Here is a 56,166-nt window from a genome sequence, read left to right on the forward strand (position 1 = left end):
AAATATGTGACCGGGTCATTAAATCCGGTCATTTGCTTTCGCAACACGTTCGGCGAAGTTTTTTGCGCTGATCTCGCCGATCACCCGCACATCGGCACGTTCGACACCATCTTTGCCAAAAAACATCAGCGCCGGAGGACCGAACAGCTTGTAGCGGTCGAGCAGGGCCCGTTGTTCGGCATTGCTGGCGGTGATGTCGAAACGGATCAATCGATAGCCTTTGAGTCGTTCGACGACATTGGCATCGTTGAGAACTTCGTGTTCGATGACTTTGCAGCTGATGCACCAATCGGCGTACCAGTCGAGTAGCAGCGGCGTGCCGGAGGATTTGGCTTCGGCGAGCACGCGGTCCAATTCGGCTGGAGTGATGATGGTTTGCCAGTTGCCGGCGATTTGCGGTTGACCGTTGCCCGCGACAATGCGCGGTTGGCCAATGGGGTTGAGCGGATCAGTCTGGCCACTGAACGCGCCATACCAGCAGACCAGGGCATAAAACAGCAGAAGCATCCCGAGCAATTGCCCCAGGCGTTTTCTCGGCGGTTTATAGACGAATTCCAGCGCGCCCATAAACAACCCGACGCCACCTGCGAGCAAGCCGATCAACAGCAATGTGATCTGGCCCGGCAATACCCGGCTGAGCAAAGCGATCGCCAGCCCCAGCAGCAGCACCCCGATCGCGTTTTTCACGTAGATCAGCCATGGTCCGCTTTTCGGCAGCCAGGCCGCGCCGCCAGTCGCCACCAGCAACAGCGGCGCACCCATGCCCAAGCCGAGCATGAACAGTTTCAATCCGCCGCCCAGAGCATCGCCGCTGGCGCTGATGTACAGCAGCGCACCGGCCAGTGGTGCCGATACACACGGCGAGACCAGCAGGCTCGACACCACGCCCAGCACCGCCGCGCCCCACAGTGAGCCGCCTTCGGTGCGCCCGGCAATCCGGTCCAGGCGGCTGCTGATGGCGTAGGGCAGTTTCAGTTCGAAGACGCCAAACATGGCCAGGGCAAACACTGCGAAAAACATCGCGAACGGCACCAGCACCCAGGCCGACTGCAACCGTGCCTGAAGATTGAGCTGTGCGCCGAACATTCCCATCAACGCACCAAGCAGGGCGAAACAAACGGCCATCGGCAGTACGTAAGCCAGCGACAGGTTGAAGCCGCGTAAACCACCGATCTGCCCGCGCAGGACCACCCCGGAGAGGATCGGCAGCATCGGCAGCACGCAGGGGGTGAAGGTCAGGCCAACACCTGCGAGGAAAAACAGCGCCAGTTCGCGCCAGCTCCAGGCTGAGGTCGCGGCGCCACTGCCATCAATACTCAGGCGTTCGGTCTCGGGCGGGTAACACAGGCCTTTGTCGGCGCAGCCCTGATAGGTCACGGCCAGCGTAAAGGCGCGGGAATCGGTGCGCGGCAGTTCTACATCGAGAATGCCGTGGTAAACCTCAACATCACCGAAGAATTCATCGTGCTTTTGTTCGCCCTTGGGCAGTTGCGCTGCGCCGAGGCCAATGTCGGCCGGGTCGGCGCGAAACTGGAAGCGATGGCGATAGAGGTAGTAACCCTCGGTGGCGACGAAGCGCAACTTGATCGATTGCGGCGTGCTTTCTACCAGGCTCAACTGAAAGGCTTCGCGCACCGGCAGGAAGTCTGCGCTGTTGTTGATCGAACCCAGGGTGGAACTGGGCCGACTGTCCAGCAACCCGGCGGCAGAGGCCGGCAGGGCGAGCACTAAAAACAGCAGGCAGAGCAAACGGCGCATGACAATCTCGCGTATCGAAAGTGTGGGCATGATAGCGGACCGTGGGCGGGTGTGCAGGCGGGAGTCCTGCGGCGATTGTTCTGGCGCCATCGCGAGCAGGCTCGCTCCCACAAGGACAGCGTATACCCTGTGGGAGCGGGCTTGCCCGCGATAGCGGATTATCAGACGCGGAAGGCCTGAACGGCGGTATGCAACCGTCCACCCAGCACCAACAAATTCTCCCCTTGTTCACGCCCCACGCCGATGCGCAGCAAGTTATCCCCACCCAATTGGTGAATCCGCTCACTGTGATCGCGGATTTCGCTGACAGCGCCGCTCTGTTGGGCGGTGACATCGGCGATGCGCACGGCGGTGTCGGAAATGGTCTGGATCGCCCCGACGATTTTATCCAGCGCACCATCAGCCGCCTGGGCCTGATTGGCCGTGGCTTCGGCATGTTCGACTTGAGCTCGCATGCCTTCGACCGATTGCCGCGCAGCGGTTTGCAGGCCGGCGATCAGCGTCTGGATCTCGGCCGTGGCCCCGGCGGTGCGTTGCGCCAGTGAGCGAACCTCTTCGGCGACTACCGCAAACCCTCGGCCCATTTCTCCGGCGCGGGCCGCTTCGATGGCGGCGTTCAGGGCCAGCAGATTGGTCTGGTCGGCAATCGAGCGAATCACCGTCAGCACACCGCCGATGGTCGCTGACTCCTCGGCCAGATGTTCGATCATCTGCGCATTGCCTTGCACTTCGCCTACCAGCGCATGCAGCCCGGTGAGGCTCAGGCCGATCACTTTCTGACCGTGTTCCACCGCCAGTCCTGCATGACGGCTGGCATCGGCAGCCTGGCTGGCGTCACCGGCGACTTGCTGAATCGTCGCCTCGAGTTCACCGAGAGAATCGCGGATCAACGCGGTGTCGCCGGCCTGATGCTCGGCGCCGCTGTGCAGGTCATTGCTCAATTCGGCTAACGTTCGGCTGCTGCCGGCGACTTGCTCGGCGTTGAGGCGAATGGTGCCTACCAGGTCGACCAGATAGGCGCGCAAGCGATTGAGCGAGGCTTGAATGTCATGCAGTTCGCGGTTGGTCGCACCCAGTTGAATGTCGCGACTGAAGTCACCTTCGGCCCAGGTCGACAGCGCCGGGGCGAGGTTGGTCAGGGTTCGGGCCAGGCGTCGCTGCAAGGTATCGATGAGCAATGCGATCAGCAGAATCAGCCCGATCATCACCCCTTGCATCAACCGCACTTCGCTCTGGATTTGCCCGTGCTGGGCGCGCACCACCGGTTCCAGCCCGGCGATGGACTGCTGCACGGCAGCGATTTTCAAGTGTGTCGCGGTGCTGAGGTCGGCGCGTTTCTGGATCTGTTCGCGAGTGCGCGCCAGTTCCGAAGGGTAGCGGGTGAGCAGGCTGTTGAGTTCACGTTTGAGGCTGACACCGGCATCTTCGGCGACGGTTTTTTCGGAGTTCTCCAGCCCCATCATTGCGGCGAAATCATCGGTGTTCGATTCACTGCTGGCGGTCACCCCCAGCAGTGGCAAGGTGTCCAGTTGTTCAGCTTGAGCGCGGATGTTGGCGACCTCGCGCTCGACATCGGCGGCCAGTTCGCTGCGCCCGCTGCTGACCAGTTTGTCCCGGGCCAGGGACAGTTTGCCCAAGTGTTGGGAGGCAACGAGCAAGGGCGTCAGGTACGCCGCATTACCGCTGGCGTATTGGCTGAGCTGATCAAGACTGGCACCGAGTTCGCGTTCGGCTTGCAGCAGCAATGCTTGTGGATCACCGGCGAGTTTACCGGCGGCCAGCAGATCGGTTTTGCTGAATTCAGCCAGGTTCGACAGGCTAGGGCGCAAGGTGTCGGCCAATGCCGGTGGTAACTCACCGAGTTCCTTTTGCAGACTGTCGATAGCCTGACTGGCGCTGCTCAGGCGCAGGGCATCGCCGCTGGCCAGGTAATCCTCGACGTTGCGCGCCACTTCATTTTGAAACTGCTGAGACAGTCCCAGATAACGCTCCATCAATAGATAGGGGCGTTCCAGGGCTTTTTGCGACCACCAAAGCGTGGCGCCTAGGGCTATGCACACGGCGACCAGAAGGAGGGTATTGAGATTGGTCAACAGCTTCAGGCGCATCATGGTCTACCAACGGCAGAGTGGTAAGTGCCTGAACTTATTGCGTTTCTGTTACAGAGTTATGACCGAATCGGTCGATTCCGATGAAAAAGTGGCACTTTGCTTTGACTCCCGCGCGGCTTGTACGCGGTTACGTCCGGCATTCTTGGCACGGTACAGCGCTTCGTCAGCCTGGCTGGCCATCATCAGGCTGTCGGAGTCTTCGTGCAGTTCGACGACGCCGGCGCTGAAGGTGCACCAGAGGTCCTGAGGCTGAGCCGGGTAGTGAATTTCGGCAAAGCGCTGACGGATTTCATTGAGCACCTTGTAGGCCGATTCGATATCGGTGTCCGGCATGACGATGGCGAACTCTTCACCGCCATAACGGCCGATGAAATCGGTCTTGCGCAACCGTTGCTTGAGGAACAGCGCCAGACTCTTGATCACTCGGTCGCCCATGGGATGGCCGTGACTATCGTTGACCCGTTTGAAGTGGTCGATGTCGAGCATCGCAAAACTCAGCGGCTTGTTTTCGCGTCGGGCGCGGAATGAACAGTCTTCGAGCAATTGCAGAATGTGGGTGTGGTTGTACAAACCGGTCAGGCTGTCGCGCACCATCCGCGCCTTCAGATTGCGCGCCCGTGCCGCACGGTTGCGCACGGTGGTGATCAGGTGCCGTGGCTTGATCGGCTTGGTCAGGAAGTCGTCGCCGCCCTCGCTCATGGCGTCGAGCTGCTTGTCCAGGTCGTCTTCGGCCGACAGATAAATGATCGGTACGCTGACATAACGGTCGTTGTGCCGGATCACCTTGGCCAGTTCAGTACCGGTGCAGGCCGGCATGTACATGTCGAGGATGATCAGGTCTGGCTGGAAATCCGCCAGTTCGGCCATGGCCTGGATAGGTTCGATCAGAGTCCGCGTGACGATCCCGGCGCTGTTGAGCAGGCGTTCGGTGTGCAAGGCCTGGGCGCGGGAGTCATCGATGATCAGCACTTTATAGGGTTCGTATTGGGCGACGCAGGTCAGGACTTCGATCTTTTCCAGCAGGCTTGAAGCTTCGAGGGTGCCGGTGAGAAATTCCTGGCCACCGGCGCGCACGGCAGCCAGGCGGGTCGGGGTATCGGTTTCGTGCAGGCTGAAAAACAACAGCGGCAAGGACTGGTCGAGGCCTTCCTGGGCTTCGGCCGCCAGTTTCAGGCCGATACCGGCACCACTGAAGTCGACGTCCATGACGATCGCCGCCGGCAAACGCTCGGCCATCGAGGAGCGGAACGCGGCGACACTGTCGAGGGATTGAGCGCTGAGCCCGAAGAATTCAAGTTGCTTGGCCAGCCGCTCGGCCCGGTCGTGATCCTGCAACATCACGTAAATCGGTTTGCGCAGCGGCGGCAGAAAGGTGTGTTCGAGCTGGTCGCCATGGCGCAGGCCGGTGCGGGACAGGCGCTGCATCAGGCGATTGAGGTCAGTGATCAGTCCGCTGCTCAGACGTCCGCGGTTGGCGTCCACCGCTTCCAGCGACTGGCCGATGTGGCGCGCCAGCTGGGTATGTTCCGGTTGTTCGAAACGTTCGGCAAAGCGCAGCAGGCGCAGATTGGCCTCACTCAGTTCCGACAAGTCGGTGGTGGACCATTCGTTGCGTTGCAGGCGTTGCCATATCTCAAGAATCTGACGTGCCTGATGAATTACCCGCTGGGCAAAGTGGTGCTTGAGGCGCTCACGGCTGGGGTCTTCTGGCTCGGTCATATCCTGACTACTAGTTAGGGTGCATGCTGAGATCGACTGGTGGCTCTATGCTAGCACCTCTTTTCGATTGCATGAGTGTCGCATGTCAATAATCTGCAAAGCGACTTCATTCAGTTTCTGACCGACTGGTCGCATAGGCTCAACGCTGTGCTTCATTTATAGTGGCAGCTCCATTGCGGTCATTGTGTGGCTCGCTGTGACGCGCAGGATTTAATGCGCGGCAAATGACGCACGATGGCGTAGGGTTGTGGTCGAACCGATGAACTCAAGTGATTGAAAGGATACCGCCATGCTGGACTGGAAGAACCGCACAGGCAGCGCGCCTGAGCGTGCCGCTGAACCGAAATCGGCCACCCGCAGTTATTTTGGCGGCCTGTTGTTCAGCCGGGCGCTGGCCACTCTGATTGTTCTTTACCTGTTGGTGGCGATTGCGCTGGGCTGGTACTGGAGCCAGGAGCCAGCGCTGTTCCCGGTTCAGCAGAATGCCCAAATGGCGGCCGAGAAAGAAGGCAAGCAGATGGTTGTCGGGTACACCACGGTGGAAACCCTCAAGACCGTTGCCGGTACTTTGCTGACCAAACCGGGTGGTTATATTTCCAACGACCGTTTCCCGCCGGGCCTGTGGATGGACAACATGCCGAGCTGGGAATATGGCGTGCTGGTCCAGGTCCGCGACCTGAGCCGTGCGCTGCGTAAAGACTTCGCCCGTTCCCAGTCGCAGTCCGCCGAAGACGCCGACCTGGCCAAGGCCGAGCCGCGCTTCAACTTCGACAACAAAAGCTGGGTGCTGCCATCCAGTGAGTCCGAATACCAGGAAGGCATCAACTCCCTGAGCCGTTATCAGGCACGTCTGTCGGGGCCTGACCAGAAAAGCGCGCTGTTTTATGCCCGCGCCGACAACCTGAACAACTGGCTGGGTGATGTGGGAACCCGTTTGGGTTCGCTGTCGCAACGGCTGTCGGCCAGTGTTGGCCGGGTCAAGCTCAACACCGCACTGAAGACTGAAGTTCCGGCGCTCGGTCAGGTGCCGCAGGTTGACGAAGAAGTCGTCGAAACCCCGTGGCTGCAGATCGATAACGTGTTTTACGAAGCCCGCGGTCAAGCCTGGGCGTTGTCCCACCTGCTGCGTGCCATCGAAGTCGATTTCGCCGATGTGCTGGCGAAGAAAAACGCCACGGTCAGCGTGCGCCAGATCATTCGTGAGCTGGAAGCCTCGCAAGAACCTGTCTGGAGCCCGATGATCCTCAACGGCAGCGGCTTCGGTGTGCTGGCCAACCACTCGCTGGTCATGGCCAATTACATCTCCCGGGCCAACGCCGCGGTGATCGATTTGCGTCAACTGCTCAATCAGGGCTGAGTCATGGTTGATAGCTCCATCGATGACATGCGTGAGGCCGCCCATCGCGCGGCCTCCGATGCCGAACAGATCGCCTGGGTCGACGAGCAGGACAACCTGCTCGGCGCTCTGGTCCGCTCCGAGCTGCGCGAACGCGAGCTGATCGGGCGCGGCACCTACATCATGCTGTTCAATTCTGCCGGTGAACTGTGCGTACACCGACGTACCCTGAGCAAAGCGATATACCCCGGTTACTGGGACGTGGCGGCCGGCGGCATGGTGCTGGCCACTGAGACTTACGCCGAATCGGCGGCCCGTGAGCTGGAAGAAGAGCTGGGCGTGAGCGGTGTGGAGCTGACTGCCCATGATCACTTTTTCTTCGAAGACACCGGCAACCGACTCTGGTGTTCGGCGTTTTCGGCAGTGTGGGACGGCCCATTGATCCTGCAGCCGGAAGAAGTGCTTGAAGCGCGCTTCATCCCGATCGATCAAGTCCTGCTGGAAATCACGCAGAAGCCTTATTGCCCGGACTCTCTGGCAGCCTTGCAGCGCTATCTTCGCGCCCAAGGGAATAACGTCGCAAAAGAGCTATAAATTGGCGCCGATTGGCTCTTAGCAATCGGCGTTTTTGCCGTTACACTGCGCGACCTTTTCAAACTGAACCGGTAATGTTTGTTGTAGGCGCTGCCGCAGGCTGCGATCTTTTGACTTTAGCTTTTGAGTCAAAATCAAAAGATCGCAGCCTCGTTGCACTCGTCAGCTCCTGCGCTCATACACAGAGTTGTACCGTTTCAGTAGCGCTGCCCCTGCCTGAGTGGGGCTTCGCGGTCGATGGCATCTGCCACGACCAGTCTTTGTCCTCCCAAGAGGATTGCCGGTGGCCAAAAAAGCCGCATCCTTCGCCGCCCTTGGTGGCCTGGTATTTTCCACCGACGCAGGTCGTCATTGCCCGGATTGCAGTCAACCGGTGGATGCCTGCATCTGCAAACAAACCGTTATTCCGGCCGGCGACGGCATTGCTCGCGTGCGTCGCGAAAGCAAGGGCCGTGGCGGCAAGACGGTGACCACCATCACCGGCGTGCCGTTGGCCGAAGACGCGCTCAAGGACCTGGCCACCACGTTGAAAAAACGTTGCGGGACTGGTGGGGCGTTGAAGGACGGAATCATCGAAATCCAGGGCGATCATGTCGAGCTACTCTTGGCCGAGCTGATCAAACACGGTTTCAAGGCGAAGAAGTCCGGCGGCTAGCAGCCTCTGTGAAAACCACCTGCGGCTTGATCCAGTCCCGATTCCTTCTGGTCTGGCGTCGTCTCCATGGTTTTCACAGAGCCTGTTCATGACCGGTTTCTAAACTCACTGCGGTCAGCGAGGTCTACCCCCTCGTTGACGAACCGTCATTTTCATTCTTTAGACTGCGCCGGCCTGAACTTAAGGCGACGCTCTATGACTTCTTTATAGGGGACTTCGATGTCCGTACGACGCACACGCAAAGACGATGGCAGCCAATGGACAGTTGCGGACAGCCGCAGTGTTTACGGGATTCGCCATTGGGGGGCCGGGTATTTCGCGATCAATGACGCCGGTCGCGTCGAAGTTCGTCCGAACGGCCCGACCAGTTCGCCTATCGACCTCTTCGAGCAAGTCGATCAACTGCGCAAAAGCGGTTTGTCCTTGCCGTTGCTGGTGCGTTTCCCCGACATCCTGCAAGACCGCGTACGCCAGCTGACCGGTGCGTTCGACGCCAACATCGAGCGTCTGGAATACCAGAGCAAGTACACCGCGTTGTACCCGATCAAGGTAAACCAGCAAGAAGCGGTGATCGAAAACATCATCGCTACCCAGGACGTATCGATCGGTCTGGAAGCCGGCTCCAAGCCTGAGTTGCTCGCCGTTCTGGCGTTGGCACCGAAGGGCGGCACCATTGTCTGCAACGGTTACAAGGATCGCGAGTTCATCCGTCTGGCGCTGATGGGCCAGAAGCTCGGCCACAACGTGTTCATCGTGATCGAGAAAGAATCCGAAGTCGGTCTGGTGATCGAAGAAGCGGCGGCGCTCAAGGTCAAGCCGCAGGTCGGCCTGCGCGTGCGTCTGTCGTCCCTGGCGTCGAGCAAGTGGGCAGACACCGGTGGTGAAAAATCCAAGTTCGGCCTGTCGGCGGCACAACTGCTGTCGGTGGTCGAGCGTTTCCGCGCTGCCGGTCTGGATCAGGGCATTCGCCTGCTGCACTTCCACATGGGTTCGCAGATCGCCAACCTGGCGGACTACCAGCACGGCTTCAAGGAAGCGATCCGTTACTACGGCGAGCTGCGCAACCTTGGCTTGCCGGTGGATCACATCGACGTCGGCGGCGGTTTGGGCGTGGACTACGACGGTACTCACTCGCGTAACGCCAGTTCGATCAACTACGACATGGACGATTACGCCGGTGTCGTGGTCGGGATGCTCAAGGAGTTCTGCGACGCGCAGAGCCTGCCGCACCCGAACATCTTCTCTGAAAGCGGCCGCTCCCTGACCGCTCACCACGCCATGCTGGTGGTGCAGGTAACCGACGTCGAGAAACACAACGACGACGTGCCGAAGATCGATAGCAAGGAAGAACTGCCGGAAACCGTGCAATGGCTGGTTGACCTGCTCGGCCCGACCGACATCGAAATGGTCACCGAAACCTACTGGCGCGCCACGCACTACATGAGCGACGTGGCCACTCAATACGCCGATGGCAAGCTGACCCTGGCGCAAAAAGCCCTGGCCGAGCAATGCTACTTCGCCGTTTGCCGCCGCCTGCACAACTCGTTGAAGGCCCGTCAGCGCTCCCACCGTCAGGTGCTCGACGAACTCAACGACAAGCTGGCCGACAAGTACATCTGCAACTTCTCTGTATTCCAGAGCCTGCCGGACACCTGGGCGATCGGCCAGGTCCTGCCGATCCTGCCGCTGCACCGTCTCGACGAAGAGCCGCTGCGCCGTGCGGTGCTGCAAGACCTGACCTGCGACTCCGACGGCAAGATCAAGCAGTACGTCGACGAGCAGAGCATCGAGACCAGCTTGCCGGTACACGGGCTGAACGAAGGTGAAGATTATCTGCTGGGGATTTTCCTGGTGGGTGCCTACCAGGAAATTCTCGGCGACATGCACAACCTGTTTGGTGACACCGACTCGGTGAACATTTATCAGAATGCCGACGGTAGTGTGTACCACGCCGGTATCGAGACCCACGACACCATCGAAGACATGCTGCGTTACGTGCACCTGTCGCCGGAAGAACTGATGACCCACTACCGCGACAAGTGCGCCAGTGCCCGCATCAGCGCCGCCGAGCGCACCCAGTTCCTCGACGCCTTGCGCCTGGGCCTGACCCGTTCGTCTTACCTGTCTTCTTGAGGTAAGGCACCGTTCTCATCGGGTTGTCTGAAAATTCTCCATACATTGGGGAAATTTCAGATGGCCTGGTGCGACACTTCTCTATTTTTAAGCGAAAAGACCCACAGGCCAGGCTATCCAAGCGATGTGGTCTTCTTTTCACGTAGGTCATTTCCTAAGTTGTACTTCGGCACTCTACTCGGCCATGTCTCTCGGCGAGAATCCCCGGCCGCCCCTCCTGTAGAGAATCGCCGATGTTCGATCCAGTCAACGAGCCGTCATTTCGTCTGGATATAGCGGGTCTTCCCGACCCCTTTGAGGTCTTGGCCTTTACCGGTAATGAAGCCATCAGCGAGCCTTTTGTGTTCGAGGTGGATCTGCTGAACCATGACCCAACGCTGGACCTCGCAAGCCTGCTGTACCGCTCGGCCTTTTTGCACTTTGGCCCTCAGGGGCAGGGTATTCACGGGCAGTTGCTTGGCCTCGTTCAGCTCGGCCATGGTGGTGAGCCCAGGCTCTGCCGTGTGCGTCTGGGGCCCAGGCTGGCGTGTCTGGCCCAGCGCTTCAATCAGCGAATTTTCAGCCAGCGCTCAGTGCCGGAGATCCTCGCTCTGGTGCTCAAGGAGCACGGTATTGTTGCCGGCAAGGATCGGCGCTTCGACCTGAGCGGCGATTACCCGTCCCATGATTTCTGTACGCAGTACCGGGAATCAGACCTGCAATTCCTCCAGCGTCTGTGCGCCCAGGAACGGCTTCATTATTACTTCGAACACAGCGCCTTCGGACACTGTCTGGTTTTCGGCGATGGCCTGGGGCAGTTCAGCCGTGGCGAAGAGAGCGTCTTCGAGGGTGAGAATGAACGACCTGGTGTGCACCAGTTCAAGCTTCACGGCTGTGGGCAGATCGCCGAAGGCCAGACAAATCTGGCGACCCTGCGCAGCGGCCAACTGATGCCGCTGTCCGGCCATCCGTGTGTGGACTGGAATCGTCTCTGGCTACTGACCCATGTCGAGCATCAGGGTGGGCAGGAACCGGAGCTTCCTTATAGCAACCTAGTGCGCGCCGTTGTGCAGGAAATGCCTTTGGTGGCACCTCATTCGATCGTCAAACCCAGGATGCATAGTCTGCAGCGGGCGTGGGTGGTCGAGGTCGATGAGTCTCAACCGGATCTGGCCAGACCGGTTGCCGTGCAGTTTGACTGGCTTTACCAAGGGGAGGGCGCAGCGCCCAGTCACTGCTGGTTGCCATTGGCTCCCGAGCTGGAAGGCGCGGGCGCCCTGCCATTGAGCGAAGGGGCGCAGTTGCTGGTGAGCTTTATCGAAGGCGATCCGGATCAACCCTTGATCAGCGGATTTCTTCCCGGCGCAGCCTCCAGTGCAGAGCCAGTCATACCCGGCCAGCAACCCCCCTTGACGACCGATGTCAGCCCGGTGCTCGACGGCATGCAGGGCTTGCTGCAATCCAGCGAACCCTTGGTGCTCCTGTGCCTGCTGCCCGGCGGCGGCAGTTTCAGTCATTGCGCGCAGTCTTTTTGTACCTGCCGGGTGGCGCTGCAGCCTGGCCAGAGCGGTGCGGCATGATCGCCGCTCAAGCGGTCGACCCGACCCCGCAATGGCTGTTGCTCGACGTGCCGGGCGCGCCTCAGGCCGGCGCGAATTTTCGGCAACAGTTTGCTCATGCCCGATGGTTCCGCCTGTTCGAAGGCACCGAATTTCACCCCTTGCGTGAGCACGGGCCGGTGTTGGTCGACCTTCGCGAATGCCCGGCACTGGCCGAGCTGTGCCAAAGTGCACCACATACCTGGAGCGGGTTGCTGCTGGTCAGTGAAACATCGCCATCGCAGCTGCTGGAGCATTTGCGACGCATGCTCGCGGTCACCTTGGGTCTGCATCACAGGGCCTTGTTGAGTTACTACAACCCACACACGGCGAGTTATTTTTTCGATGCCTGCGATGCGCAGGAGCTGAGTCGCTGGTTAGGTCCGATCGATCAGTTGCGCTGGTTCGGTGGCACCTGGGCCGACCGGGCCATTGGCTGTCAAGGCTGGCAGCAGTTGTTCAACCCGCGGCTTGCCGTCCGGCCGCTGGCCATCGAAGAAAACCTCAGTCTGCGTCAGCGAGGCACTTTGCAAACCTGCCTGCTGGAACAACACGCATGGCGCTGGAGCCGATCCACCGGCACCGACTACAACAGCTTGTGGACTTACCTGCAGGAAGGGCTGGCGCTGGGTTTCAGCGAACGTCCGGTGCTCGATGGCTGGTTATGGCTGCGCTTGCAGCACCCCCACGCAGTGCCTGGGCAGTCGTTGCCGGGATTCACCCAGCAGGAGTGTCTCGAGAGCCTGCGCAACCTGTGGCAGAACGATCAACCCTGAACGCGCTGACAACCCTGACCCTCGTCATCCATTGAGCCAGCTGTCGTGCTTGTGCAAGTACCAGGCGAACGCGCCAAGGGTCAGGCTACGCAGCAACATGAACAACAGGAAGGTTATCCACAATCCATGGTTACCCAAGCCTTGCAGCGCCCAGGCGAAGGGCAGCAGCAGGATCACCGTCAACAGCATGCCGTTGCGCATTTCCCGGGCGCGGGTGGCGCCGATGAACAGGCCGTCGAGCAGGTAACTCCAGACGGCAATCAGCGGCAGCACCGCGAGGTAAGGCAGGTAAAGGAAGGCGGTGTCGCGCACGCTCTGAATGTTGGTTTGCATCTCGATGAACAGGTGCCCGGCGAACAGAAACAGCAAGGCAAACCCCACACTCGCCAGCAACGACCAACCGCACGCCACCACCAATGAGCGGCGCAGGGCTTCGCGGTCGCGAGCACCGATGGCGTGTCCGCACAGTGCTTCGACTGCGTGGGCCAAACCGTCCAAGGCGTGGGCGGTCAGCAGCAGACCGTTGAGCAGTAACGCATTGGCGGCGACCGTAGCATCGCCCAGCCGCGCGCCCTGCACGGTGATCAGGAAAAACACCGACTGCAACGCCAGGCTGCGAATAAAGATGTCGCGATTGACCGCCAGCAATGGGCGCCAACTCTGCCACAACGCCAGCGCGGCCCAGGCGATATGGCCGGGGTAGGCGCGCAGGGCCTTACGGGTCATGAACAGGCCGATCAGCGCGCCGGTCCACTCGGCGATCACCGAGGCCCGGGCCGCGCCGACCACGCCCCACTCCAGGCCGAGCACGAACCACAGGTTCAGCGCGATATTGACCAGGTTGGTGCTCAGCAGAATCGCCAGCGGAGCCCGGGCGTTCTGGGTGCCGAGGAACCAGCCCACCAGCGCGTAACTGGCCAGCGCCGCCGGCAAGCCGAATAACCGTGTGTGGAAGAACTCGCGGGTGAGGTGATCCAGCTCCGCCGACGGTTGCATGAAGTGCAATGCGACTCCGCTCAACGGCACGCCCAATGCGCCCAACAAAATGGCCAGGCCCATGGCCAACAACAGACCCTGGAGCAAAATCTGCCGCAACGCTGCGCCATCCCCGCGCCCGGCAGCCTGGGCAGCGAACCCGGTGGAGCCCATGCGCAGAAAGCCCATGGCCCAGGCAAGAAAGGTATACAGACTGGCGCCCACCGCGACGGCGCCGAGTTGATGAGCGTGGGGCAAATGGCCGATGACGGTACTGTCGACCAGCGCTACCAGCGGTACGGAAATGTTCGAGAGAATCATCGGGGCGGCGAGCGCCCAGACTCGACGATGGGTCGGACGGTTGCGCCAGTCGGCAATCAAGTTGGACATGCAGGCTCCTTGGGGGCGCCTGCATTGTAGCGACACATTCGCAATCTACATCGATCCATTGTGGGAGCGAGCCTGTGTGGCGAGGGGGCTTGCCCCCGTTGGGTTGCGTAGCGACCCCAAGTCCGGACATCGCCGTTCTTCAGGTTGGCCGAGTGCGCCGATTTTGCGACTGCTTTGCAGTCGAACGGGGGCAAGCCCCCTCGCCACACAGGCCCGCGCCCACAGGATAGGGGGCAGCCTTAGTGAACAATCCAGCTCAGCAACCACAACCCCAGCAGCAACCAGATAATCCCCATGATGATCGACGCGTTCATGAAGGCTCGGATCGCTGCCCACAGCAGCATCAACCCGATAATCAGCGTGATGATGCTGACGATCGAAGTGTCCATGCCCAGCGCCTGGGCCAACCCTTCGACAAAATTGCTGCCGGCGTTGCTCAACAGGTTGAACAGGCCAGTAAGGGCATCGATGATGAACCGGATGGCCGAACCGATTATCTGGCCGAGCCATTCGAAAAAGCTTTCTACCTGCATGTGTGCGTCCTGATGGAATGATGGCGTGGTTGCCGGATCCGCCCGTTGGGCTATGGATCGTGCTGCCGAGTTCCCCACAAGCATAGAGTGTTGCGCTATCCCTGTGGGAGCGAGCCTGCTCGCGATGGTCTGTCAGTCAACATCTACGTTGAATGTCAGTGTGCATTCGCGAGCAGGCCCGCTCCCACAAAAAATCGCTCCTGTTGCTCAACCGTTGCCACTTGCCTTCACCCGCCATCCCCCTGAAGCTATACGCCTTCAGGAGAGCCCGATGAACCTTGTTGAACTGACCGAACGCCTGCACGCCATTCGCGACCGTAATGACTGGCGGCAATTTCATAGCCCGAAAAACCTGGCCATGGCCGCGAGCGTGGAAATGTCCGAGCTGGTGGAGATTTTCCAGTGGCTGACCGAAGACCAGTCGCGCCAGTTGCCGGCGGACAAACTCGCCCATGCCGGGCAGGAAATCGGCGACATCGTGCTGTATCTAGTGCTGCTGTGCAGCGAGTTGGGGTTGGACATGAATGAAGTGGTGCGCAGCAAACTCGCGGACAGCGAACGGCGGTTCAGCTGATGAGCGACCGTCATTTCGATCAGCTGGCGACTCGCTTCGCCGAAAAAATCTACGGTGGCGCCAAAGGTGCGATCCGGCTCGCAGTGTTGCAAGCCGATCTGGCCGAAACCCTGCCGGACCGCCCGTTGCGTGTACTGGACATCGGTGCCGGCCTGGGCCACATGTCGTTGTGGCTGGCTGAGCGCGGTCATCAGGTGACCCTCGCCGAACCCGCCGAACCGATGCTTGAAGGCGCCCGTCAGCGCTTCGCCGAAGCGGGGCAGACGGCGACGTTCATCCAGGCGCCGTGGCAGGATCTGCTCGGTCAGCTCACCGAACCCTACGACCTGGTGCTGTGCCACGCCGTGCTGGAATGGCTGGCTCAACCCTATGCGATTCTGCCGGTGCTGCATCAGCTGACGAAGCCGGACGGCTGGTTGTCCCTGGCGTTCTACAACCGCGATGCGTTGATCTACCGCAACCTGCTCAAGGGCCATTTCCGCAAGATGCGCAAGAACGACATGGCCGGCGAAAAGCAGAGCCTGACCCCGCAGCAGCCGCTGGATCCACGGGAACTGGCGGCGCAACTTGAGAGCATGTGGCAGGTCGAAACCCAGAGTGGAGTGCGGGTTTTTTACGACTACATGCCGGTGGAATTCCAGGCCCGCGTCGAACTGCCGGACTTGCTGGAAATGGAACTGGCCCACCGCCGTCACCCAAGCTTCGCCGGGCTTGGGCGCTACTTGCACTGGATCTGTCGGCCGATCTGACCGGAGCGCGAAATGAAAAGTCGTTCAGGGTTACTGGTGATCTGTCTCGGGTTGGCGGCCTGTCAGGGCAGCAACCCTTATGTCGCGACGTCCAATCCCTTGCCGCCGGCACCGCCTCAAGCCGCCACCACCTTCGACAGCAGCGCCTATCCGGCACCGCCACGTGACTACGGCCGCTATCGCAGCTGGGCCTGGCTCAACGGTCGCCTGCCACCGGGCACGGCCTGGGCCGACTCGGCGCAGGTGGCCGAAGCTGTCAGCAATGCCCTCGATCAACGCGGCTTGCGCCCATTGCGCGACAACCGCCCGGCGGACCTGTTGGTCAGCGCCGACTTGCGTCTGGAAACCCGCTTGCGTCAGGTGCAGGACGACTATGGTTACGGCGGGGGTTATTACGGCGGCGGTTACAACCGCTACGGTAGCGGTTACGGCATGTACAACACGGTGCCGGTCATTCGTACTTATCAGGTACAAGTGGTGGTGGTGCGAGTCGATCTGTTCGACGCGAGCACCGGCCAGCCGGTATGGAGTGCCAGTGCCGAAACCAGCCATCAGGGCAATCAGAGCGAGCGTGCCGATGCCATTCGCGAAGCTGTCGAAAAGGCCATGTCGGCGTATCCTCCTAATTAGCTTCCCGTCCAAGAAGCCTTCCGCAGGTGCATGTCTTCTATCGGAGAAAAATCATGTTCCGCCGTCTCGCTTTACTGGCCATGGCCGCGCTGCTCACTGCCTGCGCCGCCAACCAGGTCAATCATGACTTCGATGCCAGCCGCGACTTTGCCGCCTACCGTAGCTGGAGCTGGAAAGAGCCCGCCGTGCAATACCGTCCCGATGATCCACGGATCAAGAGTGACCTGACCGAACAACGCATCCGCCAGTCCGTTGCCGATCAGCTGGATCAGCGTGGCTTGCGTCCGGCCGCTGCCGGCGCCAGCTCGGATCTGAAGGTGCAGACCTACCTGATCGTCGAAGATCGCCAGCAACAGGTGAGCACTAACTATGGCGGCGGTTATGGTGGCCCATGGTACGGCTACTGGGGCGGGCCGATGTACACCGAAACCCGCAACGTCAGCTATAAGGTAGCGACCATCCAGATCGACCTGCTCGATGGCAAGGACGGCAAACTGGTGTGGCGCGGCAGCGACGAGCAAACGCTCAGCCGCACACCGAACCCGCAGGATCGCAGCAATAAAATCCACGAGACGGTGGGGCGGATATTGGCGAATTATCCACCGCACTAAACCAACACCACCGATCCACTGTGGGAGCGGGCCCGTGGCGAGCGAGCTTGCTCGCGTTGGGCTGCGTAGCGGCCCCAAAAATCTGACAACCACTGCCGATTTTTGTGAGTACTACGCACTCAAGCGGGAGCAAGCTCCCTCGCCACAGGTTTCTCTGATTCAAGACTCTCTTTTGTGAACAGCATTGCCCTCCCACATTGAGTTTTTATCGTCTGGGATGGCGAGTTGCCAGCAATCTGGTGGGCCCTTGTCTACACTGCTTCACATCGTTGGAGGTAACCCTCGCCAGTGCGCCGGCAAAGGAGTGCGCCATGTCTCCCTGCTTGCAGTTTCGTAGCCCGGCCCGGCAACGGGGAGCGATCGGTTTGATGGCGGTGCTGGCCTTGGGCATGGCCTTGGTGTTCTTGCTGATCGTGGTCGACAGCGGCCGTCTGTACCTGGAAAAACGCAGCTTGCAACGAGTCGCGGATATGGCCGCGCTGGAGGCGGCCACGCGCAACGGTGATTGCGCCACGGGTGCCACCGCTACCGCCTATGCCACCGCCAGTGCAAACCGCAACAATTTCACCCTGCCTGACCCCACGCGCAGCCTGACGGTGGCCTGTGGCGCCTTGACTCTGGACGCCAACAATCTTCGGGTTTTTACGGCTAATCCGAGCAGCAGCGAAGCCATTAGGGTGACCGTCAGCCATTCGATCCTGCAGAGTTTCGCCGGTGGTATTGGTGCCGTGTTCGGCGGCCCTCCAGCCGGTGCGACCCTCAACCTGACAGCGACCGCCGTCGCAGCGTTGCCGCCACCGCTGGCATCGCTGACCATCCGCACGACGGCGCTGAGTATCGATACCAGCAAATCGACCACCCTCAATGGACTGTTCGGTGGTTTGTTGGGTGGCAATCTGAACCTCTCCGTGGCGGGCTGGAACGGTTTGGTGAGCACCAATATCAGCCTGCTCGGTTACCTCGATCGGTTGAAGGTCGACCTCGGCCTCAACGCCGCCGGGTATAGCCAAGTGTTGAGCACTTCGGTGGCCGTCAGTCAGCTGATCCAGACTGCCGTCAATGTGCTGGACCCCGGCGGCACTCTCGGCGCGACGGCGACCATCGTCGGGCTGCAAGCACTCAAGGTTGCCGCTGGCTCAACGACCGTGGTGCTGGGCAATATGCTGCACGTCGAGAACGGCAGCAATATGTCGGCGTTGGCGACGAACGTGAGCGTGTTCAACTTGATTGAAGGCTTCGTGCAACTGGCCAACAAGAAAAACGGTCTGGTGGCAACGCTGCCGATCAATCTGGCAGGGCTGGCGCAAATCACGGCCCGGGTGCAGGTCCTGGAGCCGCCGCAACTCTCCGCGATCGGCAATCCGAAAAACGCTGCGCTGAATCCACTGGGACCCAATCGGATCTACGTGAGAACCGCGCAGGTGCGCACATTGCTGTCGATCGACTTGCCGGCACTCGACGCCATTGTGGCGCTGGTCAATGCGGTGACCGATCTGGCAGGACCGCTGACCAACACCCTCAACGCGTTGCTCAATCTCAACCTGGTGGCGGTGCTCAATTCACTGACCTGTGCCTTGGGCGTGCCCTGCCAGACACCCGACATCAAGCTGTTGCCGGGGCCGATACGGCTCGATGTGGCGCTGGAGGTCGCCAGTGCCAGCAGTTACGTCACGGCCTACAGCTGCGTCAGTAACACCAACAAAACCCTGACCACCAACACCAGTACATCGCTGGTTAACCTGAAAATCGGCCGGATCGATGCGGCCAGCATGTTCGGCAGCAACACCACGCCGCCGACGGTCACGGTGCAGCCGTTGAAGGTGATCGATATCGGGATCAAAACCTGTCGCAGGATTCTCTTTCTGCCCATTACCTGCGATCCGCGTGTGCCCGGCGTCGGTGGCGGCATCGATATCGTTGCCGACACCAGCGTGGCGACGAACGCCAACATTTCCCATATCTATTCCGCACCGCCCGCCACCAGCCTGCCGGAAATCAACCAGCCACCGTTCTACTACTCGTTCACCACCAGCAGCATTGTCAGCAACCTGCTCAACACCCCGCTTAACATTCACGTGGACATGTATGGTCCGTCGGGCAGTCTCGTCAGTGGTCTGGGGACGATCCTGAGCAGCGTCACCACCTTGCTGATCAGCGCGATCAACAGCGTGCTCAGCCCGTTGCTCGACAGCTTGATCAACACCTTGCTGTTAAGCCTAGGGATCGATTTGAACAAGGTCGACGTCGGCGCCAACCTCAGCTGTCACTCGGGGCGCGCGACGCTGGTGATCTGATCGATCGTGACAATCGGCAACTCGATACAAAACCGCGCGCCCTCGGTCGAGTTTCTTACACTCAACTTACCGCCCATGTTTTCGACGATGCCGTAACTCACCGACAACCCGAGCCCGGTGCCGACGCCCACCGGTTTGGTGGTGAAGAACGGTTCGAAAATCCGCTCCAGCAGCCGCGGATCGATACCGCCGCCGTTGTCCTCGACCCACAGTCGCACCGAGTGTTCATCACGTTCGGCGTACACCGAAATCCACGGTTTGAACTCACGGTCGGCTTCGCGTTTACTCAACAATGCATCCCGCGCATTGACCATCAGATTGATCAGCACCTGTTCCAGCTGATCGACGTAGCCGCGCACCTGCACTTCGAATCCGGTCTCGCTGACCCGCAGCTCGACGCCTTTGCCGCGCATGCCTTCAGACAGCAGTGACAGCGTGCCCTCGATGGCCTGAGCCGGATTGAACGGGTGCTGCTCGATCTCCGAACGCCGACCGAATACCCGCATGTGATCCACCACCCGCGCCGCGCGCTGGACTTGCGCGTCGATGCGGTTGAGTTTGTCTGTCAGGTAATCGATTTGCGCATCGCCATTGCTCAGACGCTTGAGCACATTGACGATGGCCATGCGCATCACGTTCAGCGGCTGATTGATTTCATGGGCCAGCCCGGTGGCCATTTCGCCGAGGGTGGCCATTTTCGCGCTCTGGGTGAGCTGTTGCTGGGAGCGCCGGACTTCGGTGTTGTCACGGCCCACGGCTTGAATCTCAAGCAAGCGACCCTGCTCGTCGAACACCCCGCGATCTGACCAGACCCACCAGGCGTGTTCCCGTCCTGGCAGTTGCAGATTGATTTCCGCGGTGCTGACCGGAAACTCCGGGCTCAGGTGACTGAGCCGCTGGAGGAACGCTTCGCGCTGTTCCGGCGACATCCAACTGCCCAGGTTCACTCCCGGCAGCTTCTCGGGCTGGCATTCCAGATAGGTCGCCAGCGGGCGGTTGCCGAAGGTCAGCGTCAGGTCTGGAAGGTAGCGGCAGATCATCGCCGGGGAATCTTCCACCAGGATCCGATAGCGTTCTTCACTCTGTTTTACTTGCTCGGCGGCCAGGGTCGCTTCGGTGACATCCAGCCACAGCCCCACGGCTTCCACCGGCAGCCCGAGATCGTCGCGCAACAGTTTGGCTTCGTCGAGCAGCCAGTGGTAATCGCCGCGACTGTCGCGCAACCGATAACGGGCACGCACTGAACCTTCGCGCAGCAGTTGCCGGGTGCGCTCGAAATAGCTGTCGCGGTCCTCGGGGTGAACCCGTTCCACCAACGCGCCGGCGGCACAATCGGCGAGTGACCAACCGAGTAGCGGCAACAAACTGTCGCTGAAAAATGTCGGTTGCAGCGCACCTTCGACATAGCGCTGCACGTAGATCACCGCCGGTGAACTGGCAATCAGATTGTCCAGCCGGGCATGGGCCGCAGCGGCGTTCTGTTGCTGATTTTTGATGTCGCTGATGTCGAGCATGAAGCCCACCAGCCGCCGGTTTCTGCCGATGCCCAAGGCCTGACCTTGCAGTCGATACCAGATCGGCGTTTGCGCCGCGTCGGGGCGATGCAGGCGCGCGCACAGCAGCAACGGCGCGCCTTCGTCCTGCAAGGTTTGCAGGCGAATCGTCAGCTCTTCACGGTCGGCGGGGTGGATCTGTTCGAGCCAGTCGTGCAGTGGCAAACGAGTGCTCGCAAGGTTCAGCATGCTTGCCAGCGACGGCGCCAATTGCACCTCGGCATCGTCGCTGAAAACCTCCCACCAGCCGGTGCCGAGCAAGGCTTGCAGAGACTCCAGTCGCTCCAGTTGCAGATGGTGCTGATGCTCGCGCAAACGCTCCAGCAGCGGGCCGGCCAGCGCGGCGGTGAGTTGCAACCAATCGCGCTCGCTCAGGTTGGGGGCACGCTCTTGCACCGGGTAGAAACCACAGAGCAACCAGGCCACCACGCCCAGGGCATTGTGGTAAGGCACCGCGAACCCTTCGGCATTGCCGAAGATGCCTTGCAGGCGCGGGTGTTCGCTGGGAATCAGTTGCTGGGGAGCGGAGCCATTCAAACTGTCGAGACCGGTGCCCAGGCGTTGATCGATTTCCCACAACCCGGGGGCATCGAAGGCCGCGTAATGCTGATGGATCAGCCAACCCTCGGCCTGTTCGTCGAGCAAGGCCATGGCGATGCACGGGATCTGAAAACGCTGAGCCAGGCTTTGCAGTTGCTCCGCCAGCACTTCGGGCAAGCGCGTCAGGCTGCACAGGCGCAATTGTTCGCTGATCTGCGCCGCAAGTAATTGGCATTGTTCGCGGCTGCGCGCTTGTCGACGTTCGAGCAGCAGATCGCCGATGTCGATCAACTGCAACAGCCAGTTTTCGCCCAACGGCTGGACCCAGCCACGCAGATGCAGCGGTTGTTCGCCGAGGCTGAAAAAATCCAGGTCCAGACTCTGTCCCTGCCACTCGGCGGGCGCGCCTTCGACCGACAGACCGCTATGGGGCATGAGGTAATCGAGCAGGTGCGGTACCTGTGCGCCGGGGATTTGTTGCGCCAGCAGATGCCGCAGTGGGCCGCTCAGTTGAATCACTCGGCCCTCGTCATTCAGATGCAGCTGCAAACCGACACGTTGCACGCTCGGTGTGTCTGCACTGATCGAGGGCTGTGGCGTTTGGCGGTTGAGCAGGCGCCCGAAAAGCTTGTCCCCGGAACTCAAAATTGCAGGCTCGATCGGGCGGTAAGGGTCGCCGGCAGATTGGGCACCGAGCCGATCCCCGGCAGCACCAGGAACGGCAGGACTTGATTCAGTTTACTGGTGGGGTAGTTGATGGTGACCGTCAGCACGCCACCGATATAGGTGGCGCTGGCGTCGGTGGCCACATTGAAGTTCAGCGCGGCGGGAATCCAGGCCAGTTGCCGGGTCAGTTCGGTGGTCGCTATGTTTCTGACGGCGGTGTCGTAATTGGCGGTGCTCGGGTCCAGCGCCACACTGCGGCGCACCGCTTCGGCTGTTGATTGATTGAACGATTGCATCAGCAACAGCGGCAGGCTGTAACTCACCAGCCCATAAAACACGGCGAAAAAGATGATGAACACCAAAGCGAACTCAATCGCCACGGCACCTTTTTGTTTGCGGGGGAGGCCTGTTTTCATGAGTGCGTCTACCCTGACCATCACGACGTAGTCTCAGCATAGAATCATTCAGCCAAAACGGACGTTTTTTACCGGATGCAGAACCTTGTCCTACTTATCTGGCTGACGCTTTGCGCAGCACAGGATGTCCGAGAGCGGCACATCGCCAATGGCCTGACCCTTGGCGCGGGTGTACTGGCGCTGACGTATCTGTTGTGGACGGGCACCACATGGTTGGGGGCCGAGGCGGTGCAGGGCGGCTGGGCTTTGTTGTTGGCACTGGCCTTCACCTTGCCCGGTTATGCATTGAGACGTCTGGGGGCGGGCGACGTGAAACTGATGGCGACGCTGGGCCTTGCGACGGACGGTATGCACCTGCTCGGCGGCTTCATCGGCGCCGGATTGACCAGTGCATTCTGGCTGCTGCTGGCGCCAAGACTCTGGCTGTATATGGGGCAGGGGCTTAGAGATCGTCTTCGTTACCTGGGACCAGGAACGTCAAAAAAGCAGCCCTTTGCGCCGTTCGTGCTGGTGGGTATGTTGCTCACTCTGGTCTGGATGCATTAGTCGCCGGGCGCCCCCGTTCTATGTACATAGTTGGAAAGTGCGTCTACTTTCAGAACAGTTGTTGTACAGCCTATGGGTAGTGGGTACAGGAACGGTCAGGCCAGACTTGGCATGGAGTGACACGTGAACAAGCTTATCTCGGCAATAAAAGTCCTTGTGGTCGATGACGAACCATTGATTGTCGAAGAACTTTGCGAGTTCATCGAGCGCAATGGTTATCGCTGTATTCCTTGTCAGTCCGGCAAGCAGGCGATCGAGCGTTTCAGTGAGTACGAGGATATCGGCCTGGTGCTCTGTGATTTGCAGATGCCTGACATGGATGGCATTCAGCTCGTCCAGGCGTTACAAAGGTTGTCCGGCAAGCACCGGGCGTTCGAGGCGATCATGCTCACCGGTCGCGCCGACAAGCAGGATGTGATCAAGGCCTTGCGCGCCGGGTTCGCCGACTACTATCAAAAGCCGATTGATCTGGATGAGTTGCTCGAAGGTTTGCAGCGCCAGGAAGTGGTCTTGCAGGAGCGGCAGAAAAACCTGCAGTTGGGGCATTTGAGTCAGAAGCTGCAGTATCTTTGTGAGTCGATCGACGAGCTGTATCAGGATCTGGACAAGGTTCGTCGGGGACCGTCTTCGGCGTCTTTGTCTGATTCGGCTGACGGTGCATTGAGTGAGGTTGAGCGGGTGGAGATGCCGGCGGTTTTCAATCAGCTGTCGCCGCGGCAGTTGGAGGTGGCGCGGTTGGTGGGCAAGGGGCAGACAAATTATCAGATTGCCTGTGAGTTGGGGATTACCGAGAACACGGTGAAGCTTTATGTGTCGCAGGTGTTGCGGTTGACGCATATGCATAATCGCACGCAAGTGGCGTTGGCGTTGTCGCCTGGGAATGCTGGTGTGCGGCGGCTTACTGCGCACTGAGTTTTTCGGCTGTACGCTGTTTCATGGTGTACATATCCATTTCTGCGGTAACGGCGGCTTATGGTTTCGCCCTTACGGCGAGGCACTTTTGGCAAACGCCCCAAAAGTACCCAAAAGGTCTCGCCCCAAGCGTACGGCCCCTCGCTAAGGCTCGGCGTTCCTTCGCTCCGGTATCCATCTGGGGGCATCGCCCTACGGTCTGCTTCGCTACGACCTACATGCGATGGGTTCGACTGCGTCGAACGGCGCTGCGCGCCAATCCCCAGATGAACACCTCCGCTCAGCCTCCCGAAGGGGCGGGCAGATCAAGATCAAAAGCGGCAGGCGAGCTAACGCTCGGCCTGTTGAGTGGTGAGGGGCGGGTGCACGCCGCTCCACTGTGGGAGCGGGCTTGCCCGCGATGGCGGCCTGACCGCCGACCAATCTCTCGCGGGTGTACAACCCCACGTAGGAGCTGCCGAAGGCTGCGATCTTTTGATCTTGGGACCCTGACAGCCAATCAATCCCTCTCAGACATACGCCAACCCACTGTGGGAGCGAGCCTGCTCGCGATGGCGGCCTTACAGACAATGATGTTTATCGATCAGTAAAAACATCAGAACCTTCCCACATGTTTTTCAGGTTGCCCGTCGGACGCTGCGTCTCTAGCCTTTGTTCGTCGCTGACAATTCAGCGTCCGGGCGTCGCGGCTCGATTCTTGAGGCATAATCGCTCCACCGAACAACAGCACTTTTGGGTGTCTGTCGTTTCGTGTCATGGCGACTGTGCGCGGGATACCTTCGGGTATGCCGAGATATGCCTCTGGGATCGGTCCGCGAACCCGCGTACAGCTGCCACCCCAAATTGCGTCGCGGCAATTTGGAAGTGGCTCCATTTCATCCCGGAGGTGTAATCATGTTTAAAGCAACCCCGAATCCCCCAGAAACCGACAACGTTTCCCCTTACGAATCTGCTGATTCCAAAAAATTCCACGAAGCCGCGGACCGCGCGATCGACCACTACCTCAATCCATCCGCCCTCAAATCACCCGTGGCCCGCAAGCCGAGCACGATGTATATGGTCGCGCCTGATATCAAAGATGAAGACCTGTTGGCTCACACCTGTGAATCGTTGGCCCAGGCCAGTGTGATGGCGAGTGATATTGCGGGGTATCTGGAAGGGCCGCACCGGCACACAGTGATGGCGATTCAACAGATCATCATGCTGGCCGAGCTGGCGGTGAATCGAATGCTGGATAACGTCGACGTACCAAAACCCGCGCCACACAGCTGATCCCTGTAGGAGCGAGGCTTGCCCGCGAAGACGGTCCGACATTCAACATGGATGTCGACGGACACACCGCTATCGCGAGCAGGCTCGCTCCCACAATTGAATCGTGTGCATCTGCGAGGGATTGGTCGGCTGTCAGGCCACCTTCGCGGGCAAGCCTCGCTCCTTGTCAATGATGAAAGGCCCGGGCCAAAGCAGTGAAGCTGGGGCCGGCCAGTACGATCAGCAGCGCCGGGAAGAGAAACAACATCATCACGACGGACATTTTCGCGGACATCTTGGAGATGTATTCCTGCAAGCGTGTCAGGCGCCGGTCATCGAGCAGCATTTTGAGCCCCAGCAGTGATTTCATGGCGCCGCCGCCCTGGTGGATCAATTGCTGAAGAATCACGCAGGTGTCGGTGAACTCGTCCACCGCCAGTAACTGGGTGGCCTTGTTCAGTTCTTCGCCAAGCTCCAGACCGGAGTCGACCCGGGTCAGTATCAGGCGCAATTCATGGGTCAGGGCTGGCAGTAATTGTTTGCCTTCGATGCTCAGCACTCGCAGCGACTGCTCCACCGCCATGCCGGATTCGAACAGGATGCGCAGCAGTGGAATGAAGGTCGAAATCTCGATCGCCAGTTGCCTTTGCCGACGGTACGCGGCGGCGGCCAGTAAGCGTTTGGGCAGCAGATAGCCGAGGGCGGTGGCGAAGACCGGGGTGATCCAGTGGTTGTTCACCTGCGGGAAGAACACGCTCTGGATCAACAGACTCAGGGCCAACGCAAGCACCGGTATGCCAATCTGACAGGCAGCGAACAGCGAGCGTTGCCGGGCGCTGCGCCAGCCGAGGCGGTTGAGTAGTGTCTGGGTTTCATTGTCCAGTTTGACCGAGCGCTGGCCGATGCGGCTGTCGCCCAGTACTTGCAACCAGTGACGGACGCGATGGTCGCTCAGCGGTTTGCCGTCCAGTCGTTGAGCCACCTGGCGAGCGCGCCGATGTTGGTCCAGCAGTCCACTGAGCAGCAACAGCGTGGCCGCCAGAAACAATAGTGCGCTGATCAGCAGGGCTATTTTCATACGCTACGCAACATGCGCCACAGCGCCAGGCAACCCACGACCTGCAGGCCGAACGCGGTCGCGAGCATCATTTGCCCCGAGTTGCTGTTCCACATGGCGAGCAGGTATTTCGGATTGGACAGCAAGAAGTAAGCGGCGAGCCCCACGGGCATCAGGGCTAGCACCACTGCGGTGATGCGGGTTTCGCCCGTCATGGCGCGCAGTTGGCGCGCAGCCTGATCTCGTTCACGGACCATTTTGATCAGGTTCTCAAACAGCTCACTGGCATTACCGCCGTAGCGGTGGTTGACCTTCAGGCCCAGCGCGAACAAGCGAAACTCGTCTTTCTCGTACAGTTCGGCGAAGTCCGTGACAGCATCGGGCAGGCTGACGCCCAGGTGCACGTTGCGCTGAACCCGGCCCATGGCGTTTTTCAGCGGATCTTCGGCGGCGTCGATGGCGACCAGCACCGCATCGGCCAGGGTGCGTCCGGATTTCAGACTGCGCACCGTATGATCGAGCAATGACGGCAGTTGTTCGACCATGCGCTTGAGCCGGCGCTGGTAGCACCAACTGATGTACAGCCGCAGAGCCAGGGGTGGCATCAGCAACAACACCAACAAACCGATCCACCTTGCGAGAGCAAACCCCAGCAAGATGCCCAAGGCCCAGAGCAACAGCCACAACCCCAGGCGCTCGGTGGGACGACCGAGGCCGGCGCGTAGAAAGGCCCGTTCCAGGCCAGCCCAGGAAGATTTCGCCACCGCCAGTTGCGGTTGCCCCTGCATCAAGCGACCGAGGGTTCGATCGATGCCGGTCTGGCGCAATCCGTTGTAGAACAAACGGATCGACAAGCCCAGCAATGTCAGGCAAATCAGGATGAGCAGCGCCGGTTTGAGCATGCCGTGATCCTTTAGTGCGATAAGGGAGAGAGCGCCGATTCACGACGCAATTTATCGCCGGCGGGGTTGACCGCCTCGCGCAGAAAACCGAAACCGGTGCGTCGGTCGAAGCGGAACAGCGTATTGGTCACATAGATGTCATCACGAATACCCACGACCTCCACCACTTCGCTGACGCAGCGGCGGCCATCGGGTAGGCGCGTCAGTTGGATCACCACGTCCAGCGCCGCGCAGATCATTTGCCGCAGGGTGCGTTCGGCGATGGTGCGTCCGGTCAGGCCCACCAGGGTCTCCAGGCGCAACAGCGCATCCTGGGCATTGTTGGCGTGCACGGTGCTCATGGAGCCGTCGTGCCCGGTGTTCATCGCGGTGAGCACGTCGACCACTTCGACGCCGCGAATCTCGCCGAGGATGATCCGGTCCGGGCGCATCCGCAGCGCGTTGCGAATCAGGTCGCTGGCCTTCACTTCGCCGTGGCCTTCGGCATTCGGCGGTCGGGTTTCCAGGCGCACCACGTGAGGATGGCCGAGTTGCAGTTCGGCGACGTCTTCGATGGTGACCAAGCGTTCGTGAGGGGCGATCAACTGGCTGAGAATGTTCAGCAATGTGGTCTTGCCGGTGCCGGTACCGCCGCTGACAAGGATGTTGCAACGCTTGCCCACAGCCTCCTGAATAAATTCAAAGATCGCCTGATCGATGGTTTGCATCGCCATCAGATCGGAGCTTTTAAGCATGTCCTTGCGGAATTTTCGAATCGACAGGCACGGGCCATCAAGGGCAATTGGTGGAATGATTGCGTTGACCCGGCTGCCGTCGGGCAGGCGCGCATCGACCATCGGCGAAGACTCGTCGAGCCGTCGGCCCAGGGGCGCAAGAATCCGTTGCATCACTCGCTCGACGTGATGGTCGTCGATGAATCGCAGGTCACTCAGGTGCAACACACCCTCGCGCTCGACGAACACCCGGTGCGGGCCGTTGACCAGGATTTCGGTCACCGTCGAGTCACGCAGCAGCACCTCCAGCGGACCGAAACCGGTGAGCTCGTCGACGATTTCTTCCGCCAGCCGCTCCATCTCGTACCGGGAAATCGCCAGGTGCAGACGGGCGATGTACTCGGCGACTTTGTCGATGACGAACTGCGACAGCATTGGCCGCGAACCTTCCAGCAGGTTTTTCCCGGACTCTTCGATGGCATCGATGATGTAGCGGTGCAGCACCAGTTTCAGGCCTTCGTGGTCGGTATTGCCGGCCGGCCCGTGGGAGGGCGCGCCGAAAAGTTTTTCCCCGCTCATTGCGCGCCCCTCAATCGGTCAAACCAGCCAGCCTTGGGTTTGTCCAGGTCTTCGGAGCGTTTGGCCAGTCGTTCGCCGAGGGCGCGCAGGCTTTGGGTCAGGTTTTCGCGCGGGGCCAGCTCGAACAGGCTCACCCCCTGATTCTTGGCGTTGAGCCGTACTTCCGGGCTGTAGGCAAGGACCGCCATAACCTCCATGCCGAAGCTTTTGCTCAAAGTGTCGGAGTCTGGCGCGACGTTGCGCAGATAGCGGTCCACCAGCAATCTGGCGTGGTCGAGTTTGAGGCCTTTTTCGCGCCAGCGGCTGAGCACTTCAAGGTTGCGTCGGCAGTCGAGCACATTCTGATCGGTGTACCACAGCAACTTGTCGCAATGGCTGACGAAGGTGCGCAACGCTTCGCTGTCTGACTGGCCAGTGAGATTCACCACGATGTGCTGGAAATGTTGACGCAAGGCGCTGAGCAGCATGTACAGCTCGGCGGCACTGGTCTGCTCCAGCGGTTCGTCGTTGCTGGCGTAGGCGAGAATCCGCAGCCCGCCATCACAGGTGGTGAAGGCGCTGTCGATCAGCGTCGCATCGAGGCGCCTCAGATGTCGCAACGCATCGCCAAAATGAAACGAGCTCTCCAGCCCCAGCAATGCAAGGCTGTCGCCACGCGGCAGGCCCAGATCCAGCAACAGTGTCTGCTGACCGCTCTTTTGCACCAAGTGCGCCAGGTGGTTGGCGAGCAACGCTCCGTCGGCATTGCTCTGCGCGCCGTAAAGCACGGTCAGGCCACCCTGTTGACTCTGTTGCAGGTTCGGCGTCACGGTCGGCAGGCGTTTGCTCAGGCGTCGCACCAGGCCGGCAACTTCACTGGAACGTGAGCCATATGAGACGAAATCCCGCGCGCCAGCACGCATGGCATTGAGCACGAGTTGGTTGTCCATGCCGTCGCCCAAGGCAACGATCGCCAGCATCGGTTTTGCTTCTAGGGCACCCTCGATCAACGCGCTCTGGGCCACCACATGTTCACGGTCCAGACCCACGAACACCAGGCTGGCGAAGGTCACGTCCACCAGCGTCAAGAGCTCATCGAGGTTGCCGCCACCGGCGCTGATCACTCGGCCCAAAGGGGCAAGGGCACCTTGCAGCCACTCGAAGTCGGTGCTGTTGCGCGTGATCGCGAGGAACGTCTGACTCAGGTTCTGGGGTTGGCTCATTGCGATAACCCACCGCATTTATCGAAGCAGCCGTTGTCGAGCAAGTACTGCGTGAAACGTCTGCGCATGGAGAAGCGTCCTCGCTCGATTCAGGGCGTTTGTTGGGTGACTTCATTGCCGCGGATGACTTCCACGCTCGTCTTGCGCGGTGCTGCGCTGCCGGTGGCGGGTTTGGGTGTGCCGGCCAGGGCCAGTTGACTGAACTGCACCAGTTCGCGATTGGCACTGGCCAGGCTCGCCTTCGAATCGCGGTTGCCGGCCCAATATTGGTTCAGGCGTTTTTCCTCGGCACTGCGCACGGCCAGGCGCAAAACCCCGACCTGAGCCGCGAGCATCAGGCGACTCAAGAGGGGTTCGGGGACGGCAAGCAAAACGGTGCGGGCGCTGGCGCGCTGCTGTTCCTGCTTGAGTCTTTCTTCGGTGCTGCGCGCCGGGTTGGCAGGCTGCCCATCGTTCATCAGCCCCAACTGGTCGCCGACACCGAGCACCCGCAACGCCGGGACCACGACCTGGGCCGATTGCTGGAGGTTGTTGGTGTCCATGCGCAGAAACAGCAGGACATCGACATAGTCGCCTGGGCTCAGTTGACCGCCGACATTGACCACGTCATCCGCCGCCACAGCGAGGGCGCGCTCATCGGGGCGGATCATTCGCGCCAGCGCCCCGCCGGTTTCGAAACTTTCATCATTGAGCCAACTGCCGGCAGTCAGCATGCGCCAAGGCGTACGGCCAATGGCTTGATCGAGACGGGACAGGCTGCCGGCCGGAGCGGTACGGAGCTTTTCCAGGGTCACGTCGGCGGTGGTGATTTGTTCGAACGGTGCTATGTCACGCAGCAGCACAACCACCGGTTGGCGAGTCGGGTCGTCCACCGACGCCAGTATCGGGGCCGATGTGCCGGGTTGCGCGACGGATTCGGGTGCCGGTTGGCGACTCAGCGCCAGCCCCCAGTAACCGGCAATGATGGCGCCTACCAGAAACAGCCCGGCCAGGCCCATGGTGACGCGACTGTTCATGAAGGCTCTCCCTTTCCTGCTGCGTAACGCCCCCCAAGAGTTCTAACGAGATGACTTCGCAATCAGGCAGCTATGAACATCGAACTATTTCGCTATTTGACGGTAGCGCAGGTAGAGCAAAACGCCATTACAGGGCGGGAAATATCTGACAAAAGTAACGGTTTGAAGCCAAAAGCGCTGTTTGGTGGCGATTACTACTTAAGTATTAATAGGTTCTTACAGTTGTTGGTCTTGGGTTTGCCGACAATGCTGATGCTGGCATAGGGGAATCATGTTGCGGCCGTGCAACACCCGATGCCACGGGAGACACGTCATGTCCATTACTAAAGTTATTCAGAAGATCAAAACTGAAATCATTTTGTTCAAACATCTGGCTAAAGATACGGAGGGTGCGTCGGGTATCGAATACGCGATTATTGCGGGCATGGCAGCGGTTGCGTTGGCGGTATTCATGACGCCTATCTCGGGTGCGATAACCGACATTTTTACCGTGATCAAGGATGCGCTGGTGCCTCCTGCTTGATGCCGACAGCTTGCTAACCTGCCAGGGCGGTTCTAACGTCAACGCTTAGTCCATTGCAGGTGGTTTACCCATGAATGCTCCCGCGCTGCCACGCCAACAGCTGCTTCTGGTCGATGATGAGGAGGATGCGTTACTGGAACTGGCCGAGTTGTTGGAGGGCGAGGGCTTTACTTGTTTTACGGCAACGTCGGTCAAACTCGCCCTTCATCATTTGACTTGTCATCCTGATATTGCGCTGGTGATTACTGATTTGCGGATGCCGGAGGAGAGTGGCATGTCGTTGATCAAGCGGTTGCGTGAGCATACGGCTCGTCAGCATTTGCCGGTGATTGTGACGTCGGGGCATGCGGATATGGATGATGTGAGTGATATGTTGCGGTTGCAGGTGCTGGATTTGTTTCGCAAGCCGATTTATCACGTGCGGTTGTTGGAGACGTTGAATAATTTGTTTCCTGGGGTGGTTAGTTCCTGATCTTGGTTTGTGGTGTACATATCCATTTCTGCGGTAACGGCGGCTTATGGTTTCGCCCTTACGGCGAGTCCCTTTTGGCAAACGCCCCAAAAGGAACCAAAAGGTCTCGCCCCAAGCGTCCGGCCCCTCGCTAAGGCTCGGCGTTCCTTCGCTCCGGTATCCATCTGGGGGCATCGCCCTACGGTTGGCTTCGCTTCAACCTACATGCGATGGGTTCGACTGCGTCGAACGGCGCTGCGCGCCAATCCCCAGATGAACACCTCCACTCAGCCTCCCGAAGGGGCGGGCAAATCAAGATCAAGAGCGGCAGGCGAGCTAACGCTCGGCCTGTTGAGTGGTTAAGGCGGGTGTACGCCGCTCTACTGTGGGAGCGGGCTTGCCCGCGAAGGCAATCTCGCAGGCGCTGGGCAATTGCAGCGCCGAACTCACGCAACAGGCCGCCACTGCCCCACCATATGCTCAATCTCCCCCGCCCCCATCAACTGAAAATCCCCACTGGACCCCGCCGCGCTGGACATCAGCGTCACTTCACTGGGAAGGCGCACCGGTTTTCTGAACTGCACCGCAATCTCGACGTTTGCTGTCGGCAAATGATCGGTCAGGGCTGCCAGCGTACGTGCCTTGTTCCACAGGCCATGGGCGATGGCGCTAGGGAAACCGAAGAGCTTCGCGCTGATCGCACTCAGGTGGATCGGGTTGTAGTCCCCGGACACCTTGGCGTATCGGCGGCCAATGTCCGAGGGTGCTTTCCAGTGGGCCACTTCGGTCAGCGACAGCGTTGATGCAAACGCTTCCTCGACAGGCTCGCCTTCCAGTTTGACGCCGCGACAGAGCATCTGGCTTTCAGCCTCCCACAGCGGCCCCAACTGATCGTCGAGTGTCGTCACCAAATCGAACGTCGCCCCTTTGGCATGAGGTTGCAGGTTCTGCACTTTCACGCTGACCCGCACCCGGTGTACGCCGCCCATGGGGCGCAAGATGCGGATGCGATTGCTCAAGTGAATCAGCCCCAGCAGCGGGAACGGAAACGCTTTGGCCGTGAGCAATTGCATCTGCAAGGCAAACGCCAGGATGTGTGGATACGTCGGTGGTAGCAGGCCGTTGTCGGCGAAACCACAGACCTTGCGATAAGCCTCCAGGCGTTTCGGATCGACATTGACCCAGCAGTGATAACCCAAGTCAGGCAGCGTGGTACCGGTGATTTTGCGGCGCGTTGCCGCTTTCACATACAGCGTTTTCAGGCCCGGTTCGCTATTGAGTGTGTGCCAGTCGGTGGTCATGGTCAGGCTCCCAAAACGCTTTGCCCACAAATGCGCAACGCTTGCCCGGTAAATGCTCCGGTGCCCGGTTGTGCCAGCCAGGCCACGGCTTCGGCGACGTCTTGTGGCAGGCCGCCCTGGCCCAGCGAACTCAAGCGTCGCCCGGCTTCGCGTACGCCGAAGGGCAGGTGCGCGGTCATTTGGGTTTCGATGAATCCTGGTGCCACGGCATTGATGCTGATGCCGCGCTGAACCAGCAGCGGCGCCCAGGCTTGGGCCAGGCCGATCAACCCGGCCTTGCTCGCGGCATAGTTGGTTTGCCCGCGATTGCCGGCGATGCCGCTGATGGACGCCAGCAGGATCACTCGGCCGTTGTCGCGCAAGGTGCCGCTGTCGAGCAAAGCCTTGGTCAGCACTTGCGGCGCGTTGAGGTTGACCGCCAGCACCGCGTCCCAGAATTCCGGGGGCATGTTGGCCAGGGTTTTGTCCCGCGTGATCCCTGCGTTGTGAACCACGATGTCGATGCCGTCGGGCAAGTGTTCAATCAATTGTGCAGCGGCATCTTCGGCGCAGATGTCCAGCGTGATACCGCGCCCGCCGAGGCGTGCGGCCAGGGCCTCGAGATCATTCTTGGCAGGTGGCACGTCGAGCAGGATCACCTCGGCGCCGTCGCGAGCCAGGGTTTCGGCGATCGAGGCGCCGATGCCGCGGGCAGCGCCCGTCACCAGAGCCTTGCGTCCTGACAAGGGACGACTCCAGTCCATCACCTGCGCCTCACACGCCTTCAAGCGAATGACTTGCCCGGAAATGAACGCGCTTTTGGGCGAGAGGAAAAACCGCAATGGGCCTTCCAGTTGATCTTCGGCACCTTCGCCGACATAGATCAGCTGCAAAGTACCGCCGCTGCGCAGTTCCTTGGCCAGCGAACGGCTGAAACCTTCCAACGCACGCTGTGCGCTGGCGGCGAACGGGTCGCTCAAGGTCTCCGGCGCCCGGCCAAGAATCACCAGGTGCGCATGGTGATCGAGATTTTTCATCAGCGGCTGGAAAAACTCGCGTAGCTTTTTCAGCTGATCGACCTGTACCAGATCACTGGCGTCGAACACCACGGCTTTGAGTTTCTGACCGTGGCCGGGAATCCACTCGGTGGCCACGGTCGGATCGGTGCCGTAGCTGTAAATCGTGTCGGTCAGGCGGTTGGCGAGCGTGCTGACTTTTTCCGCCAACGGGCCACCGCCAATCAACAGCGCCCCCTCGATAGGCCGCAGCCGACCTGCTTGCCAGCGTTCCAGTCGTACCGGCGACGGCAGACCCAGGGCACCGACCACACGATGGCCGATGGACGAATTGGCGAAGTCGATATAACGGTCAGACATGAATCACGCTCCAGCAGCTGGGGTTAAAAGTGTGGACCAGGAATGGCAATTAGTCGTTCGATCCACGAGATACGGCCTACGCTTGAGGATTGTAGTCACCACAGAATAGGGAGCTTTTCATGACTCAGCTGCGCCGCGTCGCGATTATCGGTGGTAACCGTATCCCCTTTGCCCGGTCTAACGGGCCGTACGCCACTGCCAGTAACCAGGCGATGTTCACCGCAGCGCTGGAAGGCCTGATCGAGCGCTATAACCTGCACGGTGTGCGCATGGGTGAAGTGGCGGCTGGTGCGCTGCTCAAGTATTTGCGCGATTACGGCCTGACCCGCGAATGCGTGCTGGGCTCGCGGTTGTCGCCGATGACGCCGGCCTACGACATCCAGCAAGCCTGCGGCACGGGGCTGGAGGCGACGTTGTTGGTGGCGAACAAAATTGCCCTGGGTCAGATCGAATGTGGCATTGCCGGCGGCGTCGACACAGCCTCGGACGTGCCGATCGGGGTCAACGAAAGCCTTCGAAAGATCCTCTTGCAGGCCAACCGCGCCCGAAGCACCGCTGACAAACTGAAAACCTTCCTGCAACTTCGTCCCCGCCACTTGATGCCCGACTTTCCAAGTATCGGCGAGCCGCGTACCGGCCGGTCGATGGGCGAACACTGTGAAATGATGGCCCAAACCTGGAGCATCCCGCGTGACGAGCAGGATCAGCTGACCCAGGAAAGCCATCAGAAGCTGGCTGCGTCCTATGCCGAAGGCTGGCACAACGATTTGATGACGCCGTTCCTCGGCCTGACCCGGGACAACAACTTGCGCCCGGATCTGACCCTGGAAAAACTCGCCTCACTGAAACCGGCCTTCGAAAAAAGCGCCAAGGGCACCCTGACCGCGGGCAATTCCACGCCACTCACCGATGGTGCGTCGGTAGTGTTGCTGGGCAGTGAAGAATGGGCGAAAGAGCGCGGCTTGCCGATCCTCGCCTATTGGCGTGACGGCGAAGCGGCCGCGGTGGATTTCGTCAACGGTGCCGAAGGGCTGCTGATGGCGCCGGCTTATGCGGTGCCGCGGTTACTGGCGCGCAATGGCCTGACCTTGCAGGACTTCGATTACTACGAAATCCACGAAGCGTTCGCCGCGCAAGTGCTGTGCACATTGAAGGCCTGGGAAGATCCGGAGTATTGCAAAACCCGACTCGGCCTTGATGCGCCGCTGGGCTCCATCGACCGCAGCCGCCTCAACGTCAAGGGCAGCTCACTGGCCGCCGGGCATCCATTCGCCGCCACCGGTGCGCGCATCGTCGCTAACCTGGCGAAGCTGCTGGACGCGGCGGGCAAGGGCCGAGGCTTGATCTCGATCTGCGCCGCCGGCGGTCAGGGCGTGACGGCGATTATCGAGCGCTGATTGCTGATCATTGGGGGTTGAGCACTGCCGCGCGTTGCTGCGCGGCCAGTTCCCGGTTGCGGTTGGCGTAACCCTCGGCCATCACCGAGCAGACGATCAGCTGCAACGGGTGATAGATCATGATCGGCAGCAGGATCAAGCCAAGGCCGGGGTTGGCGCCGAAGATCAGCGCCGCCATCGGCGCACCGGCCGCCAGGGATTTCTTGCTGGCGCAGAACACCGCGGCAATCTCATCGGCAGGGCTGAACTTCAGCGCGCGAGCGGTGCGAGTGGTCATCCACAGGATGATTGCCAGTAAAATCGCACTGCCGATCAGTGCAGTGAGAATCACGCTGTTGCCCTGTTGCTGCCACATCCCCGACACCATCGAGTTGCAGAACGCCGAGTACACCAGCAGCAGAATCACCAGTTTGTCGGCAATGTTGGTGTAGCGCTTGTGCCGAGCGAAAAACTTGCCCAGTAACGGCCGCAGCAATTGCCCGAGCACCAGCGGCAATAGCAGCATGGCGCACAAGTCGAGCAGGGTTGAACCTAGATCGATACCACCAGCGCCGCTGCCGACCACGAGACTCACCAGCAACGGTGTCAGAAAAATCCCCAGCACGCTGGACAGGCTCGCGTTGAGAATCGCTGCCGGTACGTTGCCGCCCGCGCTGCCGGTCAGCGCCACGGACGAGGAAATAGTCGAGGGCAGGGCGCAGAGGTAGAGGAAGCCGAGCATCAGCAGCGACGGAATGTGCGAACCCAGCAGTTTGTCGCTCACCAGCCAGATCAACGGAAACACCGCGAAGGTGAAGGCCTGAACCATCACGTGCAGCTTCCAGTTTTTCAGCCCGTGGCGGATCTGCTCACTGGAGAGATTGACCCCGTGCAGGAAGAACACCAGAAACACGCCGACGTTGATCACATATTCCGCGTGCATCCCGCCGCCGGTGGCGCCGAAGGTCGGGAAGAAATACGCCAGCAGCGTAGCGATCAGCATGCCGCACAAGAACCAGTCGGTGACCACGCGTTTGAGGTGTTTGAAGGCATGCATGATGGGCACCGAATACGTTTGTAAGAATTGATGACTTAGCCTAACGTCGGCCTCATCAGCCGTCTTGCGACATAAGGCCAATCAATGCCGACTAACGGACAACTTTCCCTCGAACGCACGATCCCGGCGCTGACGACGTTGCCGCGCCCGTTGTATGCGAGGGCGGAAAGTCTGAACGCCGGTTCCTGGACGCCGCCTCATCGTCACGATTGGGTGCAGTTTTCCTACGCCATCAGCGGCGTTCTCGGTGTGCACACCGCCGAGGGCAGTTTCTTTGCGCCGCCGCAGTGGGGCATCTGGATTCCGGCGGATCTCGAGCATCAGGTCGTGACTTCGATGCGTGCCGAGATGCGCAGCCTGTATGTGCGTCGCGAGGACTGCCAATGGGCGGACGGGCGTTGCCGGGTGCTGGAAGTCACGCCATTGGCGCGGGAACTGATCAAGCGCTTTTGCTCGTTGCCGGTGGAGTATCCACAGGGCGACAGCCAGGAGGCGCGATTGGTGGGCGTGCTGCTGGATCAGTTGGCGAGTCTGCCGGAGGTGGGGTTTTCCCTGCCGCTGCCCCGGCATGAACGGTTGTTGGGCTTGTGCAACGAGTTGATCGACAGCCCTGAGCGCAATGCGACCTTGCAGGAGTGGGCCGAGCGTTTGGGCACGTCGGAGAAGACCTTGATGCGCTTGTTCCAGCGTGAAACCGGCTTGAGCTTCCGTGGCTGGCGACAGCGCATGCGGCTGCTGTCGTCGCTGAGTTTGCTGGAGGAGGGGAGCAGCGTGACCCATGCCGCGCTGTCTTGCGGGTATGACTCGACGTCGGCGTTTATTGCGGCGTTCAAGGGGTTGTTCGGGTTTACCCCGGGGGAGTTGTTCAGGCAGTGACGGCCCCATCGCGGGCAAGCCCGCTCCCACAGGATTTTGCACTGTCCCTGTGGGAGCGGGCTTGCCCGCGATTGGCCGCGAAGCGGCCACCGAGTTGTTGGATCAGGTTCTGAACCGTCGAACCAACCCGTCCAGCTCATTCGACAGCCCCGCCAGGCTCTGAGAATCCAGCCGTGCCGAGTTCGCCAGTTCCGCCACCAACTGCGCATCGCCATGAATCTGGCTGATGTGGCGATTGATGTCTTCCGCCACTTGATGCTGTTCCTCAGCCGCCGTGGCGATCTGAGTGTTCATGTCGCGAATCACATCCACCGACTCACGAATCTGCCCGAAGCTGCTGCGCGCTTCGCCGATACGGGTCACCGATTGCTGAGACACTTCCAGGCTCGCATGCATCTGCTGCGTCACCTGGCTGGTGCGCTTGGCCAGGTTGCCTAGCAGCCCGTCGATTTCTGCCGTGGAGTCGGCAGTCCGTTTGGCCAGAGCGCGAACTTCATCCGCCACTACCGCAAAACCACGACCCTGTTCACCCGCCCGGGCCGCTTCGATGGCGGCGTTCAGCGCCAGCAGGTTGGTCTGTTCGGCGATGGAACGAATGGTCCCGAGGATCGACTGAATGTCGTTGCTATCGCGCTCAAGCTGTTGCATCGATTGCGCCGACTGTTCGATTTCCTGGCTCAAGCGATCAACACTGCTCACTGCGGCATCGATCTGCTGCTGACCTTCGCGTGCCTGGCGCTGACCGCTGTCGGCCGACTCGGCGGCCTGGCTGCAGGAGCGTGCGACTTCGTTGGCGGTGGCGACCATTTCGTGGAACGCCGTGGACACCATGTCCACCGCTTCACGCTGGCGTCCGGCGGCTTCGGCCATGTCGCTGGACACTTGTGTCGAACTCTGGGAGGTGGCGAGGATTTTGGTCGCGGCGCCGCCGATGCTTTGGATCAGGTTGCGAATCGCCGCCAGAAACTGGTTGAACCAGTTGGCCAATTGAGCCGTTTCGTCGCTGCCACGGATGTGCAGGTTCTTGGTCAGGTCGCCTTCACCCTGGGCGATGCCTTCCAGACCGCTGGCCACGCTGCGGATCGGTCGCACGATCAGGCTGGCGAAACTGGCGCCGACAATGGCGAAGAACACCGCCAGTACCGCCGCGATGATCGCGATCAGCCAGGTCAGTTGAGTGGCCGAGCTCATCACGTCGGTCTGCTTGATCAGGCCGATAAAGGTCCAGCCCAGTTGCTCCGACGGCCAGACATTGGCCATGTAGCGTTCACCATTGAGCTCGACTTCCACCAGCCCTTTGCCGGCCTTGGCGAGTTGTGCGTAGCCGTCGCCGAGGCTATTGAGCGCTTTGAAGTTGTGTTCCGGTTGCTTCGGATCGACCAGGATTGTGCCGGTGTTTTCCACCAGCATCAGGTAGCCGGTTTCGCCGAGTTTGATCTGTTTGACGATTTCGGTGAGCTGCTTGAGCGTCACGTCGATACTGACCACGCCGCCATTGCTACCCAATTTATTGTCGATGGTGCGCACGGTGCTGACGTAAGTCGCGTCATCCTGGGCCCAGTAATAGGCCTCGGTGCGAAAGGGCTTGCCGGGTTTGGCCTGCGCGGCTTTGTACCAGGGGCGCTGGCGCGGATCGTAATTGCTCAGCTTCGCATCGTCCGGCCAGGACACGTAACCGCCCGCCGCAGTACCGAGGATGGCATAGGCGTAGGCCGGGTGGCTGTTGCCCAGGTCCTGGAGGAGGGCGAAGACTTTTTTGTCCGACTCGCCTTGGGGAATGCTCTGGGCGTTGGCGCTCATGTAGGTCTTGAGGCTGTCGTCGGAGTTCTTGATCAGCGGTTGGGTGGCCAGGTAATCGACGTTCTGGCTGATGCCGTCAAAGAACAGCTGCATGGCGTTGCTGACCTGACGAATCTCGCGGCCGCTGCCGTCGACAAAATTATCCTTGGCATCGCTGCGCAAGTTCAGCACCACGAGGGTGGCGACCAGCACCACGGGCAAGCAGGCAATGATTGCAAACGCCCAGGTCAACTTCTGTTTGATGTTCATCCGCGCTCCAGTTTTTTCTTGTAGGCCCACGCAGTGCAGATGACTCGCGGATTATTGGCAGCCGAAAACGTTAGATACCCCGATCCTTGAGTGCGCCCTCGTTATCACTGTCGGGGCGATTTGTCGGACAATTCCTTTTCTCTCTAATGACTTCGGCTGAGGAGCGTGAAAATTTAGTCCTGTTGAGAAAAATCCGGCGAAGGGTAGGGATCTACGTGTCAGATTCTGTCGCAAATGCCCCTGTAGCCCTTCGTCAACAAGTGGCGCACGCTCAGCTATGATCCTGAGCGGTCAATGAGTTGCGCCTGATTAATCCGGCACATTGTGTGCTTCTTGATGTTCATGGGAACGTTCATAGGTCGGCAACCCCTCCCGCGAATGAGAGGATTGCCGTATAACGAATGACTTTCGCGTGTTTGGTAATAAAGGACCCACAATAAAAGCTGATGAAGACTCCAAAACGCATTGAACCCCTGATCGAGGACGGTCTGGTCGACGAGGTGCTGCGCCCACTCATGAGTGGTAAAGAAGCAGCTGTTTATGTGGTGCGCTGCGGCAACGAGCTGCGTTGTGCCAAGGTCTACAAGGAGGCGAATAAACGCAGTTTTCGTCAGGCGGCCGAGTATCAGGAAGGCCGTAAGGTGCGCAACAGCCGGCAGGCTCGAGCGATGGCCAAGGGCTCCAAGTTCGGCAAGAAAGAAACCGAAGACGCCTGGCAGAATGCCGAAGTGGCGGCGTTGTTCCGACTGGCCGGTGCCGGTGTGCGCGTACCCAAGCCGTATGACTTCCTCGAAGGCGTACTGCTGATGGAACTGGTGGCCGACGAGTACGGTGATGCCGCGCCGCGTCTGAATGACGTTGTGCTGGAGCCGGACCAGGCGCGCGAATATCACGCGTTTCTGATTTCGCAGATCGTGCTGATGCTGTGTACCGGTTTGGTGCATGGTGACCTGTCCGAGTTCAACGTGCTACTGACGCCGACCGGCCCGGTCATCATCGACCTGCCACAAGCGGTGGATGCGGCGGGTAATAACCACGCGTTCAACATGCTGGAACGGGACGTGGGCAACATGGCGTCTTACTTTGGTCGCTTTGCACCGGAGTTGAAACGCACCAAATACGCCAAGGAAATGTGGGCATTGTACGAAGCCGGCACTCTGCACCCGGCCAGTGTATTGACCGGCGAGTTTGACGAGCCGGAAGAACTGGCGGACGTCGGCGGGATCATGCGCGAGATCGAGGCGGCCCGTCTCGATGAAGAGCGTCGTCAAGCGGTTCGGGCGGCGGATGATGCGCCACCGAGCAAGACCGAAGAACCGCCTCCACCGTGGATGCAGTGATCGGTTGACCCAAAACCCGGCTTCGGCCGGGTTTTTTGTAGATGCTTTTTTTGGGACCGCGTCGTCTGCATCGCGGGCAAGCCCGCTCCCACAAGTTTGGTGCCGCCCCCGGATTCTATGATCGACACCTGAACTGTGGGAGCGTGGCTTGCCCGCGATGGCGTCAGACCAGACAATCCACAACGGCGATACTCACCACACTCAAGGACTGAATGTGAACACCTCCACCCGCAATGCCCAACTGATCATCGCCGCCCGACTGATTTCGGACTTCGGCGCTTTCCTCAACATGGTCGCCCTGGCCACTTATGTCTATCTGCTCAGCAACAGCGCCATGAGTGTCGGCATCTTCCTCGCCAGCCGTGTCGCCGGGGGGATCTTTGCCAGTCTGATCGGCACCCGGTTCTATCGCCGCTGGGCCGGGCGCCTGCCGCTGATTGCCTTCGACCTGCTGCGCGCCGGTTTGCTGGGCCTGCTGCTGGTGCTGCCGGTCACCCAACAAGCGCTGCTGTTACCGCTGATCGCGTTCGGCCTGGGGTTCGGCAATTCGATGTTCGCCATCGGCCTCAACAGCCAATTGCCGCACATGATCGATAAGGCGCAACTGCTCAAGACCAACGCCTGGATTACCTCGGCATCGTCTGCGGCGATGGTCGGCGGGAGTCTGGTGGCGGGGTTGTTGGTGGCGGGTTTTGGCTTTGAAACGGTGTTTGCCCTGAATGTGGCCACTTACCTGCTGGCGGCGCTGCTCATCGTGCCGCTACGGTTTTCCAGACCTGTACCCAGTGACGAGCCCCTTCACCCACAAGGCGAATGGTCGGCCCTGCGTCAGGGCTTGCGCACGGCGCCAGTGCTGACGGCGATGCTCGCCGTTGCCATGGCCGATACGCTGGGCAGCGCCGCACACAACGTCGGCCTCCCGATCATCTCAAAACTGCTGACACCCGAGTCGGCCAGCACCACCCTGGGCCTGATGCTGGCGGTCTGGGCCATTGGGAAATTCATCGGCGCGCGAATCGCCAGTCGTCTGAAGGGTACGGACAACGTTCATCTGGAACGGCGATTTTTCTTCGGTGTGTTGCTGATGTCCTGCGGCTTCATCCTGATGTTCCAACAGCAAACCCTTTACGGCTTGCTGCTGTTTTCGTTGCCCGCAGGCTTGGGTGACGGCTTCTCGGAAGTTGGCCTGATGTCGCGACTGCAACGTGAACCGGACAACCTGCGCCTGCCGATTTTCAGCTTTCTGACGCTGCTGCAAATGACCGGGTTCGGCATCGGCATGTTGATCGCCGCGCCGTTCTATTCCTGGTGGACGCCCGGCGCGGTGGTGTTGTTGTTCCACGGCATTCCCCTCACCACGTTGCTGGTGGCGAAGGGGTTGGCGCTCAGGAATGGGCGGGTTCGGCGCAGCAGCCCGACGCCAGCTCCTTGAGGATCGGGCAGTCCGGGCGGTGGTCACCGTGGCAATGTTCTACCAGGTCTTGCAGGGTGTCGCGCAGTTGGCCGAGCTCACGAATCTTCTGGTTCAACTCGTCGATGTGCTGACGGGCCAGCGCCTTCACATCGGCACTGGCGCGCTGACGGTCTTGCCAGAGGGTCAGCAGTTTGCCGACCTCTTCCAGTGAGAAACCCAAATCCCGAGAGCGCTTGATGAACGCCAGAGTATGCAAATCGTCGTCGCCATAGATCCGATAGCCACTGTCGGTGCGATGCGCCGCCTTGAGCAGGCCGATGGATTCGTAGTAACGAATCATCTTCGCGCTCAGACCGCTCTGACGGGCCGCTTGGCCAATGTTCATCGGTTGTCCTCCAAGTCTTTGGGTTTCCAGGTTTTCAACAGCAACGCATTGCTCACCACGCTGACGCTCGACAGCGCCATGGCCGCGCCGGCCAGCACCGGGTTGAGGAAGCCGAACGCCGCCAGTGGCAGGCCGATCAGGTTATAGACGAAGGCCCAGAACAGGTTTTGGCGAATCTTCGCGTAGGTCTTGCGGCTGATTTCCAGCGCCGCCGGCACCAGCCGTGGATCGCCGCGCATCAAGGTGATCCCGGCAGCGTGCATGGCGACGTCGGTGCCGCCGCCCATGGCGATGCCGACGTCTGCGGCGGCAAGGGCCGGTGCGTCGTTGATGCCATCGCCGACCATTGCCACTACGCCGGTTTTTTTCAGTGCGGCGACGGTGGCGGCTTTGTCCGCCGGCAATACTTCAGCGTGGACATCGCTGATGCCCAGCGCCTCGGCGACCACCTTGGCGCTGCCGCGGTTATCGCCGGTCAGCAGGTGGCTGCTGATATTCCGTGCACTCAGCTGTTGCACCGCTTGCAAGGCGCCGGGTTTGAGCGTGTCACCGAAGGCGAACAGGCCGAGCACACGCGGTTCGGGGCTTTGTTCGATCAGCCAGGACAGGGTTCGGCCTTCGGTTTCCCAAGCGGTTGCGGAGTCAGCCAATGGCCCTGCGCTCAGTCCGCTTTCCTCCAACAGACGCCGATTGCCCAAAGCCAATCGCCGACCATCGAGATTGCCGGCAATACCGCGTCCGGTCAGCGATTGACTGTCGCTGACATCAGCCACGGTCAGGCCGCGCTCGACGCAGGCATCCAGCACAGCCTTGGCCAACGGGTGTTCACTGCCGCGTTGCAGCGCGCCAGCCATTTGCAGCAGAGCAGCTTCGTCACCTTCGATGGCACTCAGATGAGCGATGCGCGGCGTACCCAAAGTCAGCGTGCCGGTCTTGTCGAACACCACGGCGCTGACTTCATGGGCGCGCTCCAAAGCTTCAGCATCCTTGATCAGAATCCCGTAGCGCGCCGCCACACCCGTGCCGGCCATGATTGCCGTCGGCGTGGCCAGCCCGAGTGCGCAAGGGCAGGCGATCACCAGCACCGCGACGGCGTTGATCAATGCGGTTTCCAGCGGCGCGCCATAGAGCAACCAACCGATCAAGGTCGCCAGCGCGATCAGCAGCACCGCCGGCACGAACACCTGGCTGACTTTATCCACCAGTTTCTGGATCGGCGCTTTTGCTGCTTGTGCGTCTTCCACCAGGCGGATGATCCGCGCCAGCACGGTTTCTGCGCCAAGCGCCAAGGTCCGAACCAGCAGCCGACCTTCGCCATTGATGGCGCCGCCGGTGACCTTGTCACCCGGTTGTTTTGGCACCGGCAGGCTCTCGCCGCTGATCAGTGCTTCATCGGCGTGGCTCTGGCCTTCCACCACTTCGCCATCCACCGGGAAGCGTTCGCCGGGTTTGACCATGACCAGATCGTTGAGGCGCAAAGCGCTGATCGCAACGTCCTGCTCGCGGCCGTCGATTACCTGAATGGCTCGCTCCGGACGCAAGGCTTCCAGAGCGCGAATGGCGCTGGCGGTCTGGCGCTTGGCGCGGCTTTCCAGGTATTTGCCCAGCAACACCAAGGCGATTACCACCGCCGAGGCTTCGAAATACAGGTGCGGCATGCGACCGACAGCAGTGGCCCACTCGTAAACGCTCAAGCCGTAGCCGGCGCTGGTGCCCAGGGCTACCAGCAAATCCATGTTACCGGCGCCGGCGCGCACGGCTTTCCACGCAGCAACATAGAAGCGTGCGCCGAAGATGAACTGCACCGGCGTGGCCAACGCGAACTGCACCCACGCCGGGAGCATCCAGTGCACGCCCAAAGGTTGCAGCACCATCGGCAGCACCAGCGGCAAGGCGAGGGCGATGGCCGCCAGCAACGCCCAGCGTTCGCGGTGCAGGCGTTGTTGTTGATTGTCGGTTTGCGGGTGTTCGACTTCCCAGACGCTGGCGGAGTAACCGGCCTTGGTCACGGCGCCGATCAGGGTTTGTGGATCGACCTGGCCGAGCAGTTCGAGGTGCGCACGTTCGTTGGCCAGGTTGACGCTGACACTTTTGACCCCTGCCACCTTGGCCAGCGCCCGTTCGACGCGGCCGACGCAGGATGCGCAGGTCATGCCGTCGATGCTCAATTCCAGGCTCTGCTGGGGCACGCTGTAACCGGCTTGCTGCACAGCCTCCATCAAGGCCGGCAGGCTGTCGCTGGGCGCTTGAACCCGGGCCTGTTCGGTGGCCAGGTTGACGCTGACAGCCGTGGCGCCGAGAACTTTGCTCAAGGCTCGTTCGACCCGCCCGGCGCAACTGGCACAGGTCATGCCGGCAATCGGCAGATCGAAAGTGATGGATTCGGACATCGGTCACGCTCCCTGTAGAAATTACCTACAGGATCAACCTTGCCATGCTGGCAAGGTCAAGCGCTACTCTACAAATCGCCGCAGACCAAATGTGGGAGCGGGCTTTGCGTCAGTATTCGAGGGCGGCAGGCTTGAGGTACATCCCTTCCTGCGTCATCGCAATCCGGAACTTCAACACATCCCCGGCCTTGAGCGTGATGTTTTGCGAGCCCGGCGCGAGCATGCCCGGGTTGCAACCCGGCGCCTGGCCCGGCAGCAGTTTGAGGCGCAGGGAGACATTGCCCGGCGGCAGGTTGAACGAGGTGCTCTGTTCCTGGAACAGCCGCCCGGCCAACTGATCCTGGATGTACACGCCGATCTCGCAGGAAGTCGACACTTCCAGGCGCTCGCGGGAAATGATCAGCACGCCATAATCCTCCCCGGCGGCTTGAATCGAAGGTGTCGCGGCAAATAGGCTGAGGAAGCCAAACAGGCTGAAAGCTGACCAGCGCATGGCTGAATCTCCTGATGTCGTGTCATAGATGGACGCAGCTTGGCCGAGCGCGGCGTTGATTGCCAGCCCGGCAGCTTGCCTGAGAACTTGACCTTGCCATGGTGGCAAGCTCGAGACTGCCCTCAACCCTGTTAAAGGGCCCCCATTAAGGAGACGTCCCATGCAAGTGTTCAACGTTGAAGGCATGTCCTGCGGTCATTGCGTCAAGGCCATCACTCAGGCGCTGCAAGCCAAGGATCCTGCGGCCAGTGTGCGCATTGATCTGGCGGCAAAAGAAGTCGGCGTTGAAAGCGCGCTGACGGCCGATCAGGTGATCGCCGCGATCAGCGAAGAGGGTTATGGCGTCAAACTGGCCTGAGTTTTTTAATAGTTAGCGACCTAACGGAATGTTCAAGGCGTCCACGCCCGGCTAGACTGTTGGCCTGCCGATCCATGGCCAACCTGCATGCCTAAACTGGACGCCTGATGAACCTCCGCGCAATCCTGATTCTCGGCGCCTTGAGCGCTTTCGGTCCGCTGGCGATCGATTTCTATCTACCGGCATTCCCGGCGATGGCGCTCGCTTTCGGCACCGACGAAAAACACGTTCAACTGACCCTGGCGGCCTATTTCCTCGGCCTGTCCATTGGTCAACTGGCGTACGGCCCGGTGGCGGATCGCTTTGGGCGACGGATTCCCTTGCTGACGGGGGTCGGCTTGTTCACCGCCGCTTCATTGGCCTGTGCTTATGCGCCGACTCTGGAGTGGCTGATTGGCGCACGTTTCGTCCAGGCGATGGGCGGTTGCGCGGGCATGGTGATTTCGCGGGCGGTGGTCAGCGATAAATGCGATGCGGTGGGCTCGGCGAAAGTCTTTTCGCAATTGATGCTGGTGATGGGCCTGGCGCCGATTCTTGCGCCGATGCTGGGCGGGTTGCTGGTCAACACGACTGGCTGGCAATCGATCTTTCTGGTGCTGACCGGTTTCAGTGCGCTGGCAGGGTTGGCAGTGGCTCTCGGGCTGCCGGAAAGTCTGCCGGCCCATGTGCCGCGCCAACCGTTGTCGGGCGCACTGCGTCAGTACGGTCGGTTGTTGGCGGACCCAATCTTCCTCGGTCATGCCCTGACCGGTGGTATCGCCATTGCCGGGATGTTTGCCTACATCGCCGGTTCACCATTCGTCTTCATCAAACTCTATGGCGTACCGGCCGAGCATTTCGGCTGGCTGTTCGGCATTAATGCGGCGGGTTTCATTCTGGTGGCCCAGGTAAATGCCCGGATGCTGGCCAAGCGCGGTCCGGCCTTTTTACTGGCGCGTACCGTCTGGCTCTATCTGGCGGGCGGTCTGGCCCTGTTGGCGGTCAGCGCGTTGCATACCGCGCAGTTGTGGCCGTTGCTGATTCCGCTTTTTATCTGCATCGCCAGTCTGGGTTGCATTGTTCCCAATGCCTCGGCCTGCGCCATGAACGGGCAAGGCGCGCGGGCGGGCAGTGCCTCGGCGATGCTTGGTTGCCTGCAGTTCAGCGTCGCCGCCGGGGCCGCAGCATTGGTGGGTGTTTTGCATGATGGCAGCGCCATGCCGATGGCCATGGTCATCAGCCTGTGCGGGATTCTGGTGGTGAGCGCGGCGACGCTCACCCGACGTTTGCAAAATGCCCGGGCGCTGACGCAAGCCCAGGTCTGAGGACGGACTCAGCCAGCAGCGCGCTGCTGACGGTCGGGAAACTGATGGGGCGCGTGCAAGCGCGCTTCAAGCGTTTTAGTGAAGGCCAGCGCTTCGGCTTCACTGCGGAACGTCACAGCGTGTTGATCCAGTCGGACCTGCCAGCGGGATGTTGCCACTTCTTTTATCAGGATCTTCATTGCTGAGCTCCTTTCGTAAAAGACGTCTCGTAAAAGACATCACGTAAATGATTGTTCGCAGAGTTTTCGATTGTAGACCTGAATACGATCGCAATTGTGACAACGGTCAACTCTCTGACTGACGGCAAAAGATTGCCGGCTTCGGGCGTGTATCCCGGATATTTCGGTCGTGCCCTGTAGGGGCTGCCGAAGACTCGGGCCGCGTTCGGACGATCTTTTGATTTTGCTTTTTAGAACACAAGATCAAAAGATCGCAGCCTCCAACAGCTCCTACTCTTCAGAACCCTTCAAGCACAATCTTGCCCTTGGACTTACCGCTCTCCAACAGCTCATGGGCACGCCGCAGGTTGGCCGCGTTAATGGTCCCGAAGTGCTCGCCGACCGTGGTTTTCAGCGTGCCCGCATCGATCAGCCCGGCGACGCGGTTGAGCAGTTTGTGTTGCTCGATCATGTCTGCGGTTTCGAACAGCGAGCGGGTGTACATGAATTCCCAGTGCAGCGACAGGCTCTTGCGCTTGAGCTTGGTCACGTCCAGCGACTTCGGATCGTCGATCAGCGCCAGTTTGCCTTGCGGCGCCAACGCCTCCACCAATTGATCCAGGTGTTGATCGGTCTGAGTCAGGCTGGCGACATGGGTCACATGCTCGAACCCCGCACGTTTGAGTTCTTCACTCAGCGGCTGGCTATGATCGATCACCTGATCGGCGCCCAAGTCACGCACCCAGCTCTGGGTCTGTGCACGGGAAGCGGTGCCAATGACCTTCAGCCCGGTGAGCTGGCTGGCCAATTGCGTGAGGATCGAACCGACCCCGCCGGCGGCACCGACGATCAGCAGGCTCTGGCCCTCATCGGTTTTGCTTTCGCGCACTTGCAGGCGTTCGAACAGCAATTCCCACGCGGTGATGGCGGTCAGCGGCAGGGCGGCGGCTTCGGCGAAACCGAGGGTTTTCGGCATATGACCGACGATTCGCTCGTCCACCACATGCAACTCGCTATTGCCGCCGGCACGGGCGATGGAGCCGGCGTAGAACACCTTGTCGCCAGCCTTGAACAAGGTCACTTCGCTGCCGACGGCCTTGACCACGCCGGCCACGTCCCAGCCCAGCACTTTTGCCGCGCCACCTTCTGGCTGGACGTTCTGGCGGACCTTGGTGTCCACCGGGTTGACCGAGATGGCTTTGACCTCCACCAACAGGTCGCGCGGGCCGGCGACCGGTTCTGGCAGTTCGATGTCTTGCAGGGAGTTTTCGTCGCTGATGGGCAGGGAGGCGTAGTAGGCAATGGCTTTCATGTGGGGCTCCTGAAAAGTGATGGAAGAAGGAATCAAGCCACGGTGCGCAGGCGCTTGAGGTCGAAGTGTTCGAGGAAGTCGCCGGCCTTGGCGCGAAAGTTCTGAATGTGGGCGCTGGCGTCATGGGCTTGCAGGGCTTCGTCGCTGCTCCAGTGTTCGATCATGTAAAAGGCCAGGGGATTGGCGAGGTCTTGATGCAGGTCGTATTGACTGCAACCGGCTTCGGCGCGGGTCGGTTCCAGCAGCGCACGCAGATGCTGTTCGAGGGCGTCCTGCTGGCCGGTTTTAGCGATGAGGGTGGCAATAGCGGTAAATGGCTGGGACATGTTCGACTCCGGAACGGAATGATTTTGATGGGACAGATGATTGGTTATTTCCCGGCAAGATAAAACCCGCTAAAAGAGCAGTCTCTTTCAATATTTTTTTGATAATCGGGGCTGGCGATGTTGCGTTTCGATGACTTGCAGTTGTTCGTTCGGGCTGCGGACCTGGGCAGTCTGTCGGCGGCGGCGCGGGTGATGGATATGTCGGCGGCAGTGGCCAGTGCGGCGTTGAAGCGCATCGAACAACAACTCGGCGCGCGCTTGCTCGCCCGTTCTACCCGTAGCCTGCGCCTGACCGCTGAAGGCGAGGGCTTTCTGGAATACGCCCGGGCAGCCTTGAGCAATCTCGATGAGGGCCGCCGCCTGCTGGCCAGCGGGCAAGATCAGGTCAGCGGGATTTTGCAGTTGTCGGCGCCTTCGGATTTCGGTCGCAACCTGCTGTTGCCGTGGCTCGACGAGTTTCAGCGTGAGCATCCGAAACTCACGGTTCGGTTGCTATTGGGCGACCGCATCGCTGACCTGTTCCGCCAACCGGTGGACATTGCCCTGCGTTATGGCGAGCCGGAAGACTCGAGTCTGGTGGCGTTGCCCATTGCCCCGCAAAACCGTCGCGTGCTCTGTGCGGCGCCGAGTTACCTGGCCCGGCATGGCGAACCTCGGCATCTGGAGCAACTGGCTCAGCACAATTGCCTGTTGTTCATGCTCGGCGGTCGGGTTCACGATCACTGGAGTTTCCACGATGGCAAACGTGAAGTGGGCCTGACGGTCAGTGGCGATCGCTTCAGTGACGACGCCGATGTTGTGCGTCTGTGGGCCATAGCGGGGGTGGGGATTGCGTATAAGTCCTGGCTCGATGTCGCTGCCGATGTGCTGGCCGGTCGGTTGAAAGTGCTGATGCCGGAGCTGCTCTGTGAGCGCGCACCGCTGAATTTGCTGTGCGCCCATCGCGCACAATTGAGTAAGCCGGTGAACCTTTTGCGGGAAATGCTTGCCAGCCGATGCGCTCGCATAAGCAGTCAATTTCCGACGAAATCGGATGTCGATCATTAGTCGCAGGCAAATAGCGAAATTTCTGTCAGGAACTATCACCACCAATGGATCCCCGAGGGCAGGAACCGGCGATTAACCCGCTTATACTAGCGCTCGCCTCATGTACGCACCGTCGACCTCGCAATGGCGAGTTCAGGTTCGATTCGGTCAGACCCGATGGTCATCACCGGACCTTCATTGCACCCGCGAAGCAATGGCCTGGGTGAGTGGGTGACTTTGCCGGTTTATGGCGGTTTTCGCGTCTTGGCCGACGACACATTACTGGTCAAGATGTCTCTGAGCAGTAGACGAAACGATTCAACAGGGAGTGAATACATGGAACATGCACCTTGCATCAGCCAGATCGCCACATTGCTGGCTGACCCAAAGCGCAGCGCAATGATGTGGGCCTTGATGGACGGCTCGGCGCGGCAAACCGAAGAGCTGGCGTTGCTGGCTGGCCTGTCGCCGTCTTCGGCCAGTGCGCATTTAGGGCGTTTGTCGGCCGGAGGTCTGTTGAAAGTCGAAACCCGTGGGCGCAAACGGTTTTTCCGGCTTGCCGCGCCCGAAGTCGGCGCCGCGATAGAGGCCTTGGCCAGCGCGACCCTGGCCAGCGCGCCTAGGGACATTCCAGAGGTTTTCAAACGCATGAGCCCTATCGCCAAACCTCAGGCGGCGCCTTCGTCATTGTTGCGAGCCAGGCTTTGCGACGACCATCTGGGTGGCACCCTGGCCGCCGATCTCTACCAGCGCCTGCTGGATGCGGGCTGGATCGAGCAATTCGATCAGCGGGTCATGATCACCCACAAGGGCGCCACACAATTGGCGACGCGCGGTGTGTTCATCCAGGCGCTGGCTCATCGCAACGGCAGAGTCGCTTGCGCTTGCCCGGACTGGAGCGAAAGACGCCCGCACATGGGCGGTTCATTGGGCGCGGCGTTGTTGCAGCTATTCATGCAATCCGGCTGGTTGAGCCTGCCCAACGATTCGCGGGCGTTGCAGATCACCGCCGCGGGGCAACGGGAAATCCATCGTTTTGCCAAAGAAACCGAACTGGAAATGGCGCTTTAGAGTCATTGAGGTGCGACGTCCGGGATCTTGGGTTTCAGGCGTCGTTCAGAGCTGTGGACAGGTCGCATCCAGCAATAATCCCCAGCCGCTATCGCGCACACTCGATCCGGGGACTTTCAGGATTGGGGGAATGTGGCATGGAAACACGAAGCTTCAGCGCGGCAGAACGACTGGAACGGCTGCCCATCAGCGGTTATCACCGCATCATCTTCATCATCATTGCCCTGGCGTTTTTCTTCGACTCCATGGACCTGGCGATGATGACCTTTCTGCTCGGCTCGATCAAAACCGAGTTCGGCCTGAGCACGGCGCAGGCCGGGTTGCTGGCCAGTTCGAGTTTCTTCGGCATGGTTCTGGGCGCATCGCTGTCCGGCATGCTGGCCGACCGCTTCGGACGCAAACCGGTGTTCCAGTGGAGCATTGTGCTGTGGGGTATCGCCAGCTACCTGTGCTCCACGGCGCAGAATGTCGAAACGCTGACGCTGTTCCGAATTCTGTTGGGGATCGGCATGGGCATGGAGTTTCCGATTGCCCAGTCGATGCTGTCGGAACTGATTCCGGCAAACAGACGTGGGCGTTACATCGCGTTGATGGATGGTTTTTGGCCGCTCGGTTTCGTCGCGGCCGGGGTGCTGTCGTACTTCCTGTTGCCGGTGATTGGCTGGCGCGACATCTTTCTGGTGTTGGCGGTGCCGGCGGTGTTCGTCCTGGCGATCCGTTTTTTCATTCCCGAGTCACCGCGCTGGCTGGAGCAGGCCGGGCATCATGACGCGGCGGATAAGGTCTTGCGCGGCATTGAAGACCGGGTTCGGGCTTCACTGGGTCGTGCGGATTTGCCTGAACCGATTCGTCTGCCCCGGGTGGCGAGTCAACCGGGCACTTTCTTTTCTGCGCTGCGGGAAATCTGGTCGCCGCAGTATCGCCAGCGCACGATGATGATCTGGAGCGTGTGGTTCTTCGCCTTGCTGGGGTTCTATGGCCTGACGTCCTGGCTCAGCGCATTGTTGCAACAGTCGGGTTTCGCCGTGACCCAGTCGGTGTATTACACGGTGCTGATTTCCCTCGGCGGGATTCCCGGTTTCCTCATGGCTGCCTGGCTGGTGGAGCGTTGGGGGCGTAAACCGGTGTGCGTCGTGACGTTGCTCGGCGGCGGGGTCATGGCGTTTCTTTATGGCCAGAGTGCGGTGTTCGGCGGCAACGTCAGTCTGTTGATTACCTCGGGGCTGCTGATGCAGTTCTTTCTGTTCGGAATGTGGGCGGTGCTCTATACCTACACCCCTGAGTTGTACCCGACGTCGGCACGCGCCACGGGCTCGGGGTTCGCTTCGGCCATCGGCCGCGTGGGATCGTTGCTCGGGCCATTGGTGACCGGGCTGGTGTTCCCGATGACCGGGCAGGGCGGAGTGTTTGCGCTGGGGGCGATGTGCTTTGCGATTGCGGCGGGGGTGGTGTGGATGTTCGGGATGGAGACCCGGGGCAAGACGTTGGAAGAATTGAGCGAAGTAGAGATTGTCGGCTGAACACAGTCCCTGTGGGAGCGGGCTTGCCCGCGATGAGGCCAACTGCCTCAACATTGAGTTGGCTGACAGTCCGCTATCGCGGGCGAGCCCGCTCCCACAGGATATTCGGTGACTTTTAAGGTTTCACCAACCGCGCATCCAGGCTGTTCTGCGCAAGGCGCTTGGCCTGATCCTGGGTCATGCCCAAATCGGTATACAGCGCGTGGAAGTTCTCGGTGACATACCCGCCGAAGTAGGCCGGGTCATCGGAGTTCACCGTGACCTTCACTCCGCGCTCGAGCATGTCGAGGATGTTGTGCTGGGACATGTGATCGAACACGCAGAGTTTGGTGTTCGACAACGGGCACACGGTCAGCGGGATCTGCTCGTCGATGATTCGCTGCATCAAGCGCTCATCTTCGATGGCGCGCACGCCATGGTCGATGCGCTGGATTTTCAGCAGGTCGAGGGCTTCCCAGATGTACTCGGGCGGGCCTTCTTCACCGGCGTGGGCCACGGTCAGGAAACCTTCGCCACGCGCACGATCGAACACCCGCTGGAACTTGCTCGGCGGGTGGCCCATCTCCGAACTGTCCAGGCCCACGGCGACAAACGCATCGCGGAACGGCAGCGCCTGGTCGAGGGTTTTCTGCGCTTCGTCTTCGCTCAAGTGACGCAGGAAACTGAGGATCAAACCGCTGGTGATGCCCAATTGCTGCTCGCCATCCTTCAGTGCGGCGGCGATGCCGTTGAGCACTACTTCGAACGGGATGCCACGGTCGGTGTGGGTTTGCGGGTCAAAGAACGGTTCGGTGTGAATCACGTTCTGCGCCTTGCAGCGCAACAGGTAGGCCCAGGTCAGGTCGTAGAAATCCTGAGAGGTGCGCAACACGTCGGCGCCCTGGTAATACAGATCGAGAAACTCTTGCAGGTTATTGAAGGCGTAAGCCTTGCGCAGAGTTTCAACGTCGCTCCACGGCAGGGCGATCTTGTTGCGTTCGGCCAGGGCGAACAGCAGCTCAGGCTCCAGCGAACCTTCCAGGTGCAAGTGCAATTCTGCCTTGGGCAGAGCGTTCAGCCAGTCGTACATTTTTGAAATCTCATCAGGTGCAATGAGGGCATTCTACAGATGCCCGCAGAAACAATGAGCAAAACCTGACCAGCCGGTTCATTACACGGCTTGCTGTTCCCGTCGATAGGCGTAGGTATCGGCAAAGCGCGACAGCAGGAACCCGGCGCAGGTGGTGGCAGGATATTTCGCCGGATGCCGTTCGTCCTGGCAACCGGGCAGGCATTCGATGGGCGTGTCGGGGTGCGGTTCGGCAAAGAACGGCATCGAGTACCGATCCACCCCCAGCGGGCTAATCACTCGATGCGGCGTCGACAGGTAACGGTCGTTGCTCCAGCGCGCCATCATGTCGCCGAGATTGACCACGAACGTGCCTTCGATCGGCGGCGCATCGATCCATTCGCCCTGCACGTTGCGCACTTGCAGACCACCCGCGGCATCCTGATAGAGCAGGGTGATGCAGCCGTAATCGGTGTGAGCGCCGGCCCCTTGCTGATCTTCGGTGCTGGCGGTGTGACGCGGAGGGTAATGAATCATCCGCAGCACGCTGACCGGTTCTTTGAAGCGGCTATCGAAGAAATCGCGCTCAATGCCCAGCGCCAGAGTCATGGCCCGCAACAGGGTTTGAGCGAGCGCCTGCATGTCGACGTAGTGTTGCTCCATCAGCGATTCCCAGCCGTGCATCGACGGATGACGGTTGGGACCGCGCAAGGGTTTTTCCGCCAGCACCTCGGGATGATCGGCCGGCAGGTGCAGGCCCATGTCGAAGGTTTCTTTCAGATCGCTGGGTTTGCTCGGGTCGAGTTGCTCGGTGGCGATAGCGCCATAGCCGCGGTGGTGGCGGGTCTGGGTGATGTCGATCTTGAGTTTTTCGGCGGCGGGCAGGGCGAAGAAACGTTGGGCATGGTCGAGCACGGCATCGATACGCGCCGGGGCGATCGGGTGGCCCTTGATATAGAAAAAGCCCCATTCGCGGCAGGCACGGTCGATTTGTGTGGCGATCGATTGCCAGGCGTTTTGATCAGCGCTGTAGAGCGGGCTGATGTCGATGATCGGAAGGCTGTTCATGCGATGTCCTGAAGAGTACGCAGATTGAAAAAGCACCGTAGAGCCCTGTGGGAGCGGGCTTGCCCGCGATAGCGAACTGACAGTCAACAATGATGCTGAATGTGATGGCCTCATCGCGGGCAAGCCCGCTCCCACAGGGTTTCATGTCTGGCTAAGTCACTTCGGTATCTCGGCCTTCATCCCTTCGACGTAGTAGTTCATCGACGCCAGTTGCGAATTGGTTGCCGTCGCGCCCGCCGGGATTTCCTCCACGCCGGCCTGATCCTTGATCGGCCCGGTGAACGGATGCAACGCACCGCTCTTGATGTCGGCAATGATCTGCTCGGCTTCGGTTTTTACCGCGGCCGGTACCAGGTCGCTGATCGGCAGCTCAACCGTACCTTCCTTCAGACCGCCCCAGTAATCCTGGGATTTCCATGTGTGGTCGAGCACACTTTGGGTCGCTTGAATGTAATGCGGCCCCCAGTCATTGACGATAGACGTCAGCACCGCTTTCGGCCCGAAGTGCGCCATGTCCGATGCATAACCGACGGCATACACGCCGCGCCGTTCGGCCGCCTGGATCGGTGCCGGGCTGTCGGTGTGCTGGAACACCACGTCCACGCCCTGGTCGATCAGCGCGTTGGCGGCGTCAGCTTCTTTGCCCGGATCGAACCAGGAATTGACCCACACCACTTTGATCTCGGTGCCCGGGTTGTACTTGTTCAGGGCCAGTTGAATGGCGTTGATGTCGCGGATGACTTCCGGAATCGGGAAGGAAGCGACGTAGCCGATTTTCTTGGTCTTGGTCATCTTCGCCGCGAGGAAACCGCCGACGTAGCGGCCTTCATAAGTGCGTGCCAGGTAAGTGCCGAGGTTCTTGTCCTGCTTATAGCCGGTGGCGTGCTCGAAGGTCACTTTGGGAAATTGCTTGGCGACTTTCAGGGTCGGGTTCATGTAGCCGAAAGACGTGGTGAAGATCAGGTCGTACTTGTCCTTGGCCATATTGCGGATCACCCGCTCGGCATCGGCGCCCTCGGCGACGTTCTCCACGTAGTTGGTGGTGATCTGCTCGCCGAACTTCTCAGCCAGCGCCTTGCGTCCCTGTTCATGCTGATACGTCCAGCCGTGGTCACCGATCGGGCCGATATAGACGAAGCCGACTTTCAGCGGGTCGGCAGCACTGGCGGTCAGGCTGGCGCTCAGACCGATGGCTGC

At 60.3% G+C, this 56,166-nt stretch carries 51 protein-coding genes and 1 pseudogene (1 of these 52 only partly in view); 26 read left to right on the forward strand and 26 right to left on the reverse strand.

The window, feature by feature from the left end:
- Positions 1–18: 18 nt before the first annotated feature.
- From ACZ3HH_RS05700 to gcbA, 3 genes are all read right to left on the reverse strand, one after another.
- A complete protein-coding gene (locus ACZ3HH_RS05700; RefSeq protein ID WP_465803304.1) occupies positions 19–1,758 on the reverse strand; it encodes a protein-disulfide reductase DsbD in 1,740 nt (579 codons plus the stop codon).
- A 161-nt stretch (positions 1,759–1,919) separates the two neighbouring features.
- A complete protein-coding gene (locus ACZ3HH_RS05705) occupies positions 1,920–3,866 on the reverse strand; it encodes a methyl-accepting chemotaxis protein (protein ID WP_465803403.1) in 1,947 nt (648 codons plus the stop codon).
- A 51-nt stretch (positions 3,867–3,917) separates the two neighbouring features.
- Positions 3,918–5,588: a diguanylate cyclase GcbA gene (gcbA, locus tag ACZ3HH_RS05710; protein ID WP_465803306.1), complete on the reverse strand. Its 1,671-nt coding sequence runs from the start codon at positions 5,586–5,588 to the stop codon at positions 3,918–3,920.
- Between the two features lie 289 nt (positions 5,589–5,877).
- Here gcbA and ACZ3HH_RS05715 point away from each other — a divergent pair, with 289 nt between their 5' ends.
- The 6 genes from ACZ3HH_RS05715 (at position 5,878) to ACZ3HH_RS05740 (ending at position 12,659) form a co-directional block, all read left to right on the forward strand.
- Positions 5,878–6,945, forward strand: a complete 1,068-nt coding sequence (locus tag ACZ3HH_RS05715) for a DUF2333 family protein (protein WP_448091766.1) — start codon at positions 5,878–5,880, stop codon at positions 6,943–6,945.
- A gap of 3 nt (positions 6,946–6,948) precedes the next feature.
- Positions 6,949–7,518 carry an NUDIX hydrolase gene (locus tag ACZ3HH_RS05720; RefSeq protein WP_367374029.1) on the forward strand — a complete coding sequence of 190 codons (570 nt, stop codon included), beginning with the start codon at positions 6,949–6,951 and terminating at the stop codon, positions 7,516–7,518.
- 283 nt (positions 7,519–7,801) lie between these two features.
- Positions 7,802–8,173: a translation initiation factor Sui1 gene (locus tag ACZ3HH_RS05725; RefSeq protein WP_007907444.1), complete on the forward strand. Its 372-nt coding sequence runs from the start codon at positions 7,802–7,804 to the stop codon at positions 8,171–8,173.
- Between the two features lie 219 nt (positions 8,174–8,392).
- Positions 8,393–10,306, forward strand: coding sequence for an arginine decarboxylase (gene speA, locus ACZ3HH_RS05730; RefSeq protein WP_367374030.1), 1,914 nt, complete (start codon positions 8,393–8,395; stop codon positions 10,304–10,306).
- Between the two features lie 233 nt (positions 10,307–10,539).
- Positions 10,540–11,865, forward strand: coding sequence for a contractile injection system protein, VgrG/Pvc8 family (locus ACZ3HH_RS05735; protein WP_465803309.1), 1,326 nt, complete (start codon positions 10,540–10,542; stop codon positions 11,863–11,865).
- Positions 11,862–12,659 carry a DUF4123 domain-containing protein gene (locus ACZ3HH_RS05740; RefSeq protein ID WP_465803311.1) on the forward strand — a complete coding sequence of 266 codons (798 nt, stop codon included), beginning with the start codon at positions 11,862–11,864 and terminating at the stop codon, positions 12,657–12,659. Before ACZ3HH_RS05735 ends, ACZ3HH_RS05740 begins: the two co-directional genes overlap by 4 nt.
- 24 nt (positions 12,660–12,683) lie before the next feature.
- Here the strand turns inward: ACZ3HH_RS05740 and ACZ3HH_RS05745 are convergent, their stop codons facing one another.
- Positions 12,684–14,024: an MATE family efflux transporter gene (locus ACZ3HH_RS05745; RefSeq protein WP_460148077.1), complete on the reverse strand. Its 1,341-nt coding sequence runs from the start codon at positions 14,022–14,024 to the stop codon at positions 12,684–12,686.
- 239 nt (positions 14,025–14,263) lie between these two features.
- A complete protein-coding gene (locus ACZ3HH_RS05750) occupies positions 14,264–14,557 on the reverse strand; it encodes a hypothetical protein (protein WP_123718967.1) in 294 nt (97 codons plus the stop codon).
- Positions 14,558–14,828: 271 nt separating this feature from the next.
- Between ACZ3HH_RS05750 and ACZ3HH_RS05755 the strand changes: the two genes are divergently transcribed.
- The 5 genes from ACZ3HH_RS05755 (at position 14,829) to ACZ3HH_RS05775 (ending at position 19,415) form a co-directional block, all read left to right on the forward strand.
- Positions 14,829–15,131: a nucleotide pyrophosphohydrolase gene (locus ACZ3HH_RS05755; protein ID WP_258619833.1), complete on the forward strand. Its 303-nt coding sequence runs from the start codon at positions 14,829–14,831 to the stop codon at positions 15,129–15,131.
- Positions 15,131–15,880 (forward strand): methyltransferase domain-containing protein, encoded by a 750-nt coding sequence (locus ACZ3HH_RS05760; protein ID WP_460148075.1) that lies wholly within the window; start codon positions 15,131–15,133, stop codon positions 15,878–15,880. Before ACZ3HH_RS05755 ends, ACZ3HH_RS05760 begins: the two co-directional genes overlap by 1 nt.
- 12 nt (positions 15,881–15,892) lie before the next feature.
- Positions 15,893–16,510 (forward strand): DUF4136 domain-containing protein, encoded by a 618-nt coding sequence (locus ACZ3HH_RS05765; RefSeq protein WP_465803314.1) that lies wholly within the window; start codon positions 15,893–15,895, stop codon positions 16,508–16,510.
- A 53-nt stretch (positions 16,511–16,563) separates the two neighbouring features.
- Positions 16,564–17,121, forward strand: a complete 558-nt coding sequence (locus ACZ3HH_RS05770) for a DUF4136 domain-containing protein (RefSeq protein WP_465803316.1) — start codon at positions 16,564–16,566, stop codon at positions 17,119–17,121.
- A gap of 311 nt (positions 17,122–17,432) precedes the next feature.
- Positions 17,433–19,415, forward strand: coding sequence for a TadG family pilus assembly protein (locus ACZ3HH_RS05775; RefSeq protein WP_465803318.1), 1,983 nt, complete (start codon positions 17,433–17,435; stop codon positions 19,413–19,415).
- On the opposite strand, the gene ACZ3HH_RS05780 is transcribed toward ACZ3HH_RS05775, so the two are convergent.
- Complete coding sequence (locus ACZ3HH_RS05780; protein ID WP_465803319.1) at positions 19,385–22,153, reverse strand: PAS domain-containing sensor histidine kinase; 2,769 nt, start codon at positions 22,151–22,153, stop codon at positions 19,385–19,387. The genes ACZ3HH_RS05775 and ACZ3HH_RS05780 overlap by 31 nt on opposite strands.
- Positions 22,150–22,590 carry a TadE/TadG family type IV pilus assembly protein gene (locus tag ACZ3HH_RS05785; RefSeq protein ID WP_007907464.1) on the reverse strand — a complete coding sequence of 147 codons (441 nt, stop codon included), beginning with the start codon at positions 22,588–22,590 and terminating at the stop codon, positions 22,150–22,152. Before ACZ3HH_RS05785 ends, ACZ3HH_RS05780 begins: the two co-directional genes overlap by 4 nt.
- Before the next feature lie 75 nt (positions 22,591–22,665).
- Here ACZ3HH_RS05785 and ACZ3HH_RS05790 point away from each other — a divergent pair, with 75 nt between their 5' ends.
- The 3 genes from ACZ3HH_RS05790 to ACZ3HH_RS05800 all read left to right on the forward strand — a co-directional run bounded on the left by ACZ3HH_RS05790 (position 22,666) and on the right by ACZ3HH_RS05800 (position 25,320).
- Positions 22,666–23,136 carry a prepilin peptidase gene (locus tag ACZ3HH_RS05790; RefSeq protein ID WP_465803322.1) on the forward strand — a complete coding sequence of 157 codons (471 nt, stop codon included), beginning with the start codon at positions 22,666–22,668 and terminating at the stop codon, positions 23,134–23,136.
- A gap of 123 nt (positions 23,137–23,259) precedes the next feature.
- The gene (locus tag ACZ3HH_RS05795) at positions 23,260–24,048 is read left to right on the forward strand and encodes a response regulator (protein ID WP_465803324.1); all 789 of its coding nucleotides are present in this window, start codon (positions 23,260–23,262) and stop codon (positions 24,046–24,048) included.
- An 894-nt stretch (positions 24,049–24,942) separates the two neighbouring features.
- Positions 24,943–25,320, forward strand: coding sequence for a DUF6124 family protein (locus ACZ3HH_RS05800; protein ID WP_465803326.1), 378 nt, complete (start codon positions 24,943–24,945; stop codon positions 25,318–25,320).
- Positions 25,321–25,486: 166 nt separating this feature from the next.
- Here ACZ3HH_RS05800 and ACZ3HH_RS05805 read toward each other — a convergent pair whose 3' ends face one another.
- The 5 genes from ACZ3HH_RS05805 to cpaB form a co-directional block, all read right to left on the reverse strand.
- Positions 25,487–26,377 carry a type II secretion system F family protein gene (locus ACZ3HH_RS05805; RefSeq protein WP_465803328.1) on the reverse strand — a complete coding sequence of 297 codons (891 nt, stop codon included), beginning with the start codon at positions 26,375–26,377 and terminating at the stop codon, positions 25,487–25,489.
- Positions 26,374–27,258, reverse strand: a complete 885-nt coding sequence (locus ACZ3HH_RS05810) for a type II secretion system F family protein (RefSeq protein ID WP_465803329.1) — start codon at positions 27,256–27,258, stop codon at positions 26,374–26,376. Before ACZ3HH_RS05810 ends, ACZ3HH_RS05805 begins: the two co-directional genes overlap by 4 nt.
- Positions 27,259–27,269: 11 nt before the next feature.
- Positions 27,270–28,550, reverse strand: coding sequence for a CpaF family protein (locus tag ACZ3HH_RS05815; RefSeq protein ID WP_465803331.1), 1,281 nt, complete (start codon positions 28,548–28,550; stop codon positions 27,270–27,272).
- Entirely contained in the window at positions 28,547–29,752 is a 1,206-nt protein-coding gene (locus ACZ3HH_RS05820) for an AAA family ATPase (protein ID WP_465803332.1), read from the reverse strand. Before ACZ3HH_RS05820 ends, ACZ3HH_RS05815 begins: the two co-directional genes overlap by 4 nt.
- An 89-nt stretch (positions 29,753–29,841) precedes the next feature.
- Positions 29,842–30,768: a Flp pilus assembly protein CpaB gene (gene cpaB / locus ACZ3HH_RS05825; protein WP_465803334.1), complete on the reverse strand. Its 927-nt coding sequence runs from the start codon at positions 30,766–30,768 to the stop codon at positions 29,842–29,844.
- 72 nt (positions 30,769–30,840) lie between these two features.
- Between cpaB and ACZ3HH_RS05830 the strand changes: the two genes are divergently transcribed.
- The 3 genes from ACZ3HH_RS05830 (at position 30,841) to ACZ3HH_RS05840 (ending at position 31,763) form a co-directional block, all read left to right on the forward strand.
- Positions 30,841–31,032 (forward strand): hypothetical protein, encoded by a 192-nt coding sequence (locus ACZ3HH_RS05830; protein ID WP_465803336.1) that lies wholly within the window; start codon positions 30,841–30,843, stop codon positions 31,030–31,032.
- A 49-nt stretch (positions 31,033–31,081) separates the two neighbouring features.
- Positions 31,082–31,291: a Flp family type IVb pilin gene (locus tag ACZ3HH_RS05835; protein ID WP_465803337.1), complete on the forward strand. Its 210-nt coding sequence runs from the start codon at positions 31,082–31,084 to the stop codon at positions 31,289–31,291.
- Between the two features lie 70 nt (positions 31,292–31,361).
- On the forward strand, positions 31,362–31,763 hold the full coding sequence (locus ACZ3HH_RS05840; protein WP_048396195.1) for a response regulator: 402 nt from the start codon (positions 31,362–31,364) through the stop codon (positions 31,761–31,763).
- Positions 31,764–32,188: 425 nt separating this feature from the next.
- Here ACZ3HH_RS05840 and ACZ3HH_RS05845 read toward each other — a convergent pair whose 3' ends face one another.
- Both ACZ3HH_RS05845 and ACZ3HH_RS05850 read right to left on the reverse strand, forming a co-directional pair.
- Entirely contained in the window at positions 32,189–33,043 is an 855-nt protein-coding gene (locus ACZ3HH_RS05845) for a MaoC family dehydratase (RefSeq protein ID WP_465803339.1), read from the reverse strand.
- 2 nt (positions 33,044–33,045) lie between these two features.
- On the reverse strand, positions 33,046–34,398 hold the full coding sequence (locus ACZ3HH_RS05850; RefSeq protein WP_465803341.1) for a 3-oxoacyl-ACP reductase: 1,353 nt from the start codon (positions 34,396–34,398) through the stop codon (positions 33,046–33,048).
- Positions 34,399–34,517: 119 nt separating this feature from the next.
- Here ACZ3HH_RS05850 and ACZ3HH_RS05855 point away from each other — a divergent pair, with 119 nt between their 5' ends.
- A complete protein-coding gene (locus ACZ3HH_RS05855) occupies positions 34,518–35,795 on the forward strand; it encodes an acetyl-CoA C-acetyltransferase (protein WP_465803343.1) in 1,278 nt (425 codons plus the stop codon).
- Between the two features lie 7 nt (positions 35,796–35,802).
- On the opposite strand, the gene ACZ3HH_RS05860 is transcribed toward ACZ3HH_RS05855, so the two are convergent.
- The gene (locus ACZ3HH_RS05860; protein ID WP_465803344.1) at positions 35,803–36,831 is read right to left on the reverse strand and encodes a bile acid:sodium symporter family protein; all 1,029 of its coding nucleotides are present in this window, start codon (positions 36,829–36,831) and stop codon (positions 35,803–35,805) included.
- Between the two features lie 84 nt (positions 36,832–36,915).
- On the opposite strand from ACZ3HH_RS05860, the gene ACZ3HH_RS05865 reads away from it, so the two are divergent.
- Complete coding sequence (locus ACZ3HH_RS05865; protein ID WP_465803346.1) at positions 36,916–37,707, forward strand: AraC family transcriptional regulator; 792 nt, start codon at positions 36,916–36,918, stop codon at positions 37,705–37,707.
- Positions 37,708–37,809: 102 nt separating this feature from the next.
- Here ACZ3HH_RS05865 and ACZ3HH_RS05870 read toward each other — a convergent pair whose 3' ends face one another.
- Complete coding sequence (locus ACZ3HH_RS05870; RefSeq protein ID WP_370694472.1) at positions 37,810–38,577, reverse strand: methyl-accepting chemotaxis protein; 768 nt, start codon at positions 38,575–38,577, stop codon at positions 37,810–37,812.
- A gap of 90 nt (positions 38,578–38,667) precedes the next feature.
- A pseudogene (locus ACZ3HH_RS05875) lies at positions 38,668–39,756 on the reverse strand (cache domain-containing protein); the annotation flags it as partial.
- Positions 39,757–40,202: 446 nt separating this feature from the next.
- Here ACZ3HH_RS05875 and ACZ3HH_RS05880 point away from each other — a divergent pair.
- Complete coding sequence (locus ACZ3HH_RS05880) at positions 40,203–41,096, forward strand: PA4780 family RIO1-like protein kinase (protein WP_253552160.1); 894 nt, start codon at positions 40,203–40,205, stop codon at positions 41,094–41,096.
- A gap of 214 nt (positions 41,097–41,310) precedes the next feature.
- Positions 41,311–42,528 carry an MFS transporter gene (locus ACZ3HH_RS05885; RefSeq protein ID WP_465803347.1) on the forward strand — a complete coding sequence of 406 codons (1,218 nt, stop codon included), beginning with the start codon at positions 41,311–41,313 and terminating at the stop codon, positions 42,526–42,528.
- On the opposite strand, the gene cueR is transcribed toward ACZ3HH_RS05885, so the two are convergent.
- The 3 genes from cueR to ACZ3HH_RS05900 all read right to left on the reverse strand — a co-directional run bounded on the left by cueR (position 42,482) and on the right by ACZ3HH_RS05900 (position 45,778).
- Positions 42,482–42,895 (reverse strand): Cu(I)-responsive transcriptional regulator, encoded by a 414-nt coding sequence (gene cueR / locus ACZ3HH_RS05890; protein ID WP_465803349.1) that lies wholly within the window; start codon positions 42,893–42,895, stop codon positions 42,482–42,484. The two genes, ACZ3HH_RS05885 and cueR, sit on opposite strands and share 47 nt — an antisense overlap.
- Positions 42,892–45,285, reverse strand: coding sequence for a heavy metal translocating P-type ATPase (locus ACZ3HH_RS05895; RefSeq protein WP_465803351.1), 2,394 nt, complete (start codon positions 45,283–45,285; stop codon positions 42,892–42,894). Before ACZ3HH_RS05895 ends, cueR begins: the two co-directional genes overlap by 4 nt.
- A 109-nt stretch (positions 45,286–45,394) precedes the next feature.
- Positions 45,395–45,778: a hypothetical protein gene (locus ACZ3HH_RS05900; RefSeq protein ID WP_465803353.1), complete on the reverse strand. Its 384-nt coding sequence runs from the start codon at positions 45,776–45,778 to the stop codon at positions 45,395–45,397.
- Between the two features lie 160 nt (positions 45,779–45,938).
- Here ACZ3HH_RS05900 and ACZ3HH_RS05905 point away from each other — a divergent pair, with 160 nt between their 5' ends.
- On the forward strand, positions 45,939–46,136 hold the full coding sequence (locus ACZ3HH_RS05905; RefSeq protein ID WP_008069687.1) for a heavy-metal-associated domain-containing protein: 198 nt from the start codon (positions 45,939–45,941) through the stop codon (positions 46,134–46,136).
- 107 nt (positions 46,137–46,243) lie between these two features.
- Positions 46,244–47,440 carry a multidrug effflux MFS transporter gene (locus ACZ3HH_RS05910; protein WP_465803355.1) on the forward strand — a complete coding sequence of 399 codons (1,197 nt, stop codon included), beginning with the start codon at positions 46,244–46,246 and terminating at the stop codon, positions 47,438–47,440.
- A gap of 8 nt (positions 47,441–47,448) precedes the next feature.
- Here the strand turns inward: ACZ3HH_RS05910 and ACZ3HH_RS05915 are convergent, their stop codons facing one another.
- The 3 genes from ACZ3HH_RS05915 to ACZ3HH_RS05925 form a co-directional block, all read right to left on the reverse strand.
- Complete coding sequence (locus ACZ3HH_RS05915; protein WP_167344822.1) at positions 47,449–47,619, reverse strand: hypothetical protein; 171 nt, start codon at positions 47,617–47,619, stop codon at positions 47,449–47,451.
- Positions 47,620–47,896: 277 nt separating this feature from the next.
- Positions 47,897–48,910: a zinc-binding alcohol dehydrogenase family protein gene (locus ACZ3HH_RS05920; protein WP_465803357.1), complete on the reverse strand. Its 1,014-nt coding sequence runs from the start codon at positions 48,908–48,910 to the stop codon at positions 47,897–47,899.
- 32 nt (positions 48,911–48,942) lie between these two features.
- Positions 48,943–49,236: a putative quinol monooxygenase gene (locus tag ACZ3HH_RS05925; protein WP_465803359.1), complete on the reverse strand. Its 294-nt coding sequence runs from the start codon at positions 49,234–49,236 to the stop codon at positions 48,943–48,945.
- A gap of 117 nt (positions 49,237–49,353) precedes the next feature.
- Here ACZ3HH_RS05925 and ACZ3HH_RS05930 point away from each other — a divergent pair, with 117 nt between their 5' ends.
- The 3 genes from ACZ3HH_RS05930 (at position 49,354) to ACZ3HH_RS05940 (ending at position 52,853) form a co-directional block, all read left to right on the forward strand.
- Positions 49,354–50,283, forward strand: a complete 930-nt coding sequence (locus tag ACZ3HH_RS05930) for a LysR family transcriptional regulator (protein WP_465803361.1) — start codon at positions 49,354–49,356, stop codon at positions 50,281–50,283.
- Between the two features lie 315 nt (positions 50,284–50,598).
- The gene (locus ACZ3HH_RS05935) at positions 50,599–51,333 is read left to right on the forward strand and encodes an ArsR/SmtB family transcription factor (protein WP_465803363.1); all 735 of its coding nucleotides are present in this window, start codon (positions 50,599–50,601) and stop codon (positions 51,331–51,333) included.
- A gap of 137 nt (positions 51,334–51,470) precedes the next feature.
- Entirely contained in the window at positions 51,471–52,853 is a 1,383-nt protein-coding gene (locus ACZ3HH_RS05940; protein ID WP_465803364.1) for an MFS transporter, read from the forward strand.
- 115 nt (positions 52,854–52,968) lie between these two features.
- Here the strand turns inward: ACZ3HH_RS05940 and ACZ3HH_RS05945 are convergent, their stop codons facing one another.
- The 3 genes from ACZ3HH_RS05945 to ACZ3HH_RS05955 all read right to left on the reverse strand — a co-directional run.
- Positions 52,969–53,922, reverse strand: a complete 954-nt coding sequence (locus ACZ3HH_RS05945) for an adenosine deaminase (RefSeq protein WP_465803366.1) — start codon at positions 53,920–53,922, stop codon at positions 52,969–52,971.
- Positions 53,923–54,003: 81 nt separating this feature from the next.
- Positions 54,004–54,969, reverse strand: a complete 966-nt coding sequence (locus tag ACZ3HH_RS05950) for a 2-oxoglutarate and iron-dependent oxygenase domain-containing protein (protein ID WP_465803368.1) — start codon at positions 54,967–54,969, stop codon at positions 54,004–54,006.
- Between the two features lie 156 nt (positions 54,970–55,125).
- Positions 55,126–56,166: the 3' portion of a BMP family ABC transporter substrate-binding protein gene (locus ACZ3HH_RS05955; RefSeq protein ID WP_465803370.1), read on the reverse strand. The gene runs 42 nt beyond the window's last position; 1,041 of the gene's 1,083 nt are visible here — the last part of the coding sequence; the start codon falls outside the window, past its right edge — the gene reads right to left on this strand; it ends in the stop codon at positions 55,126–55,128.

Source organism: Pseudomonas sp. PME37.24/025 (genome assembly GCF_055556615.1).

Bases quoted from the DNA above. Each gene is read 5' to 3' on its own strand.
- ACZ3HH_RS05950 (WP_465803368.1), bottom strand. From the start codon at position 54,969: ATGAACAGCCTTCCGATCATCGACATCAGCCCGCTCTACAGCGCTGAT.
- ACZ3HH_RS05805 (WP_465803328.1), bottom strand. From the start codon at position 26,377: ATGAAAATAGCCCTGCTGATCAGCGCACTATTGTTTCTGGCGGCCACG.
- ACZ3HH_RS05720 (WP_367374029.1), top strand. From the start codon at position 6,949: ATGGTTGATAGCTCCATCGATGACATGCGTGAGGCCGCCCATCGCGCG.
- ACZ3HH_RS05860 (WP_465803344.1), bottom strand. From the start codon at position 36,831: ATGCATGCCTTCAAACACCTCAAACGCGTGGTCACCGACTGGTTCTTG.
- ACZ3HH_RS05800 (WP_465803326.1), top strand. From the start codon at position 24,943: ATGTTTAAAGCAACCCCGAATCCCCCAGAAACCGACAACGTTTCCCCT.
- ACZ3HH_RS05735 (WP_465803309.1), top strand. From the start codon at position 10,540: ATGTTCGATCCAGTCAACGAGCCGTCATTTCGTCTGGATATAGCGGGT.
- ACZ3HH_RS05880 (WP_253552160.1), top strand. From the start codon at position 40,203: ATGAAGACTCCAAAACGCATTGAACCCCTGATCGAGGACGGTCTGGTC.
- ACZ3HH_RS05820 (WP_465803332.1), bottom strand. From the start codon at position 29,752: ATGAGCCAACCCCAGAACCTGAGTCAGACGTTCCTCGCGATCACGCGC.
- ACZ3HH_RS05740 (WP_465803311.1), top strand. From the start codon at position 11,862: ATGATCGCCGCTCAAGCGGTCGACCCGACCCCGCAATGGCTGTTGCTC.
- ACZ3HH_RS05855 (WP_465803343.1), top strand. From the start codon at position 34,518: ATGACTCAGCTGCGCCGCGTCGCGATTATCGGTGGTAACCGTATCCCC.
- ACZ3HH_RS05905 (WP_008069687.1), top strand. From the start codon at position 45,939: ATGCAAGTGTTCAACGTTGAAGGCATGTCCTGCGGTCATTGCGTCAAG.
- cpaB (WP_465803334.1), bottom strand. From the start codon at position 30,768: ATGAACAGTCGCGTCACCATGGGCCTGGCCGGGCTGTTTCTGGTAGGC.
- cueR (WP_465803349.1), bottom strand. From the start codon at position 42,895: ATGAACATTGGCCAAGCGGCCCGTCAGAGCGGTCTGAGCGCGAAGATG.
- ACZ3HH_RS05910 (WP_465803355.1), top strand. From the start codon at position 46,244: ATGAACCTCCGCGCAATCCTGATTCTCGGCGCCTTGAGCGCTTTCGGT.
- ACZ3HH_RS05940 (WP_465803364.1), top strand. From the start codon at position 51,471: ATGGAAACACGAAGCTTCAGCGCGGCAGAACGACTGGAACGGCTGCCC.
- ACZ3HH_RS05785 (WP_007907464.1), bottom strand. From the start codon at position 22,590: ATGAAAACAGGCCTCCCCCGCAAACAAAAAGGTGCCGTGGCGATTGAG.
- ACZ3HH_RS05775 (WP_465803318.1), top strand. From the start codon at position 17,433: ATGTCTCCCTGCTTGCAGTTTCGTAGCCCGGCCCGGCAACGGGGAGCG.
- ACZ3HH_RS05835 (WP_465803337.1), top strand. From the start codon at position 31,082: ATGTCCATTACTAAAGTTATTCAGAAGATCAAAACTGAAATCATTTTG.
- ACZ3HH_RS05850 (WP_465803341.1), bottom strand. From the start codon at position 34,398: ATGTCTGACCGTTATATCGACTTCGCCAATTCGTCCATCGGCCATCGT.
- ACZ3HH_RS05700 (WP_465803304.1), bottom strand. From the start codon at position 1,758: ATGCGCCGTTTGCTCTGCCTGCTGTTTTTAGTGCTCGCCCTGCCGGCC.
- ACZ3HH_RS05830 (WP_465803336.1), top strand. From the start codon at position 30,841: ATGAACATCGAACTATTTCGCTATTTGACGGTAGCGCAGGTAGAGCAA.
- ACZ3HH_RS05745 (WP_460148077.1), bottom strand. From the start codon at position 14,024: ATGTCCAACTTGATTGCCGACTGGCGCAACCGTCCGACCCATCGTCGA.
- ACZ3HH_RS05790 (WP_465803322.1), top strand. From the start codon at position 22,666: ATGCAGAACCTTGTCCTACTTATCTGGCTGACGCTTTGCGCAGCACAG.
- ACZ3HH_RS05930 (WP_465803361.1), top strand. From the start codon at position 49,354: ATGTTGCGTTTCGATGACTTGCAGTTGTTCGTTCGGGCTGCGGACCTG.
- ACZ3HH_RS05755 (WP_258619833.1), top strand. From the start codon at position 14,829: ATGAACCTTGTTGAACTGACCGAACGCCTGCACGCCATTCGCGACCGT.
- ACZ3HH_RS05840 (WP_048396195.1), top strand. From the start codon at position 31,362: ATGAATGCTCCCGCGCTGCCACGCCAACAGCTGCTTCTGGTCGATGAT.
- ACZ3HH_RS05945 (WP_465803366.1), bottom strand. From the start codon at position 53,922: ATGTACGACTGGCTGAACGCTCTGCCCAAGGCAGAATTGCACTTGCAC.
- ACZ3HH_RS05895 (WP_465803351.1), bottom strand. From the start codon at position 45,285: ATGTCCGAATCCATCACTTTCGATCTGCCGATTGCCGGCATGACCTGT.
- ACZ3HH_RS05765 (WP_465803314.1), top strand. From the start codon at position 15,893: ATGAAAAGTCGTTCAGGGTTACTGGTGATCTGTCTCGGGTTGGCGGCC.
- gcbA (WP_465803306.1), bottom strand. From the start codon at position 5,588: ATGACCGAGCCAGAAGACCCCAGCCGTGAGCGCCTCAAGCACCACTTT.
- ACZ3HH_RS05870 (WP_370694472.1), bottom strand. From the start codon at position 38,577: ATGGCCGAAGCCGCCGGACGCCAGCGTGAAGCGGTGGACATGGTGTCC.
- ACZ3HH_RS05715 (WP_448091766.1), top strand. From the start codon at position 5,878: ATGCTGGACTGGAAGAACCGCACAGGCAGCGCGCCTGAGCGTGCCGCT.
- ACZ3HH_RS05920 (WP_465803357.1), bottom strand. From the start codon at position 48,910: ATGAAAGCCATTGCCTACTACGCCTCCCTGCCCATCAGCGACGAAAAC.
- ACZ3HH_RS05705 (WP_465803403.1), bottom strand. From the start codon at position 3,866: ATGCGCCTGAAGCTGTTGACCAATCTCAATACCCTCCTTCTGGTCGCC.
- ACZ3HH_RS05815 (WP_465803331.1), bottom strand. From the start codon at position 28,550: ATGAGCGGGGAAAAACTTTTCGGCGCGCCCTCCCACGGGCCGGCCGGC.
- ACZ3HH_RS05925 (WP_465803359.1), bottom strand. From the start codon at position 49,236: ATGTCCCAGCCATTTACCGCTATTGCCACCCTCATCGCTAAAACCGGC.
- ACZ3HH_RS05760 (WP_460148075.1), top strand. From the start codon at position 15,131: ATGAGCGACCGTCATTTCGATCAGCTGGCGACTCGCTTCGCCGAAAAA.
- ACZ3HH_RS05770 (WP_465803316.1), top strand. From the start codon at position 16,564: ATGTTCCGCCGTCTCGCTTTACTGGCCATGGCCGCGCTGCTCACTGCC.
- ACZ3HH_RS05865 (WP_465803346.1), top strand. From the start codon at position 36,916: ATGCCGACTAACGGACAACTTTCCCTCGAACGCACGATCCCGGCGCTG.
- speA (WP_367374030.1), top strand. From the start codon at position 8,393: ATGTCCGTACGACGCACACGCAAAGACGATGGCAGCCAATGGACAGTT.
- ACZ3HH_RS05900 (WP_465803353.1), bottom strand. From the start codon at position 45,778: ATGCGCTGGTCAGCTTTCAGCCTGTTTGGCTTCCTCAGCCTATTTGCC.
- ACZ3HH_RS05810 (WP_465803329.1), bottom strand. From the start codon at position 27,258: ATGCTCAAACCGGCGCTGCTCATCCTGATTTGCCTGACATTGCTGGGC.
- ACZ3HH_RS05935 (WP_465803363.1), top strand. From the start codon at position 50,599: ATGGAACATGCACCTTGCATCAGCCAGATCGCCACATTGCTGGCTGAC.
- ACZ3HH_RS05915 (WP_167344822.1), bottom strand. From the start codon at position 47,619: ATGAAGATCCTGATAAAAGAAGTGGCAACATCCCGCTGGCAGGTCCGA.
- ACZ3HH_RS05750 (WP_123718967.1), bottom strand. From the start codon at position 14,557: ATGCAGGTAGAAAGCTTTTTCGAATGGCTCGGCCAGATAATCGGTTCG.
- ACZ3HH_RS05845 (WP_465803339.1), bottom strand. From the start codon at position 33,043: ATGACCACCGACTGGCACACACTCAATAGCGAACCGGGCCTGAAAACG.